The sequence below is a fragment of the Allobosea sp. GW821-FHT12C12 genome (assembly GCF_058807355.1).
Map to the genome: position 1 here is coordinate 1 of NZ_JBXAQP010000001.1, position 53383 is coordinate 53383.

The 53383-nt window shown below is 68.2% G+C and carries 60 protein-coding genes and 1 pseudogene (1 of these 61 cut by a window edge); 31 read left to right on the forward strand and 30 right to left on the reverse strand.

Translation table 11 applies throughout. The annotated features are described in order from the left end of the window. The 3 genes from AC1RRW_RS00005 to mtaB form a co-directional block, all read left to right on the forward strand. Window positions 1–185: hypothetical protein (locus AC1RRW_RS00005; protein ID WP_492897932.1), on the forward strand; the 185-nt coding region annotated here is incomplete at its 5' end. Between the two features lie 160 nt (window positions 186–345). Continuing rightward, entirely contained in the window at window positions 346–1230 is an 885-nt protein-coding gene (gene dapF, locus AC1RRW_RS00010; RefSeq protein ID WP_492897934.1) for a diaminopimelate epimerase, read from the forward strand. Then, window positions 1230–2504 carry a tRNA (N(6)-L-threonylcarbamoyladenosine(37)-C(2))-methylthiotransferase MtaB gene (gene mtaB / locus AC1RRW_RS00015; protein ID WP_492897936.1) on the forward strand — a complete coding sequence of 425 codons (1275 nt, stop codon included), beginning with the start codon at window positions 1230–1232 and terminating at the stop codon, window positions 2502–2504. Before dapF ends, mtaB begins: the two co-directional genes overlap by 1 nt. Here the strand turns inward: mtaB and AC1RRW_RS00020 are convergent. The 9 genes and pseudogenes from AC1RRW_RS00020 to AC1RRW_RS00060 all read right to left on the reverse strand — a co-directional run bounded on the left by AC1RRW_RS00020 (window position 2501) and on the right by AC1RRW_RS00060 (window position 13248). Next, window positions 2501–3670, reverse strand: a complete 1170-nt coding sequence (locus AC1RRW_RS00020; protein WP_492897938.1) for a sulfite oxidase — start codon at window positions 3668–3670, stop codon at window positions 2501–2503. The genes mtaB and AC1RRW_RS00020 overlap by 4 nt on opposite strands. Before the next feature lie 113 nt (window positions 3671–3783). Continuing rightward, window positions 3784–5499, reverse strand: a complete 1716-nt coding sequence (locus AC1RRW_RS00025; protein ID WP_492897940.1) for an AMP-binding protein — start codon at window positions 5497–5499, stop codon at window positions 3784–3786. Window positions 5500–5657: 158 nt separating this feature from the next. Beyond that, entirely contained in the window at window positions 5658–7736 is a 2079-nt protein-coding gene (locus AC1RRW_RS00030; protein ID WP_492897942.1) for an elongation factor G, read from the reverse strand. Window positions 7737–7959: 223 nt separating this feature from the next. After that, window positions 7960–8059, reverse strand: a pseudogene (locus AC1RRW_RS00035) (RidA family protein); the annotation flags it as partial. A 44-nt stretch (window positions 8060–8103) separates the two neighbouring features. Beyond that, entirely contained in the window at window positions 8104–9216 is a 1113-nt protein-coding gene (locus AC1RRW_RS00040) for a Gfo/Idh/MocA family protein (RefSeq protein WP_492897944.1), read from the reverse strand. Between the two features lie 31 nt (window positions 9217–9247). After that, window positions 9248–10048, reverse strand: a complete 801-nt coding sequence (locus AC1RRW_RS00045; protein WP_492897946.1) for an ATP-binding cassette domain-containing protein — start codon at window positions 10046–10048, stop codon at window positions 9248–9250. A gap of 2 nt (window positions 10049–10050) precedes the next feature. Beyond that, entirely contained in the window at window positions 10051–11163 is a 1113-nt protein-coding gene (locus AC1RRW_RS00050) for an ABC transporter permease (RefSeq protein ID WP_492897948.1), read from the reverse strand. Between the two features lie 126 nt (window positions 11164–11289). Next, window positions 11290–12237, reverse strand: a complete 948-nt coding sequence (locus tag AC1RRW_RS00055; RefSeq protein WP_492897950.1) for a sugar ABC transporter substrate-binding protein — start codon at window positions 12235–12237, stop codon at window positions 11290–11292. Between the two features lie 222 nt (window positions 12238–12459). Then, window positions 12460–13248, reverse strand: coding sequence for an SDR family NAD(P)-dependent oxidoreductase (locus tag AC1RRW_RS00060; protein WP_492897952.1), 789 nt, complete (start codon window positions 13246–13248; stop codon window positions 12460–12462). 216 nt (window positions 13249–13464) lie between these two features. Here AC1RRW_RS00060 and rplS point away from each other — a divergent pair, with 216 nt between their 5' ends. Beyond that, window positions 13465–13860, forward strand: coding sequence for a 50S ribosomal protein L19 (gene rplS / locus AC1RRW_RS00065; protein WP_492897954.1), 396 nt, complete (start codon window positions 13465–13467; stop codon window positions 13858–13860). 87 nt (window positions 13861–13947) lie between these two features. Here rplS and AC1RRW_RS00070 read toward each other — a convergent pair whose 3' ends face one another. Further along, window positions 13948–14346 (reverse strand): hypothetical protein, encoded by a 399-nt coding sequence (locus AC1RRW_RS00070; protein ID WP_492897956.1) that lies wholly within the window; start codon window positions 14344–14346, stop codon window positions 13948–13950. Between the two features lie 171 nt (window positions 14347–14517). Between AC1RRW_RS00070 and AC1RRW_RS00075 the strand changes: the two genes are divergently transcribed. The 6 genes from AC1RRW_RS00075 to leuD all read left to right on the forward strand — a co-directional run bounded on the left by AC1RRW_RS00075 (window position 14518) and on the right by leuD (window position 18259). Next, window positions 14518–14694 carry a hypothetical protein gene (locus AC1RRW_RS00075; protein WP_492897958.1) on the forward strand — a complete coding sequence of 59 codons (177 nt, stop codon included), beginning with the start codon at window positions 14518–14520 and terminating at the stop codon, window positions 14692–14694. A 103-nt stretch (window positions 14695–14797) separates the two neighbouring features. Further along, complete coding sequence (gene leuC / locus AC1RRW_RS00080) at window positions 14798–16213, forward strand: 3-isopropylmalate dehydratase large subunit (protein ID WP_492897960.1); 1416 nt, start codon at window positions 14798–14800, stop codon at window positions 16211–16213. A 25-nt stretch (window positions 16214–16238) separates the two neighbouring features. Then, window positions 16239–16484 (forward strand): hypothetical protein, encoded by a 246-nt coding sequence (locus tag AC1RRW_RS00085; RefSeq protein ID WP_492897962.1) that lies wholly within the window; start codon window positions 16239–16241, stop codon window positions 16482–16484. Further along, a complete protein-coding gene (locus AC1RRW_RS00090) occupies window positions 16484–16969 on the forward strand; it encodes a metallopeptidase family protein (protein ID WP_492897964.1) in 486 nt (161 codons plus the stop codon). Before AC1RRW_RS00085 ends, AC1RRW_RS00090 begins: the two co-directional genes overlap by 1 nt. After that, a complete protein-coding gene (locus AC1RRW_RS00095; RefSeq protein ID WP_492897966.1) occupies window positions 16966–17598 on the forward strand; it encodes a LysE family translocator in 633 nt (210 codons plus the stop codon). Before AC1RRW_RS00090 ends, AC1RRW_RS00095 begins: the two co-directional genes overlap by 4 nt. A 58-nt stretch (window positions 17599–17656) precedes the next feature. Then, window positions 17657–18259, forward strand: a complete 603-nt coding sequence (gene leuD / locus AC1RRW_RS00100; protein WP_492897968.1) for a 3-isopropylmalate dehydratase small subunit — start codon at window positions 17657–17659, stop codon at window positions 18257–18259. A gap of 39 nt (window positions 18260–18298) precedes the next feature. Here leuD and AC1RRW_RS00105 read toward each other — a convergent pair whose 3' ends face one another. From AC1RRW_RS00105 to AC1RRW_RS00115, 3 genes are all read right to left on the reverse strand, one after another. Beyond that, window positions 18299–19561: a DUF1501 domain-containing protein gene (locus AC1RRW_RS00105; RefSeq protein ID WP_492897970.1), complete on the reverse strand. Its 1263-nt coding sequence runs from the start codon at window positions 19559–19561 to the stop codon at window positions 18299–18301. Window positions 19562–19566: 5 nt separating this feature from the next. Then, on the reverse strand, window positions 19567–21009 hold the full coding sequence (locus AC1RRW_RS00110; RefSeq protein ID WP_492897972.1) for a DUF1800 domain-containing protein: 1443 nt from the start codon (window positions 21007–21009) through the stop codon (window positions 19567–19569). A 209-nt stretch (window positions 21010–21218) separates the two neighbouring features. Then, window positions 21219–22013, reverse strand: coding sequence for a DUF4394 domain-containing protein (locus AC1RRW_RS00115; protein WP_492897974.1), 795 nt, complete (start codon window positions 22011–22013; stop codon window positions 21219–21221). Window positions 22014–22303: 290 nt separating this feature from the next. Here AC1RRW_RS00115 and AC1RRW_RS00120 point away from each other — a divergent pair, with 290 nt between their 5' ends. Both AC1RRW_RS00120 and AC1RRW_RS00125 read left to right on the forward strand, forming a co-directional pair. Beyond that, entirely contained in the window at window positions 22304–22789 is a 486-nt protein-coding gene (locus tag AC1RRW_RS00120; RefSeq protein ID WP_492897976.1) for a sigma-70 family RNA polymerase sigma factor, read from the forward strand. Then, complete coding sequence (locus tag AC1RRW_RS00125; RefSeq protein WP_492897978.1) at window positions 22786–23532, forward strand: anti-sigma factor; 747 nt, start codon at window positions 22786–22788, stop codon at window positions 23530–23532. Before AC1RRW_RS00120 ends, AC1RRW_RS00125 begins: the two co-directional genes overlap by 4 nt. Before the next feature lie 4 nt (window positions 23533–23536). Here AC1RRW_RS00125 and AC1RRW_RS00130 read toward each other — a convergent pair whose 3' ends face one another. The 5 genes from AC1RRW_RS00130 to dapB all read right to left on the reverse strand — a co-directional run bounded on the left by AC1RRW_RS00130 (window position 23537) and on the right by dapB (window position 28105). Beyond that, complete coding sequence (locus AC1RRW_RS00130) at window positions 23537–23887, reverse strand: type II toxin-antitoxin system PemK/MazF family toxin (RefSeq protein ID WP_492897980.1); 351 nt, start codon at window positions 23885–23887, stop codon at window positions 23537–23539. Beyond that, on the reverse strand, window positions 23877–24233 hold the full coding sequence (locus AC1RRW_RS00135) for a hypothetical protein (protein WP_492897982.1): 357 nt from the start codon (window positions 24231–24233) through the stop codon (window positions 23877–23879). Before AC1RRW_RS00135 ends, AC1RRW_RS00130 begins: the two co-directional genes overlap by 11 nt. Window positions 24234–24316: 83 nt before the next feature. Then, complete coding sequence (locus tag AC1RRW_RS00140) at window positions 24317–25408, reverse strand: ATP-dependent DNA helicase (RefSeq protein ID WP_492897984.1); 1092 nt, start codon at window positions 25406–25408, stop codon at window positions 24317–24319. Window positions 25409–25481: 73 nt separating this feature from the next. Further along, on the reverse strand, window positions 25482–27158 hold the full coding sequence (locus AC1RRW_RS00145; RefSeq protein ID WP_492897986.1) for a methyl-accepting chemotaxis protein: 1677 nt from the start codon (window positions 27156–27158) through the stop codon (window positions 25482–25484). A gap of 143 nt (window positions 27159–27301) precedes the next feature. Continuing rightward, window positions 27302–28105: a 4-hydroxy-tetrahydrodipicolinate reductase gene (dapB, locus tag AC1RRW_RS00150; RefSeq protein ID WP_492897988.1), complete on the reverse strand. Its 804-nt coding sequence runs from the start codon at window positions 28103–28105 to the stop codon at window positions 27302–27304. Between the two features lie 107 nt (window positions 28106–28212). Between dapB and AC1RRW_RS00155 the strand changes: the two genes are divergently transcribed. Then, complete coding sequence (locus AC1RRW_RS00155; RefSeq protein WP_492897990.1) at window positions 28213–29217, forward strand: alpha/beta hydrolase; 1005 nt, start codon at window positions 28213–28215, stop codon at window positions 29215–29217. On the opposite strand, the gene AC1RRW_RS00160 is transcribed toward AC1RRW_RS00155, so the two are convergent. Together AC1RRW_RS00160 and AC1RRW_RS00165 are read right to left on the reverse strand one after the other, a co-directional pair. Beyond that, window positions 29202–29876, reverse strand: coding sequence for an RraA family protein (locus AC1RRW_RS00160; protein ID WP_492897992.1), 675 nt, complete (start codon window positions 29874–29876; stop codon window positions 29202–29204). The two genes, AC1RRW_RS00155 and AC1RRW_RS00160, sit on opposite strands and share 16 nt — an antisense overlap. 153 nt (window positions 29877–30029) lie before the next feature. Beyond that, window positions 30030–30725: an SDR family oxidoreductase gene (locus AC1RRW_RS00165; protein ID WP_492897994.1), complete on the reverse strand. Its 696-nt coding sequence runs from the start codon at window positions 30723–30725 to the stop codon at window positions 30030–30032. Window positions 30726–30816: 91 nt separating this feature from the next. Here AC1RRW_RS00165 and AC1RRW_RS00170 point away from each other — a divergent pair, with 91 nt between their 5' ends. Together AC1RRW_RS00170 and AC1RRW_RS00175 are read left to right on the forward strand one after the other, a co-directional pair. Next, entirely contained in the window at window positions 30817–31062 is a 246-nt protein-coding gene (locus tag AC1RRW_RS00170; protein ID WP_492897996.1) for a type II toxin-antitoxin system VapB family antitoxin, read from the forward strand. Then, window positions 31059–31529 (forward strand): type II toxin-antitoxin system VapC family toxin, encoded by a 471-nt coding sequence (locus AC1RRW_RS00175; RefSeq protein WP_492897998.1) that lies wholly within the window; start codon window positions 31059–31061, stop codon window positions 31527–31529. The genes AC1RRW_RS00170 and AC1RRW_RS00175 overlap by 4 nt, the downstream gene beginning before the upstream one ends. Here AC1RRW_RS00175 and AC1RRW_RS00180 read toward each other — a convergent pair. After that, the gene (locus AC1RRW_RS00180; protein ID WP_492898000.1) at window positions 31492–35088 is read right to left on the reverse strand and encodes a hydantoinase B/oxoprolinase family protein; all 3597 of its coding nucleotides are present in this window, start codon (window positions 35086–35088) and stop codon (window positions 31492–31494) included. The two genes, AC1RRW_RS00175 and AC1RRW_RS00180, sit on opposite strands and share 38 nt — an antisense overlap. 339 nt (window positions 35089–35427) lie before the next feature. On the opposite strand from AC1RRW_RS00180, the gene AC1RRW_RS00185 reads away from it, so the two are divergent. The 4 genes from AC1RRW_RS00185 (at window position 35428) to AC1RRW_RS00200 (ending at window position 38935) form a co-directional block, all read left to right on the forward strand. Further along, window positions 35428–35976 (forward strand): TRAP transporter small permease, encoded by a 549-nt coding sequence (locus AC1RRW_RS00185; RefSeq protein WP_492898002.1) that lies wholly within the window; start codon window positions 35428–35430, stop codon window positions 35974–35976. 4 nt (window positions 35977–35980) lie between these two features. Further along, window positions 35981–37291, forward strand: coding sequence for a TRAP transporter large permease (locus AC1RRW_RS00190; protein ID WP_492898004.1), 1311 nt, complete (start codon window positions 35981–35983; stop codon window positions 37289–37291). Between the two features lie 35 nt (window positions 37292–37326). Next, complete coding sequence (locus AC1RRW_RS00195; protein ID WP_492898006.1) at window positions 37327–38322, forward strand: TRAP transporter substrate-binding protein; 996 nt, start codon at window positions 37327–37329, stop codon at window positions 38320–38322. Window positions 38323–38410: 88 nt separating this feature from the next. Then, a complete protein-coding gene (locus AC1RRW_RS00200) occupies window positions 38411–38935 on the forward strand; it encodes a winged helix DNA-binding protein (protein ID WP_492898008.1) in 525 nt (174 codons plus the stop codon). A 63-nt stretch (window positions 38936–38998) separates the two neighbouring features. Here AC1RRW_RS00200 and AC1RRW_RS00205 read toward each other — a convergent pair whose 3' ends face one another. Together AC1RRW_RS00205 and AC1RRW_RS00210 are read right to left on the reverse strand one after the other, a co-directional pair. Continuing rightward, window positions 38999–39610 (reverse strand): DedA family protein, encoded by a 612-nt coding sequence (locus AC1RRW_RS00205; RefSeq protein WP_492898010.1) that lies wholly within the window; start codon window positions 39608–39610, stop codon window positions 38999–39001. 84 nt (window positions 39611–39694) lie between these two features. Further along, on the reverse strand, window positions 39695–40129 hold the full coding sequence (locus AC1RRW_RS00210; protein ID WP_492898012.1) for a hypothetical protein: 435 nt from the start codon (window positions 40127–40129) through the stop codon (window positions 39695–39697). 178 nt (window positions 40130–40307) lie between these two features. Between AC1RRW_RS00210 and AC1RRW_RS00215 the strand changes: the two genes are divergently transcribed. Beyond that, window positions 40308–41174 (forward strand): DMT family transporter, encoded by an 867-nt coding sequence (locus AC1RRW_RS00215; protein WP_492898014.1) that lies wholly within the window; start codon window positions 40308–40310, stop codon window positions 41172–41174. A gap of 53 nt (window positions 41175–41227) precedes the next feature. Then, a complete protein-coding gene (locus tag AC1RRW_RS00220; protein ID WP_492898016.1) occupies window positions 41228–41722 on the forward strand; it encodes a hypothetical protein in 495 nt (164 codons plus the stop codon). Between the two features lie 10 nt (window positions 41723–41732). Here AC1RRW_RS00220 and AC1RRW_RS00225 read toward each other — a convergent pair whose 3' ends face one another. Beyond that, window positions 41733–42362 carry a pyridoxamine 5'-phosphate oxidase family protein gene (locus AC1RRW_RS00225; RefSeq protein ID WP_492899012.1) on the reverse strand — a complete coding sequence of 210 codons (630 nt, stop codon included), beginning with the start codon at window positions 42360–42362 and terminating at the stop codon, window positions 41733–41735. 163 nt (window positions 42363–42525) lie between these two features. Between AC1RRW_RS00225 and AC1RRW_RS00230 the strand changes: the two genes are divergently transcribed. From AC1RRW_RS00230 to AC1RRW_RS00245, 4 genes are read left to right on the forward strand one after another with little or no spacing between them, the layout of a single operon-like run. After that, window positions 42526–42999, forward strand: coding sequence for a hypothetical protein (locus AC1RRW_RS00230; RefSeq protein ID WP_492898018.1), 474 nt, complete (start codon window positions 42526–42528; stop codon window positions 42997–42999). A gap of 5 nt (window positions 43000–43004) precedes the next feature. After that, window positions 43005–43661, forward strand: a complete 657-nt coding sequence (locus AC1RRW_RS00235) for a ribonuclease T2 family protein (protein WP_492898020.1) — start codon at window positions 43005–43007, stop codon at window positions 43659–43661. 31 nt (window positions 43662–43692) lie between these two features. Next, a complete protein-coding gene (locus AC1RRW_RS00240) occupies window positions 43693–44544 on the forward strand; it encodes a 23S rRNA (adenine(2030)-N(6))-methyltransferase RlmJ (RefSeq protein ID WP_492898022.1) in 852 nt (283 codons plus the stop codon). 40 nt (window positions 44545–44584) lie between these two features. After that, window positions 44585–45190, forward strand: coding sequence for a glutathione S-transferase family protein (locus AC1RRW_RS00245; protein ID WP_492898024.1), 606 nt, complete (start codon window positions 44585–44587; stop codon window positions 45188–45190). Between the two features lie 77 nt (window positions 45191–45267). On the opposite strand, the gene AC1RRW_RS00250 is transcribed toward AC1RRW_RS00245, so the two are convergent. Next, the gene (locus AC1RRW_RS00250) at window positions 45268–45948 is read right to left on the reverse strand and encodes an outer membrane protein (protein WP_492898026.1); all 681 of its coding nucleotides are present in this window, start codon (window positions 45946–45948) and stop codon (window positions 45268–45270) included. Window positions 45949–46321: 373 nt separating this feature from the next. On the opposite strand from AC1RRW_RS00250, the gene AC1RRW_RS00255 reads away from it, so the two are divergent. Both AC1RRW_RS00255 and AC1RRW_RS00260 read left to right on the forward strand, forming a co-directional pair. Beyond that, on the forward strand, window positions 46322–47143 hold the full coding sequence (locus tag AC1RRW_RS00255; protein ID WP_492898028.1) for a glycosyltransferase family 2 protein: 822 nt from the start codon (window positions 46322–46324) through the stop codon (window positions 47141–47143). Beyond that, window positions 47136–47882 carry an SDR family oxidoreductase gene (locus tag AC1RRW_RS00260; protein WP_492898030.1) on the forward strand — a complete coding sequence of 249 codons (747 nt, stop codon included), beginning with the start codon at window positions 47136–47138 and terminating at the stop codon, window positions 47880–47882. Before AC1RRW_RS00255 ends, AC1RRW_RS00260 begins: the two co-directional genes overlap by 8 nt. Window positions 47883–47889: 7 nt before the next feature. On the opposite strand, the gene AC1RRW_RS00265 is transcribed toward AC1RRW_RS00260, so the two are convergent. Next, on the reverse strand, window positions 47890–48519 hold the full coding sequence (locus AC1RRW_RS00265; RefSeq protein ID WP_492898032.1) for a 2-hydroxychromene-2-carboxylate isomerase: 630 nt from the start codon (window positions 48517–48519) through the stop codon (window positions 47890–47892). Window positions 48520–48642: 123 nt separating this feature from the next. Here AC1RRW_RS00265 and AC1RRW_RS00270 point away from each other — a divergent pair, with 123 nt between their 5' ends. Then, window positions 48643–48894, forward strand: a complete 252-nt coding sequence (locus tag AC1RRW_RS00270) for a type II toxin-antitoxin system ParD family antitoxin (RefSeq protein ID WP_492898034.1) — start codon at window positions 48643–48645, stop codon at window positions 48892–48894. Continuing rightward, window positions 48891–49262 carry a type II toxin-antitoxin system RelE/ParE family toxin gene (locus AC1RRW_RS00275; protein ID WP_492898036.1) on the forward strand — a complete coding sequence of 124 codons (372 nt, stop codon included), beginning with the start codon at window positions 48891–48893 and terminating at the stop codon, window positions 49260–49262. The genes AC1RRW_RS00270 and AC1RRW_RS00275 overlap by 4 nt, the downstream gene beginning before the upstream one ends. Here the strand turns inward: AC1RRW_RS00275 and pgeF are convergent. Genes pgeF through lgt form a run of 3 tightly spaced genes read right to left on the reverse strand, consistent with a single transcriptional unit; the run spans window position 49189 to window position 52034 of the window. Beyond that, a complete protein-coding gene (pgeF, locus tag AC1RRW_RS00280) occupies window positions 49189–49953 on the reverse strand; it encodes a peptidoglycan editing factor PgeF (RefSeq protein WP_492898038.1) in 765 nt (254 codons plus the stop codon). The genes AC1RRW_RS00275 and pgeF overlap by 74 nt on opposite strands. A 21-nt stretch (window positions 49954–49974) precedes the next feature. Next, the gene (locus AC1RRW_RS00285) at window positions 49975–51198 is read right to left on the reverse strand and encodes a class I SAM-dependent methyltransferase (protein WP_492898040.1); all 1224 of its coding nucleotides are present in this window, start codon (window positions 51196–51198) and stop codon (window positions 49975–49977) included. Next, entirely contained in the window at window positions 51195–52034 is an 840-nt protein-coding gene (gene lgt, locus AC1RRW_RS00290) for a prolipoprotein diacylglyceryl transferase (protein WP_492898042.1), read from the reverse strand. The genes AC1RRW_RS00285 and lgt overlap by 4 nt, the downstream gene beginning before the upstream one ends. Before the next feature lie 141 nt (window positions 52035–52175). Here lgt and AC1RRW_RS00295 point away from each other — a divergent pair, with 141 nt between their 5' ends. Next, window positions 52176–52415 (forward strand): FitA-like ribbon-helix-helix domain-containing protein, encoded by a 240-nt coding sequence (locus AC1RRW_RS00295; protein ID WP_492898044.1) that lies wholly within the window; start codon window positions 52176–52178, stop codon window positions 52413–52415. Continuing rightward, window positions 52412–52837, forward strand: coding sequence for a type II toxin-antitoxin system VapC family toxin (locus tag AC1RRW_RS00300; RefSeq protein WP_492898047.1), 426 nt, complete (start codon window positions 52412–52414; stop codon window positions 52835–52837). Before AC1RRW_RS00295 ends, AC1RRW_RS00300 begins: the two co-directional genes overlap by 4 nt. A 35-nt stretch (window positions 52838–52872) precedes the next feature. On the opposite strand, the gene AC1RRW_RS00305 is transcribed toward AC1RRW_RS00300, so the two are convergent. Further along, a protein-coding gene (locus tag AC1RRW_RS00305; RefSeq protein ID WP_492899014.1) for an SMP-30/gluconolactonase/LRE family protein crosses the window boundary here: on the reverse strand, window positions 52873–53383 show its 3' portion. It continues 416 nt past the right edge of the window; only the last 511 of its 927 coding nucleotides appear in the window; its start codon lies beyond the right edge, outside the window — the gene reads right to left on this strand; it ends in the stop codon at window positions 52873–52875.

Here is a 53383-nt window from a genome sequence, read left to right on the forward strand (position 1 = left end):
CTTGCGCAGGCGTGACGGCGCCGGGCGGCGGCGGGAGCGGCGCGGCTTCGACCGGCGTCGGCGGCGCGACGCGGCTCTGCGCGAGCAACGCCGGCGACGCGAGCGCCGAGGCGACGCCTGCGAGGAGCGCCAGAATGCTGATCCGTGAGTGCCGCATCGTCATGATCCCGATCGCCAAATCCTGATCGGCTGGGCGGAAAGCCAGCTCGATTCGCGCGCTTGCAGCGCAACATAAACCATCCATCTCTCCGCGGAACGGCCGAGACAGCCTAAGCGAAGCGCCGACGATGGCTTTTTCACGTCGCTTCGCTCTATACGGTCGCGAATGCCAAGGACTTGTGACCAATGAACGCCCTCGCGCAGCGCCGGTTCCTGAAGATGAACGGCCTCGGCAACCAGATCACCGTGCTCGACTTGCGCGGCACGACGCTGCGCGTGTCGGAAGGCGACGCCCGCGCCATCGCCGCCGAGCCGCGCGCGCGTTTCGACCAGTTGATGGTGCTGCACGATTCCGCCACGCCCGGCGCCGACGCCTTCGTGCGCATCTACAACACCGACGGCTCCGAGGCCGGCGCCTGCGGCAACGGCACGCGCTGCGTCGCCTGGGCGATGATCGCCGACCCCGTGATGGGCGATTCCACCAAGACCAGCCTGACGCTCCAGACGAAGGCGGGTCTGCTGCCTGCCTTCCGCGACAGCGACCTCGTCTTCACCGTCGACATGGGCGAACCGAAGCTCGGCTGGGAGGACATCCCGCTCGCCGAGCCGTTCCACGACACGGCCCGTTTCGAGCTGCAGATCGGCCCGATCGACGATCCGGTCCTGCACACGCCCTGCGCCGTCAACATGGGCAATCCCCATGCGGTCTTCTTCGTCGAAGACCCGTATCGCTTCAATCTCGCGCAGATCGGCCCGCTGCTCGAGAACCACCCGATCTTCCCCGACCGCGCCAATATCGAGCTCGCCGCCGTGACCGCGCCGGATCATATCGTGCTGCGCGTCTGGGAGCGCGGCGCGGGCATCACGCAGGCCTGCGGCTCCGGCGCCTGCGCGGCGCTGGTCGCCGCCGTCCGGCGCGAACTCTCGGCCCGCAAGGCGACCGTGAGCCTGCCAGGGGGCGATCTCGATGTCGAATGGCGGGAGCGCGACGGCCATGTCCTGATGACCGGCCCGGTCGAGTTCGAATGGGACGGCGTGCTGGAGCCCGAACTGTTCGGGCGCTCGGCCTGATGGCGGTCGAACTCGTCAATTTCGGCTGCCGGCTGAACATCGTCGAGGGCGAGACCATCCGGCGGCAGGCCGAGTTGGCGGGCCTGCGAGAGATCGCGATCGTCAACAGCTGCGCCGTCACCTCGGAGGCGGTGAGACGGGCGCGCCAGACCGTGCGCCGGCTCGCCCGCGTCGAGCCCGGCCGCCCGGTCGTCGTCACCGGCTGCGCCGCGCAGATCGACCCCGCCACCTTCGCCGCCATGCCCGAGACCGCGCGCGTGCTCGGCAACGCCGAGAAGCTGCGGCCGCAGAGCTGGGCCGCGCTCGCCCGCTCCAACAGCCTGCATCGCGGCGACGCCGCGAGCCCCGTCGACAAGATCGCGGTCGGCGACATCATGACCGAAACCGCACTCGAACCGGCGCTGCAGGAGCGCGCGCGGAACCGCACCCGCGGCTTCGTCCAGGTCCAGAACGGTTGCGACCATCGCTGCACCTTCTGCGTCATCCCCTTCGGCCGGGGCCGCTCGCGCTCGCTGACGCCGTCGGCCGTGCTCGACCAGTGCCGCCGCCTCGCCGAGGACGGCGTCCGCGAGATCGTGCTGACCGGCGTCGACCTGACGAGCTACGGCCACGACCTGCCCGGCGAACCGACCCTCGGCGCACTGGTCAAGGCCATCCTGCGCGACTTGCGGGAGCTGCCGCGCCTGCGTCTCTCCTCGCTCGACGCCGTCGAAATCGACGAGATCCTGCGCGACGCGATCGCGACCGAACCGCGCCTGATGCCGCATCTGCATCTCTCGCTGCAGGCGGGCGACGATCTGATCCTGAAGCGGATGAAGCGCCGGCACAGCCGCGATCAGGCCATTCGTTTCTGCGCCGAGATGCGGGCGCTTCGTCCGGCGGTCGCCTTCGGGGCCGACCTGATCGCCGGTTTCCCGACCGAGGACGAGGCGATGTTCCAGCGCTCGCTCGACCTGATCGAGGACTGCGATCTCGCCTACGTCCACGCTTTCCCCTACTCGCCGCGCCCCGGCACGCCGGCCGCCCGCATGCCGCAGCTTACGGGCGCGCTCGTTTCGGAGCGCGCGGCGCGCCTGCGCGAGGCGGCGGCCCGGGCGCATGCCCGCCATCTCGAAGCCCGCATCGGCCGGCCGCTCTCGGTGCTGACCGAACGCGGCAACACTGGCCGGGCCGAGGATTTCACGCTGGTGCGGTTCGGGCGGGATGTCGCTGCGGGGGAGGTTGTGGAAGTATCGGCGCAGGGGTTGGACGAGAAGGCGCTGATCACGGCTTAAGAGAAAACCCCTTTTGTTCTTGCAAGGCCAGGGGTCGCGGCTCGATCGGCGTCACGGGTTGCACGCGCCGCGCCACACACCCGCTGCACCTGGTTGTTGCAGTAGCCGCGCGGGTTCCACGCCATCTCCAGCGGCTGGGCATTGCCGGCGACATCGAGGGCCCGCGCCATCACCAGCAGCGGCCCGGCCTCCTTGACCGGAACCTCGGCCCGGAACCGCCGCCACGCGAACGGCCCTTCCCCCGGTTCCAGCGCGGCCTCGACCCAGCTCGTCCCGCCGTCGCAACTGACCTGCACATCTGCGACCGGAACCGCTCCGCTCCAGGCGAAACCAGCCACCTCCAGCGCTTCCCCGACGGGCGCGACGAAGCCGTGCGCCGGCCGCGTGATCAGCGACTTGACCGGCATGTCCGTGATCACGGCGAAGCGGCTCTCGTCTGGCGCCTCGCCAGGCTTCACCGGCACGAGCGGCAGCCGGTAGTTGGTGCCGCGCATCTTCTCGCCGTCATGCTCGACCGGGCGCAGGGACACGCGCTCCAGCCATTTCTGCCAGGCCGAGCCCGGAAAGCCCGGCGCGACGATGCGCAGCGGCCCGCCATGCAGCGCCGGCAACGGCTCGCCGTTCATGGCGAAGGCGATCAGCGTCTCAGGCGCCAGCGCCTTGGCGACCGGCAAGCCGCGCGACAGGGCCGGCTTCGACGGATCGGCGATCTGGCGGTCCGGCGCATGATGCCCGGTATAGACCGCGCTCGCCTTGACGCCCGAGGCCTCCAGCACGTCGCGAAGCCGGATCCCGGTCCAGCGCGCGCAGCCGATCGCGCCGAGCCGCCAGGGCAGGCCGTCGGTCGCCGGCGAGAATTGCGAGCGGCCGTTGCCGGCGCATTCCAGCACCGCCGTCTCGGTCACGATCTCGAAACGCCGGCGCAGCTCCGCGACCGACCAGACCAGCGGCCGCTCGACCTCGCCGTCGATCGTCAGCCGCCAGGCCTCGGCCGGGCCGGTTTGCGGCAGGTCGCCATTGTTGCGGATGAAGAAGGCGTCGACCGGCGTGATCGCCTCGTCGAGCAGATCCAGCGCCGGCTCGGCGTTCAGCGCCTCCTCGTCATGGACGAAGAGGCCGGGCTTGAGGCGGCGCAGCAGCGGCAGTTCGACGAGGCGGCGGGGCAAGCGGTCTCCTTAGCCATGGACTCACGGGCTGGCGCAGCCTGCCGCGAAGCAGCCCGGTCGGCGCTTAAGGCTAGCCAGCCCGGCAGCGATGGGCAATCCGCCCAGGCCGCGCGTTACCCCTGCGCGGCGACCTCCTCGCGCAGCGCCCGGCGCAGCACCTTGCCGACATTGGTCTTGGGCAGGCTCTCGCGGAAGACGATCTGCTTGGGCACCTTGTAGCCGGTCAGGTTCGCCTTGCAGAAGCCGCGCAGGACGTCGGCCGTCAGCGCCTCGTCCTTCTTGACCACGAAGGCGGTCACGGCCTCGCCGGAATGCTCGTCCGGCAGGCCGATCACCGCCGCCTCCAGCACGCCGGGGTGGCTCGCCAGCACGTCCTCGACCTCGTTGGGATAGACGTTGAAGCCCGAGACCAGGACCATGTCCTTCATCCGGTCGACGATCCTGGTCTCGCCGTTTGACTGCATGACGCCGATGTCGCCGCTGCGGAAGAAGCCGTCCTGCGTCATCACCTTGGCGGTCTCGTCGGGCCGGTTCCAGTAGCCGACCATCACCTGCGGCCCGCGGATGCAGATCTCGCCCGGCTCGCCATAGGGCATGTCGTTGCCCTCGGCGTCGCGGATGGCGAAATCGGTCGAGGGCAGCGGATAGCCGATCGTGCCGGTGAAGTCGCCGATATCGGGCCGGTTGATCGAGGCGACGGGAGAGGTCTCGGACAGGCCGTAGCCCTCGACGATCGGCTTGCCGGTGACGTCGCGCCAGCGCTTGGCGACGGCGGCCTGGGTCGCCATGCCGCCGGCGACCGCGAAACGCAGCTCCGAGAAATTCACGTCCTTGATCTCGGGGTGGTTGGCGAGCGCGTTGTAGAGCGTGTTGACGCCGGAGAAGAGCGTGATCCGGCTCGTCTTGAGCGTCTTGACGAAGCCGGCGATGTCGCGCGGATTGGCGATCAGCAGGCTCTTGGCGCCGATCCGCAGCATGACCATGCAGCAGCAGGTCAGCGCGAAGATGTGGTAGAGCGGCAGCGCCGTCACCATGACGTGCTGATAGCCGCTCTTGCCGAGCGGCGGCTCCAGCGCCCAGCCGAGCCAGGCGGCGACCTGCTCGACATTGGAGGCGACGTTGCGGTGGCTCAGGGTCGCGCCCTTGGCGACGCCGGTGGTGCCGCCGGTATATTGCAGGAAGGCGATGTCGTCCGGCGCCACCGTCACGGGCGTCATCGCGGCGGGGCCGGCGAGAATGCCCTTCAGCGCCACGGAGCCCGGCAGGCTGAAGGGCCTGACCACCTTCTTGACCTTGCGCGCGACGAAATTGACGATCGTGCCCTTGAAGCCCATCAGGTCGCCGGCGGTGGCGATCACGATCGCCTCCAGCTTCAGGTTCGGCCGCGCCTCCTCGACGACATGGGCGAAATTCTCGATCACGACCAGCGCCCGCGCGCCGGAATCGTTGAGCTGGTGCGTCAGCTCGCGCGCCGTATAGAGCGGGTTGACGTTGACCACGGTGAAGCCCCCGAGCAGCGCCCCGAAGATCGTGGCCGGATAGGCCAGGATATTGGGCATCATCAGCGCGATCCGGTCGCCCTTCTTGAAGCCTTTCGACTGGAGCCAGGCGGCGAAGGCCTGCCCGGCGCGGCCGGTCTCGGCGAAGGAGATCGATTTGCCGAAGCTCTCGAAGGCCGGCCGGTCGGCATAGTCCGCGCAGGCTTTGCGGATCAGGTCGGCCAGCGTGCCGACCTTGCTCGGATCCAGCTGCGCCGGCACGGCCTCGGGATAATGCGCCAGCCAGGGGCGCTGCTCGGATTTCGTCGGCGCGCCGCTCATCGCGTTCATGATCGTTTCTCCCTTGCCCCCGCATTCGGCCGCCGAGGCGACCGTTGCGGACTGTTTTCCTGATCACACAGTGCGAAACCGCGACGACGGACGCAAGCGCCCGTCGCCGGAAATGCAGCGCAAGGGTTAGATATGAACCTTTTTTCGACGCACTCCCTTCAACGCGCATGCGCCATGGCATGGGCCGAGACGATCGCGTCGGCCGGCTTCCCGGCGAGTTCGGCGAGATGGTCGAAGCGCGCCGAGAACGAGCCGACGCCGGCCGTGGCCGAGCGCAGCTCGACAATCAGCCCGGCCATCTCCGCCTCCGGGATCAGGGCGTTGATCTGGTCCCAGCCGCGCCAGCCCGGCCGCGCATCGTAGCCGAGGATCTGGCCGCGCCGGCTGGACACGATCGCGGACGCCCGCGACATCGCCTCGGACGGCACCACCACCTCGACCATCAGCACCGGCTCCAGCAGCACCGGCTTGGCCTGCGGCGCCGCCTCCGCCATCGCGATCCGCGCCGCCTGGCGGAAGGCCATGTCGGAGGAATCGACGCTGTGATGCGAGCCGTCGGTCAGCGTCACCGCGAGATCGACCAGCGGAAAGCCGAGCGGGCCTTGCCGGCAATAGTCGCGCATCCCGGCCTCGACCGAGGCGATGTAGTTGCGCGGCACCGCGCCGCCGACGACCTTGTCGATGAAGCGGATGCCCTCGCCGCGCGGCATCGCCTCGATCTCCAGCACGACGTCGCCATATTGCCCGTGCCCGCCGCTCTGCTTGCGGTGCCGGCCCCGCGCGGACGCCTTGCCCCTGATGCTTTCGCGATGACCGATCTGCGGCGGCCCGCTCTCGACGGCGACGCCATAGCGGCCGGCGAGCCGCTCCAGCGTGACGCGCAGATGCATCTCGCCCTGCCCGGACAGCCGCGTCTCGCCGAATTCCGGCAGTTGCGCCACGACCAGCGCCGGGTCCTCCTCCGCGATCCGCGAGAGCGCCGCGGCCAACCGGACATCGTCCTTGCGGTCCTTCACCGAGACGGCGAGCGCGTGCACGGCCTCCGGCGGCGCGATCGATGTGATCAGCGGCGGCCTGACCTTGCCCGGCGCCAGCGCCTCGCCGGTCGCGACGCCCTCCAGCCGCAGCAACCCGGCGACCTCGCCTTCCTCGACGGTGGGCCGGCGGCTCTGCTCGGAGCCCTTCAGTTCGACCACGCCGGCGATGCGGGCCTCGGCCCCGCCGGATGCGGTGACGACGTCGCCCTCGGCGAGACGGCCGCGCAGCATCCGCGCCAGCGAGACCTTGCCGCCATGGCTCGAATGCCATGTCTTGACCACCTGGGCGAGCGGTGCGCCGTCATCGACCACGCCGATGCGCCCGCGCGTCGTCCCGAGGCCCGGCGCCTCGTGACGCAGCGCCTTGAGCAGCCGCGTCACGCCGTTGCCGCGCTCGGCCGCGCCGATCAGCACCGGCACGACGTGGCCGTGCTGCAAGTCGCGGGCGAGGTCGTCGAAGACGCGGTCGCGCGGCGGCTCCATGTCGCCGAGCAGATCCTCCATCAGCGCGTCGTCATGGTCGGCGAGCGTCTCCAGCATGGAGAAGCGAGCATCCTTCTCGCGACCGAGCTCGGTCTCGGCCAGCGGCACGATCTCGCTCGGCGCATGCTCGCGATAGATGAAGGCCCGTTCCAGGGCGAGGTCGATGAAGCCGACCGCGATGCCGTTCTTCCAGATCGGGATCTGGCGCAGCAGCAGCGGCGTGCGCGAGGCCCGTTGCAGCAGACCGAGCGTCTCGCGGACGCGGCGGGTCGCGCTGTCGATCTTGTTCAGGAACAGGAAGCGCGGGATATCGGCTTCCTCCAGTTCGCGCAGCACGAGTTCCAGCGCCGGGGTCTTGCGGTCGTCGGCCTCGCAGACCACGACCGCGGCGTCGACCACCGGCAGGACATGGCGCATCTCGTGCAGGAACTCGACCGAGCCGGGGCAGTCGATGAAGGTGAAGCGTTCGCCAAGAAAATCGACGGTCGCGACGTTCGGCTCCGTGCTCATCTGGTGCGCGCGCGCCTCAGGCGAGGCGTCGCCCAGGCTGCTGCCGGCCTTGACCGAGCCGGCGCGGGACAAGCCGCCGCAGCGTTCGACGATGCTTTCGAGCAGGGTCGTCTTGCCGCTCTGGAAGGGACCGACGAGCGCGATGCATCGCGGCCCCTCGCCTCTGACGCCGTTGGCGGCTCCCGCGCTCCGGGTGGATTGGCTCATCTTCGTCCTCCTTCGGGTGTGAGCCGCCGGATCGGAGACGAAGTCCGGTCGCGCGCGGCGGGAAGGCCGGCGGAGCGTGGAAAAGCGAGCGCCCACGCCGGTCGGGCGGCGGTCGCTCCGGCCCGACGGAGTCGGGCGGCCGTCGAAGAGGGATGTCGATGGCGAGGTTCGCGCCGTTCGGCGACGGGCGCAAGTCAATTATGCGCCCGTCGCGGCGACGCGGTCAGGCGGCCTGCGGGAGGCGCGCGATGGCCTTGATCTCGAAAATCGAAACCGGCCAGCCCGTTCACGCCGACCGCCGCCCAGTTTGGATAGGGCTGTCGACATACGCCTCGCATGTTATCGATGGTTCTCCCCAGCCAGCCGCTCAAACATCGACCCAGCCGCCCTCGCGCGCCGAGCGGGCCATGGCGTGCACGACGCGCTCGATCTCCAGCCCCTGCGCAAAGTCGGTCAATCGCGCCGGTTTGCCGTCCAGCGCGTTCAGGATCTCGGAGGCCTCGATCACCTTGAGCTCGTTGAAGCCCAGCCCATGGCCCGGCGCCGGCATGAACTGCCCGTAGGGCGGGTGGACCGGCGCGACGAGCACCGTCCTGAAGCCCTGCTCATGGGCGGCGTCCGAGCGCAGATAGAGCTGGAACTCGTTGGCCCGCTCCTGGTCGAACAGGATCGACCCCTCCGTCCCGAAGAGCTGCAGGGCGATCCGCCCCTTTCTCCCCCAGGCCGCGCGGTTGACGATGAGCGTGCCGTCGAGGCCGCCGGCGAAACGCAGCAGCGCGGCGGCGATGTCGTGGGTCTCGACCTGCCGCTCCCGCCCCCCGGTGTCCTTGAGCCCGGCGAAGGGCCTGCTCTCCGCCGCCGTCACCCGCAGCGGCAGGCCGCAGAGCCGCTGCAGCAGCGAGAGCGGATGCACGGCGAAATCGTCCAGCGCGCCATAGCCGGACGTCGCCTCGTGCTTGTGCGAAAACGCCATCTCCGGCGAGGCCATGAAATCCTCGTCCATTTCGACCCGAACCTGCGTCAGCCGGCCGATCCGGCCAGCCGCCACCAGCGCCTCGATCTGCCGGAAGGCAGGGCTCTGGATGTAGTTGTAGCCGAGCACGGCAAGCCGGCCGCTGCGGGCGCCGGCCTCCGCCATCGCCTGCGCGTCGGCGAAGGCGATGGCCATCGGCTTCTCGCACCAGACATGCTTGCCGGCCTCCAGCGCCGCGATCGCCATGGCGCGATGGAACTGGTTGGGCGCCGTCACCGAGACGATCTCGACTTGCGGATCGGCGATCACCGCGCGCCAGTCGCCGGAACCGCGCGCGAAGCCGAAGGCGCGGGCCCGCTCGCGGGCAAGCTCGTGCGAGACATCGCCGAGATGGACGAGGCGTGGCCGCAGATCCGTGCCGAAGGTCGCGGCGACCGCGTTCCAGGCCAGCGCATGGCACTTGCCCATATAGCCCGTGCCGATGAGGCCGACCCCGATGCTGCGCATAGTTCCGATCCGTAAAACGCCTGAGCCGGTCTCAGATGGTTCCGCCCAGCTCGGCCGAAAGCGCCTGCAGCTCCTTGCCGCCGGCCATCAGGTTCTGCAGGTCGTCGATCGCGATGTCGCTCTTGGCGAAGGTGCCGAGCGTCTTGCCGCGGTTCAGGATGGTGAAGCGGTTGCCGACCGCATAGGCGTGGCGGACGTTGTGCGTGATGAAGACGATGCCGAGCCCGCTCTGCCGGACCTGATGGATGTATTTCAGCACCATCGAGGTCTGGGCCACGCCGAGCGCCGAGGTCGGCTCGTCGAGGATCAGGATCTTGGCGCCGAAATAGACCGCCCGGGCGATCGCGACGCATTGCCGCTCGCCGCCCGACAGCGTGCCGACCGCCTGGTTCGGGTCGCGGATATCGATCCCGATCTTGCGCATCTCCTCGCGCGTCACCGCGTCGCACAGCGCGAAATCGATCTGGCGGAACGGAAAGACGCCCTTGCAGGCTTCCCGCCCCATGAAGAAGTTGCGCGTGATCGACATCAGCGGGATCATCGCCAGATCCTGGTAGACCGTGGCGATGCCGGCATCGAGCGCGTCGCGCGGGCTCGCGAAATTGACCGGCTTGCCCTCGATCAGGAAGTCGCCGCTCGACGGCCTGACCACGCCCGACAGCGTCTTGATCAGCGTCGATTTTCCGGCGCCGTTGTCGCCGAGCAGGCAGAGAACCTCCCCGGCCGAGACCGACATCGAGACGCCGTTGAGCGCGATGACCGAGCCGTAATGCTTGACGATGTCCCTGACCTCGATCACGGGCGGAACAGGCGCGGCGGGAGCGTCGGTCATGATCAGCGCTCCCCCGTGACCTTGCGGCGGATGAAGTTGTTGAATAGCACCGCCATCAGCAGCATCGTGCCGAGAAAGACCTGGAACCAGTCGGAATCGAAGCGGGTATAGGTCAGCCCGATCGAGACCAGTCCGAAGATCACCGCGCCGAAGAAGGCGCCGATCGCCGAGCCGTAGCCGCCGGTCAGCAGGCTGCCGCCGATCACGGCCGCGATGATCGCCTCGAACTCCTTCTGGAAGCCGCGGCGCGCATCGGTCGAGCCGGCGTCGAGTATGGTGATGATCGCGACCAGCGCCGCGGCGCAGGCCGTCAGCGCGAACAGCCCGGTCTTGACCCGGTCGACCGGCACGCCGGAATTCCGCGCCGCCTGCGGATCGCCGCCGACGGCGAAGATCCAGTTGCCGAGCCGGGTCCGGAGCAGGACCCAGGTCGCCAGCGCCGCGATCAGGACGAACCAGACCACCGAGACCGGCACGCCGCTGACCTTCGGCACCCCGTTCGGGAAGGTCTCGATCAGGCCCTTGCCCGCGAACCAGGTGAAGACCGGCTGGAAGGCCACGCCCGAGAAGAGCGATTTCAGGATGCCCTCGCCCGCCGCGCTCTCGATGCCGCGCAGTTGGGTCGAGCCGCCCGTCGCCCATTTCAGCCCGACCAGCGTCAAGCCGCGCAGGATGAACAGGAAGGCGAGCGTGACGATGAAGGAGGGCAGCCTCGTGCGGATGACGATCTGGCCGTTGACCATGCCGATCAGCGCGGCGCAGGCCAGCGTCGCCAGGATCGCGAGCCAGAGCGGCTGGCCGAGCATCGTCAGGAACACGCCGAAGGTCAGCCCCGCGAAGGCGACCATCGAGCCGATCGACAGGTCGAACTCGCCGCCGATCATCAGGAGCGCCGCGGCGATCGCCAGGATGCCGAGCTGCGACGCCGGCGCCAGGATCGTCATCAGTCCCGACAGCGAGAACATCGAGCGGTCGGCCGTGAAGGCGAAGAACACCACGACGAGCACGAGGCCGCCGAGCGCGCCGAGTTCGGGCCGCCGCATCAGTTGAGCCGTCACGCTCGCGCGCCGGAGCCGCTCGTCCGCCGGGTTGGATTGGGTTTGAACGCTGGACATGGCCCTATACCGAGCGGGTTCGACCGCTTCGTTCAGGAGTTCAGGATCATAGAACTGCAGGAGCGCTGGAGCGGGCCGCGCCTTGCCGGTGGTCCGGCAAGCCGCCTTGGCCGGGCGCGCAACGCCTCAGCGGATGCCCTTGGCGGAGAGTTCGACCACCTGGGCGGCTTTCTCCCTGGTGATCAGATTCGGGCCGGAAGGCACGTTTCCGCCGGGGATCAGGCCAAACTTCGCGTTGTTGGCGAGGAAGACGACCGGCAGGTAACCCTGCAGATATTGCTGCTGGTCGATGCAGAACTCCGCTTCGCCCGCGGCGACCGCCTTGAGGAAGCCGGCGGAGAGATCGAAGGTCGCGACCTTGATCTTGCCGGTCTGGCCGACATCCTTCACCGCCGCGAGCGAGGGCTCGCCGGCCGTGCCCGCGCCGAGCGCCATGATGGTGTCGACGGCGCTGTTGGCGCTCAGCGCCGCCTTGACCTTGGCGCGCACGTCGGCCGGGTCGTTCGAGACCGGCAGGACCGTCGTCTTCCCGCCGAAGCCGTCGGAAAAGCCCTTGCAGCGCTGGTCGAGCGAGACGTTGCCGACCTCCTGGTTGACGCAGAGCGCCGTCTTTCCGCCCGACTCCTTCAGCTTCTCGCCCGCCGCCTTGCCGGCGCCGTACTCGTCCTGGCCGACATGCAGCAGCGCGCCGAGCTGCTTCGAGACATCCGATCCGGAATTGATCGAGATCAGCGGGATGCCGGCGGCGACCGCCTTCTTGAGCGCGGGTCCGAGCGCGGAGGCGTCGGGAATGGAGACGATCAGCCCGTCAGGCTTCTGGTTCACGGCTGCGTCGATGATCTGGCTCATCGCCACCATGTCGAAGCTTTCTGGCGCGCGGTAATCGACCGCGACGCCCATATCCTTGGCGCCGGCCGTGACCCCGTTCTTGACGACCGACCAGAATGGATCGTTGGCCTGGCCGTGGGTGACGGCGATCAGCCTGATGTCCTTGGCGAAGGCGCCGCCGAGACCGGCGAAGACCGACCCCGCGACGAGCGCGGCGCCGAGCGCAACTCTGATGGAACCTCTCATGACCTTCCTCCTAGCCACGCGGAAACCCATCGCATGCTCGATGTTGCAGGTGGCCTGCTGGAGGCTAGAGGGCAGTCAGCGAAAATCAAGCAAAAATTCCATTCCTTAATTTTTTTGGAATTTTTGTTCCATTCGGTATCAATAATCGGCCCGCGCTCCGGAAACCGTCCCCCCGCCTTCCTGCCAGACGCTATTCGATGACCGGGCGCGCCAGCGTGCGACCTAGCGGTTCCGCCGCTCGCCCCTGAGCGTTGCGAGCCCGATCCCGACCGCGTCGAAGCCGCCATCGACCGCCAGGACCTGCCCGGTTATGTAGCTCGCCTTGTCGCCGCACAGGAACGCGATCGCCTGCGCCAGCTCCTCCTCCAGCCCGTAGCGGGCGAGCGGGATGGCGTCGCGGTAATCGGCCCTGATCTCGGCCGAGTGCACCGCCTTGGCCATCGCGGTGTCGACCGGGCCAGGCGCGACCGCGTTGACCCTGATGCCGAGCGAGGCGAGCTCCGCCGCCTGCTGCTTGGTCAGATGGGCGAGCGCCGCCTTCGAAGTGCCGTAGGCGACGCGCAAGGTCGAGGCGCGCAGGCCCGAAATCGAGGTGACGTTGACGATCGCGCCGCCGCCCGTCCCCGCCATCATGGCTGCCGCTGCCTGCGTGGTCAGGAACGGCCCGGTCAGGTTGACCGCCATGACGCGGTTCCACTCTTCCAGCGTCGTCTCCAGAAGCGGCTTGAACACCGCCGTGCCGGCATTGTTGACCAGCGCGTCGAGCCGCCCGAAGCGCGCGGCGAGCGCGGCGAAGGCGGCGGTGATCTGCGCGGGATCGCCGAGGTCGCAGGCCAGCGCCAGCGTGTCATCAGGCCGCGCGATCCCCGCCACGACTTCCGCCAGCAACTCGCTCTCGATATCGAGCATCGCGACCCGCCAGCCCTCTTCCAGGAACAGCTTGGCGGTGGCGAGGCCGATGCCCCGCGCCGCGCCGGTGACGAGGGCGACAGGATTGGAATGCTCGGACATGCCGTTTCGACCCATCAAGCTGTTGTCATGCTTGCAAGCAGCCTATGCACAGCGCCCGGCGTCAGGCCAAATGCCGTCTTGCCGGCCAAACCGCTTTTGCGAAAGGCCTGCGCTCGACAAACCGCGCGCCCTCCTGTATGGCCCGCGCACTCAACTTAAAACAGCGCGCCGTAACGCCCGCGTGAACACACGCGACAACGGCATCGGAGAAAAGCCATGAACATCATCGAGCAGCTCGACGCCGAGCAGGTCGCCCGCCTGAGCGAGGGCAAGGACATCCCCCATTTCCAGCCCGGCGACACCGTGCAGGTCAACGTCAAGGTCAAGGAAGGCGAGCGCAGCCGCGTCCAGGCCTATGAGGGCGTCTGCATCGCCCGCAATGGCGGCGGCCTGAACCAGAGCTTCACCGTCCGCAAGATCAGCTATGGCGAGGGCGTCGAGCGCGTCTTCCCGCTGTTCTCGCCGAACCTCGATTCGATCAAGGTCATCCGCAAGGGCAAGGTGCGCCGCGCCAAGCTCTATTACCTGCGCGACCGCCGCGGCAAGTCGGCCCGCATCGCCGAGCGCGTCGAGGCCAAGGGCGGCAAGGACGCCAAGGCCGCCGCCAAGTAAGCCACAGGCTTCGGCGGAAGAGGTTCAACGCGGTCCTTCGGGGCCGCGTTTTTCGTTTCGCTCGCCCCCTGGCTGGGGAGAACAAACCTATTCCTGATTTCCGAACGTCATGTCCCGCCGCGCGGTCAGGATCGAGATCGAATAGCCCGCCACCACGTCGACCAGCGCCATCAGCGTGATGATCAGGAAGGTGCCGGTGCCGAAACCGGGGATCAGCAGGAAGCCGACGAAGCAGGCGATGAAGACCAGCATCGACAGGCCGTGATTGAGGATCGAGCTCGATTTCGCGCTGGTCGCGTTCATGATCTCGAAGAACAGGACGATCGTGGCGATCGAGAGCACGAGTTCGCTCGTCGTCAGCACGAAGCGCGCGCCGGACGGCAGGTTGAACCCGACGAGCTCGCGCGCCAGCGGCACGCCGGTGATCGCGACGGGAACGGCATAGGCGACGACCGCCACAACCATGAAGGGAAAGAACCGCAGCATCTCGTCTCGCCTGTCCCGTTGCCGGCTTGTCGCCGCGCCGCCTCGCCAACCCTGCATAGCAGCAGGCCGGACCCGACGCACGCGGCGAAACGGCGGCGAAGCCTTCCATCCGCCGCCCTGCCCGGCTTACGCTTCGTTGCCGCCGCACTCTGGAACTGTTAGAACCGCGCCATGACGAGAGCCCGACAGAGCGCGGACGGCAGCCGCCGCATCGTCCGCCGCGAGGCGCGCCCGCGCCGCATGCCGACGACGCAAGGGTTCGCGGCGCTGCACGACCATGCCCGGCTGCCCTGGCGCTTCTTCGGCCGCTTCACGGCCTCGATCGCCGCGGGCCTTACGCGCGCCTGAGACCGGCCCTGCGGCCGGCGACAGGCGATGCGTTGCGCGTGCCGGCTCCGCGCATCGACCTTCCTTTTTCAAGACCGCTTTCACGACATCGAGGCTTATCGCCATGGCGACTTCCGCACCCAAGACCCTCTACGACAAGATCTTCGACGACCATGTCGTCGACCGGCAGGAGGATGGCACCTGCCTGCTCTATATCGACCGCCATCTCGTCCATGAGGTCACGAGCCCGCAGGCCTTCGAGGGCTTGCGCATGACTGGGCGCAAGGTCCACGCGCCGCACAAGACGCTGGCTGTCGTCGACCACAACATCCCGACCACCGACCGCTCCAAGGGCATCGCCGAGGAGGAGAGCCGCATCCAGGTCGAGGCGCTGGCGAGGAACGCCAGAGACTTCGGCGTCCAGTACTTCAACGAGCTCGATATCCGCCAGGGCATCGTCCACATCGTCGGCCCCGAGCAGGGCTTCACCCTGCCCGGCGCCACGATCGTCTGCGGCGACAGCCACACCTCGACGCATGGCGCCTTCGGGGCGCTGGCGCACGGCATCGGCACCTCCGAGGTCGAGCATGTGCTCGCGACCCAGACGCTGATCCAGAAGAAGGCGAAGAACATGCTCGTCCAGGTGGACGGCGTCGCCGCCGAGGGCGTCACCGCCAAGGACATCACGCTTGCGATCATCGGCGAGATCGGCACGGCCGGCGGCACCGGCTCGGTGATCGAATATGCCGGCGAGGCGATCCGCGCCCTCTCGATGGAGGGCCGCATGACGGTCTGCAACATGTCGATCGAGGGCGGCGCGCGCGGCGGCATGATCGCTCCCGACGAGAAGGCCTATGCCTATCTCAAGGGCCGGCCCATGGCCCCGAAGGGCGAGGCCTGGGATGCGGCCCAGCGCTACTGGGAGACGCTGGTCTCCGACGCGGGCGCGCATTTCGACCGCATCGTAAAACTCGACGCCAACAACCTCCCGCCGATCGTCTCCTGGGGCACGAGCCCGGAGGACGTCGTTTCCGTGGCGGGCGCGGTGCCCGATCCGAGCCTGATCGAGGACGAGGTCAAGCGCACCTCGAAGCAGCGCGCGCTCGACTATATGGGCCTCATCGCCGGCACGAAGATGACCGAGATCCCGCTCGACGTGATCTGGATCGGCTCCTGCACCAATGGCCGCATCGAGGATCTGCGCGCCGTGGCCAAGATCGTCGAGGGCAAGACCATCGCGGGCTCGCTCGACTACGCCATGATCGTGCCGGGCTCCGGCCTCGTGAAGCAGCAGGCCGAAGCCGAAGGGCTCGACAAGATCTTCCTCGCCGCCGGCTTTGAATGGCGCGAGCCCGGTTGCTCGATGTGCCTCGGCATGAACCCCGACCAGCTCAAGCCCGGCCAGCGCGCGGCCTCGACCTCGAACCGGAATTTCGAGGGCCGGCAGGGCTTCAAGGGCCGCACCCATCTGGTCTCGCCGGCGATGGCGGCGGCCGCCGCGCTGGCGGGCCGGTTCGTCGATGTCAGGACGATGGGGTGACGCGTGCCTCGCGGGGATCGATAAAATGACCAACGACCCCCGCGAAGCCGCCCGCGCGGCCGAGGCGCAGGCCGCGCTCGATCGCGTCAAGCGCGACAATGAGAGCTTCCTCGGCTCGTCCATGGCGCGCGCCGCCGATCATTTCTCCGGGAAGGATGCGCCCGAAGGCAACGCCGCCGAGCTCTGGGGCCGCCGCGTCGGCCGCACGCTCTCTCTTCTCGGCGTCATCGTGCTGGCCTGGTGGCTCGGCCGCCAGCTGAAGGTCTGGTGATGGGCTCCGTTCCCTCCGTCGGCGCCGCCTCGTCATCCTCCAGCAGCGCCCATGCCGAAGCCGGCGCGGCGACCGGCTGGGATGCTGCGAAAGCCCCCGCCATCGCCGATTTCGAGGTGTTGGCGCAGGCCGCCTTCGACCGCTTGCCGGACGCGTTCCGCGCGCTTTGCGCCGACGTCGTCTTCAACGTCACCGAATTTCCCGAGGACGACGTGCTGAAGGAGCTCGAGGCCGAGAACCCCTTCGACATCCTTGGCCTCTTCTCCGGCGTCGGCCTGCCGCAGCAGGGCTACGCGCCGCAGACCGGACAGATGCCCAACACCATCCATCTCTACCGCCGCCCGATCCTCGACTACTGGGCCGAGAACGACGAGAGCCTCGGCCATATCGTGACGCATGTTCTCGTGCATGAGATCGGCCACCATTTCGGCTTCTCCGACGAGGACATGGAAGCGATCGAGGCGCAGGCGGAGCGGCAGGAATGATCGACGACCTCATCCGCCACTGGCCCGAGCTGGCTCTGGTCTACTCCGCACAGATCTTCGCGGTCGCCAGCCCCGGCCCGAGCAACCTGATGGTGATGGCGACCGCGATGGCGCGCGGCCGGCGCGCCGGCATGATCCTGGGGCTCGGCGTCACCACCGGCTCGCTGACATGGGGCATTCTGGCGGCGCTCGGCGTCTCGGCCCTGATCGCGGCCAATCCCGGCGCGCTCCATGCGATCAAGATCGCCGGCGGGCTTTATCTGCTGTTCCTGGCCTGGCGTTCGGCCCGCTCGGCGCTGCGAACCGACCCGCCGCCCCCGCCGACCGTCGCGCCGGGCCGCCGGACCTGGCTGCGCGGCTTCCTGATGCACCTCACCAACCCGAAGGCGATCCTGGGCTGGACGGCGATCATCGCGCTCGGCCTGCGCCCCGATGCGCCGCTCGCGGTCGTCTGCGCGATCGTCGTCGGCTGCGGCCTGATCTCGCTCGCGATCAATCAGGGCTACGCCATGCTGTTCTCGACGCCGTCGATGATCGCGGGCTACCGCCGGGTCCGACGTCGCGCGGAGGGCTGCCTGTCGGCCGTCTTCGCCTTTGCCGGGTTCAGGCTCCTGACGGCGCAGTCTTGAAACGCCCCGGCCATCGCGTCATGAACGTCACCACGCAAGCACGATCGGAATTGCCTCCATGCAGCCCTTCACCACCCTGACCTCCACCCCCGCGCCGCTGAAGGTGATCAATGTCGACACCGACATGATCATCCCCAAGCAGTACCTCAAGACGATCAAGCGCACCGGGCTCGGCGCCGCGCTGTTCTCGGAGATGCGCTACAGGGACGACGGTTCCGAGAACCCCGATTTCGTGCTGAACCAGCCGGCCTATCGCAAGTCCGAGATCCTGGTCGCCGGCGACAATTTCGGCTGCGGTTCCTCGCGCGAGCACGCCCCCTGGGCGCTGCTCGATTTCGGCATACGCTGCGTGATCTCGACCTCGTTCGCCGATATCTTCTACAACAACTGCTTCAAGAACGGCATCCTGCCGATCGTCGTGTCGCCGGAAGACCTCGAGAAACTCTTCGACGACGCCGACCGCGGCTCCAACGCGACTCTGACGGTCGATCTCGCGAAGCAGGAGATCACCGGCCCCGATGGCGGCAAGGTCGCCTTCGAGATCGACCCGTTCCGCAAGCACTGCCTGATCAACGGCCTCGACGACATCGGCCTGACCATGGAGAAGGCCGGCAAGATCGAGGCCTTCGAGGCGAAGCTGGCGCAGCGGGAGTGGGCTTGAGCTTTCTTCCTTCTCCCCTCGGGGGAGAAGGGAAAAGCTCTACCCCACCAATCCCTGCATCGGCCCAAGCCCCTCCGTCCCCGGAAACACCCGCTCGGCCAGCACCGGCCCCGAAAGCCCGAACAGCTCCGAGACCACGCCCTTCGCCACCGCGCGGATGTCGGTCGTCGGCTTGAGGTCGCGCTTCTCGTAGAGCTGCTCGGGTTTCAGTCCCGGCCAGTCGGCGATCATCCGCCCGCCCTTGACCGCGCCGCCGACGAGGAAGGCGACCGTGCCGGTGCCGTGGTCGGTGCCGACCGTGCCATTGACCTTCGCGGTGCGGCCGAACTCCGTCACCACCATCACCACCGTGTCCTTCCAGACAGGCTTCAGCCCCTGCTCGAAGGCCGCCAACGCGCCATCGAGCCCACCGAGCAGTTGCGCCAGCCGCCCCTGCGCGCCGCCCTCGTTGGCGTGCGTGTCCCAGCCCTCGAAGGCGAGCGCCGCGATGCGCGGGCCGTCATCGGCTCCCACGAGCCCGGCCGCGCCCTCGGCGATGCGCTTCATGCCCTCGGCCGAGTCGGGCCCCTGCCCGCCACGGACCTCGCCGCCCATGCCCCGCCTTTGCGCGATCGCCTCGGTCTCGATCGCCTGCGCCAGTGCCCGCGCCAAGGCCGGATCGCGCTGGCCGTAGAGATCGCCGAGCCGCGTCATCAGATCGGAGCCGGCGCGCGCCATGCGCGGCGGCGCCCAGCCCAGGATCGGCGCCTCGCCGCGCACCACCAGAGGCGGCACCACGCCGACGCCGAGCACGCCGCGCCGCGCCACCGTCTCACCCGGCGGCAATCTGGCGATCAGCCGGTTGAGCCAGCCGCTCTCGGTCCTGCCGGGGCCGCCTTGCCCGCTTTCCAGCACGTCCTGCCCGTCGAAATGCGAGCGCTCGCGATAGCCGGTCGCCGCCGCATGAACGAGGCTGGCTTGGCCCGACGCATAGAGCCGCGCCAGGTTCGGCATCGCCGGATGCAGGTAGAAGAAGCCGTCGAGCGGCAGCGCCGCGTCCGGGCCGTCCTTCGCGAGCGCGATGCCCTCGCGAAGCCCCGCATAATCGGGGTCGCCGATCGGCGGCACGGCCGAGAGCCCGTCGAGCGCGCCGCGCAGCACCACCAGCAGGAAGCGCGGATCGCGTGCGCCCGCCTGCGCATAGGCGAATTTCGGCACGAAGGACCAGGCGAAGAGCGCGCCGGCCGCCCCGAGCACCGCCCGGCGCGACGGCGTCATCGCCTCGCAATCGTCGTCGTGATCGGGCGTCGCATGATCAGACATGGCGCTCACCTCCGCTGGAACTCGGGCGACATCAGCAGCAGCGCGAGCGCCTGCGGCTTGCTCTCGGCTCGCGCCACGGCCTGCCGCGTCTCGATCGAAGCCAGCGGGCCGAGAACCTGCTCGACCAGCAGGCGCGGATCGGGCGCGCTGCCCGCCGCCTGCCGTCCCCAGCCGGCGGCGACGTCGATGCGCGTCTTGATCCCCTCGGGCGTCGCCCAGGAATCGTTGGCGTCGGGATAGCCGTTCGGCCCCGAGGGCTGCCAGAGCATCTGGCCCATCGCCGTCAGCGGCCCCACGATCTGGCCGAAATCGGGCTTCCGCCCGAGCGCGCGAAACGCCGCGATCAGGAACTCCTGCGGCGAGCGGATCTTTGTCGGCTCCGCAGTCCATGCCTCGTCGGACTCGATCAGCGCCCGCGAGAGGGCGGCGAGATCGCCCTCGGTCCTGCGAAAGGTCCCGGCCAGCAGATCGACCAGTTTGGGGGGCGGAACGTCCGCGACGAAATGCCGGACGAGCTTGAAGGCGATGAAACGCGCCGTCGCCGGATGATTGGCGAGGTCGTTGAGCGCCGCCAGCCCCTGCTCCTTGCCCGGCTGGCCGTAAGTCTTGCCCAGGAGCGGCTGCGCGCCCGGCTCGTGCAGCCCGGCGTTGAAGGCGAAGGAGCCCGGAAAGCCGAGCACGGCCTCGCGCCCGACCACGGTCCAGCCCGTGATGATCCGCGCCAGATTGGTGACGTCGGCCTGCGCATAGCCGCCCGAGACGCCGAGCGTGTGCAGTTCGAGGATCTCGCGCGCCAGGTTCTCGTTGAGCCCGCGCCCGCGCCTCTTGCCGGCGGGCGAGCCGGGGCCGATCGAGAGCCGGTTGTCGAGGAAGTCGAGCATCGCCGGATGGCTCTCGGCCGCGACCAGCATGTCTGCGAAGCGGCCGAAGACATGCGGGCGGATCGCCTCGCGCTCATAGGCCCCGGCCATGATCCGGGTCATGTTGCTCTTGGTCGCCGCGATGCAGAAATGGTTCGACCAGAACTGCACCAGCCGTTCAGCGAGGCCGCCATCGGGGAGCAGCGCCAGCTCGATGCGCGCCCTGACCTCGTCGCGATAGGTCCGGTAGGGCAGCGCCGGCTCGTTCGGACGCGCGGCCGGCTGGGCCATCTGGTTCTGCGGATTCGCCCGGGTGGCTGCGATCTGCGTGCCGGGGGCGGGCGTTCCCTGCCCGGCGACGCGGCGCGCCTCGCGCGCGATCCTTTCTTCGTCCTCGAAGGCGTAGAGCGCGGCGCCGATCTCGGCCGCGCCGGAATAGGTCGTGCCGACGAGCGCCGGCGGGCCTGCCGCGATCTCGGCAAGCAGGATATCGCGGGCGCGAGCGCGCAGATCGTCGGGCTGGCCGGCCCTGTAGCCCAGGCCGAAACGCTGCAGGCCGATGCCGCCGGCTCTTGGGTCGGACGCCATGCGCTGGTCTCCGATTGCGATCGATTCAGATCGGACGCCGACAGTGTGCCCGCGCAACTATGGCGAAAACCCGAACCGAACACCGTCAAATCGCGATGTCTTCAGGATCGTTTACGCAGCAGGCAGCTAAAAGGCGACGAAATGAAAAGCGCCGCCGCCTCTTGCGAGACGGCGGCGCTCCCGAACGATCGGTCAGGTCTTCGCGGGCGTCACATCGCCGGAAGCGCCGCGACATCACGCACAGGCGCGCTCAGCCCGGTAACCTTTCCGACCATCGAGGCCTTGCCGGTGGCGAGATCGACCTTGTGCAGCGCGCCGTCGGCGAGGAGCCAGCCGGTGTTGCCGCCCGATGCGTCGGTCTCGATGTCGAAGGCGACAGCCTTCGGCATGACGCCGAGCTTGCCGACCGCGCCGAGCACGCCGTCGTTCGGCGGAGCCTGCTTGATCAGCCCGCCGATCTTGGCGTCGATGTCGTAGAGCGCGGTCTCCTTCGCGCCCTTGACCGAGTTGGTGTAGGCGCCCGCCACGATCATCGGCGTTTCGCCCTTGTACATGTCGGCCTCAGCGAATTTCAGCTTGCCGTCGACGGTGGTCTTGCCGTCGTCGACATTGACGCGGAGGTTGGTGCCGTCTGAGCCGATCACGCGCAGCCGGTCGGCGGCGGGATTGAAGTCGACCGTGGCCATGGCCTTGGCGTCGAGCACCGTGTCCATCTTGGACTTCATCGTCGCCTTGCCGTCCTTGTCGACGGTGTAGATCGTGCCGTCGGCGGAGAGCGCGTAGAGCGCGCCGTCGGCGGGACGGACGTCGATGCCGGCGATCTTGCCGGTGATGCCGGAGACCTTCATCGACTTGCCGGCCTTCAGCGTGGCCGTGTCGATCATGGTCAGGGTGTTGTCGCCAGACAGCGCGGCGAGCGTGCCGGCCTGGGCGGAATGGGACGCGCTCGCGGCCGCGCAGATGAGCGTCGTGGCGAGGAGGGCGTGGCGGGTGGTCCGGTTCATGACGGATGATCCTTATGATCCTGGGGTCAGTGACGGGTATCCGCTGCAGCGATGTGAGGGATAACGCCGGCCGCCGGTTGCGGATGCGCTCGAAAAATAAAAAAATTCGCCGGCATCCGAACAGGGCGCGGGCGTGTAACAACAGGCTGGCGTGACGCCCGCGAGGGAGCCGCGCCAGCGAGGGAGACGTGAGGATGGCGAGCGACGCCGCGTCGTCGGACAAGGCCCAGCCTTTAAACAAGGCCAGAGAGATCGAATCCGCGCTCAAGGCTTGCGCATCCGGCGATAAATTGGCGCTCAAGCGCATCTATGACGTCGAGTCGGCGCGTATGCTTGGAGTCGCTCAGCGTTTGCTGAAGCGTCGGGCGCTGGCCGAGGAGGCCGTGCAGGACGCCTTCGTGCTGATCTGGCGGCATGCGGCGCGCTTCGATCCCGAGCGCGGCGGCGGCCTGACCTGGATCTACGCGATCCTGCGCAACCGCTCGCTCTCGATCCTGCGGGACGAGAAGCGGGCCGAGACGAGCGAAGACCCTGTCGCCGAGGAGACGGCGAGCGAAGAGGACGATCCAGAGACGGTCATGTCGAAGCTCTCCGACGCCAAGGCCCTGCGCGCCTGCCTGGAGACGCTGCCCCCGCGGCGGCGCGGCATCGTGCTGCTCGCCTTCGTCCAGGGCCTGACCCATGGCGAGATCGCCGGGAAGCTGAGCATGCCGATCGGCACCGTCAAATCCTGGATCAGGCGTTCGCTGATCTCGCTGAAGGAGTGCCTCGGATGAGCCCCTCGGCCGACGCGATCCCGAGCCCGCCCGAGCGCGACGCGCTCGCGGGCGAATATGTGCTGGGGCTGATCGAGGGCGCCGATCTCGTCGCCTTCGCGCGCCGGCTCGAAAGCGACCGCGCCCTGGCGGATTCCGTCGAGCGCTGGCGCGTCCACCTCCATCCGATCGACGCCGCCGTCAGGCCGATCGCGCCGCCGCCCGGCCTGTGGCCGCGGATCGAGGCCGATCTCGGCATGACGGCGCGGACGGAGGCGCGCCCCATGGCGGGCGCGCCCTCCGCCGGCAGCCGCCTCGCCGACTGGTGGAACAGCCTGTTCGTCTGGCGCGGCGCGGCTCTGGCCGGCGCGCTCGCCGCGATCGTGCTCGCCATCGGCCTCATCGGCGCGCTCGACAAGGCCAGGCGCCAGCCGGTCATGGTCGCGGTGCTGCTGACCGAGGCCAGCATCGCGGCGGCCGTCGTCAACACCTTTCGCGACGGCAGGGTCGAGATGGTGCCCCTGCAGAACATCGCGGTTCCGCCGGGGATGGCGCTGGAGATCTGGACGCTGTGGGACCGCGCGGTCGGCCCGCGCTCGGTCGGGCTGATCGACCGCGCCCGCACGACGCCGCTCAGGCTCGACCGGCTGCCGCTGGGCAGGGATCAGCTCTTCGAGATCACGCTCGAACCCGCGACCGGTTCGCCCACGGGGCGTCCGACGGGGCCGATCGTGGCGAAGGGAACGACCTCGCAGGCGTTGTAGAGGATCATCCGAGGAGAAATCCGGCCATCCTGACTGCAAGTAAGCCGCGGTCTTCCTGGCTTAGCGAACCGATCTTTTTCGGTATGATATCGAGCGGTAAAGTAACGATTTTCCAGCGCACGACAGACGCATGTTTCAGACCTGTGGGCGCGAGATCGACGATAACGTGATCAGTAAGCCAGCGACTTTGCGCTCCAGTGGTGATCATCGCCGTGACAACATGGCGATGATCTCTGTTGAAAGCCGCATTCGATAGAATGAGGACTGGCCGTTTTTTTCCGTATGCGATGTCCGTGAAGGGAAACGGTGCAACGACGACATCCCAACGATCTAGTTCCAGATCGTCAGAGGTCATCATAAGCTTCCGCATCTTCCTTGCTGGACCATTCCGTCATTAGTTCAGATACCGCAGCCAGATAGGGATCCGTCAGCGGCTTCTCGTCGAGTTCGATCTCGACAGCTTCGCCGCGTCGTTCACGATACACGCTGTTCCAGTAGTCCTTGAACGCCTCATCGGGTCGGATGCCGAGGGTGGGCCTGCCATCCCCCCCATCTCGCATCTTTCGGAATAGAACGGGCTTACCGTCGATCCTCAAAGAAATCGGCGCGTTTGGCTGAAGGCCAGCAAGTTTGCCGACAATACGGTCGTTTTCAATATGCTTCAGCCAGATCGTGTGATCGCTGACAATCATTTGCGCCATGGCGCCCTCCTGCAATAGTCAGTGGGAGGGGTGTATAGCCCACTCCATTAAAAATATGCAAGAGGGCTATACACCCACCCCCTTTAAACCACCACCGTGATCGCCTCAGCCGCCCGCGTCAGCCCGGTGTAGAGCCATCGCGCCCGGTGCTCGCGGAAGGCGAAATCCTCGTTGAACAGGACGATGTCGTCCCATTGCGAGCCCTGCGCCTTGTGCACCGTCAGCGCGTAGCCGAAGGTGAACTCGTCGGTGTGGCGGCGCAGCTCCCAGGCGACCTCGTCCTCGGTCCCGTCGAAGAAGTTCGGCAGCACCGAGACCTTGACCGGCTTTCCGCCCGTTTCGTCCTCCGGCGTCACGCGCATGGTGACGAGGCCCTTCTTCGAGGTCTTCAGCTCCTGCACGATCCATGAGCCGCCATTGAGCAGGCCCTTGCTCTTGTCGTTGCGCAGGCAGACCAGTTTTTCGCCCGCCACGGGGACGGTCTCGGTCCGGCCCATCAGCTGGCGGATGCGGGCGTTGTAGTTGCGCCGCGTCTTGTTCATGCCGACCAGCACCTGGTCGCAACCGAGCACGATCTCGGGATTGACCTCGGCGCGGCGGATGACGCGGCTCCGGCCGTACTCCCCGACATCCAGCCGCCCGCCCTCGCGCACGATCATCGACATCCGCACGATCGGATTGTCGGCCGCCTGGCGATGCACCTCGGTCAGCATGATGTCGGGCTCGGCCTCGGTGAAATAGCCGCCGCCCTTGACCGGCGGCAGTTGCGCCGGGTCGCCCAGCACCAGAACCGGCGTGCCGAAGGAGAGCAGGTCCTTGCCGAGTTCCTCGTCGACCATCGAGCACTCGTCGATGATGACCAGCTTTGCCTTGGCCGCGAGGCTGTCGCGGTTGAGCGAGAAGACCGGGCTTTCCTCGTCGACCCCGCGCGAGCGGTAGATCAGCGAATGGATCGTCTGCGCGCCCGCGCAGCCCTTGTTGCGCAGCACGAGCGCCGCCTTGCCGGTGAAGGCGGCGAAGACCACGTCGCCGTCGACGGCCTCGGCGATATGGCGCGCCAGCGTGGTCTTGCCGGTGCCGGCATAGCCGAACAGACGGAACAGCTGGGGCTGGCCAGCCTGCAGCCAGCGCGCGACTTCGCCGAGCGCGGCATCCTGTTGCGGCGACCAGTTCATCGGATGCGGACGATCGGGAAATGCATGCCGCAATGGGGCCGAGTCGCGCCGGCCTTGCAAGCCCTCGCGGCGCTCAGGCCGCCCGCAGGCGGCGCGTGAACTCCTCCGCTTCGCTCTGCAGGGCCGAGATGCGCTGGTCGAGGTCGAGCGCACTGGTAGCCCCCATGCCGGCCTGGCTGACGGCCTGCGCATTGGCGCTCGCGATCTCCGTCATCGCCGCGCCGGCCGTGCCGATCACGTCCGAAATCCGCGAAACGGTGTCGCCGAGCGAGCCGAGTTGCTCGGCATGCGAGCCGACCATCGTCGATATCCCTGTGCTGGTCTGCTCCAGCGCGGTGAGGCTGGTGGCGATGGCGGGGATCGCCTCGGCGGCGTGGGACAAAGCCTCGTCGACGGTGGCGATCCGCGCCACGATCCGCGCCGTCGCCTCCGCCGTCTGCCCGGCCAGTGCCTTGACCTCATTGGCGACGACGGCGAAGCTGCGGCCATGCGCGCCGGCCCGCGCCGCCTCGATCGTGGCGTTGAGCGCGAGCAGGTTGGTCTGCCGCGCGATCGCCTCGATGATGCCGACGACGTCACGGATCTGGCCGGCGTTCTCGGTCAGGCGGGCGACGAGGTCGCTCGTGCCGGCCGCCTTCTGCGTCGCGGCCGTCGCCATAACGGAGGCGCGGCGCACCTCGGCGTTGATCTGACCGATCACCTGCTCCAGCCGCAGCGAGGCGTCGGCGCTGCGATTGGCCCCCTGCGCGGCGCCGCCGACCGCGGCGGCCGCCGTCGCGGCGCTTTGCGAGACCTGCTGGGCGCGGACGGCCGAATCCTGCAGCGCGCGGCGCAGCACCTCGCTCGCCGTCGCGATCTCGCCGAGCAGAACGCCGATGCGCCGGTCGAACTCGTCGGCGATCCGCGATAATTCGCGGGTCCGGGCCTGCTGATGCTGGGCGGCGAGGCCGGCCTCCGCCTCGCGGGTGACGAGCGTGGCCCGGACCTCGCTCAGGCTCCTGACGGTGCGGGCGAGCTGCCCGATCTCGTCGCCGCGTGCCTGGTGCGGCACCGTGATGACCACGCTGGACGAGCTGGCCCGGTCGATCGCCGCCATCAGCTCGCGCAGCGGCCGGGTCAGGTTCCGGCGCAGCAGAACGACCGCCAACGCCCCGCCGGCGAGCGGCAGGACAAGCGCGATCAGGATCGAGCGGAGCCGGACCTGACCGGCGAGCTCCGTCGCGCGCGCCGTGCTGAGCGCCGCCCGGCGGTCGAGCGTGTCGCGCATGACGGTGGTGGTCCTGACGATCTGGCGGACATTGACGCGCGCCGCATCCGCGCCGGCTTCGAGCAGAGCCGCCTTGGCCGAGACGCGGCGTCCGATATCGACGATGTCGCGCTGGAAGGCGATGAAGGTCCTGATGCTCGGATCGAGCGTCGGGTTGGCCTCGCGCAGGTCGCGCGGCAGCGACGAGATCAGGTTGGCGCGGGCCGCATCGACCAACTCGACGGCGCCGTCGAGTTCGTCCAGCGCCTGTTCGACCTGCCGCAGATCGACCCTGTCGTCGAAGCGGCTGAGCAGCGAGGCCTGCGCGACGCGGTTCGACAGCAGCGTCGCGCGGCTGGCGAGATCGAGCGTCGCGAACGCTTCCCGGTCGATCTCCCGGACCGAATCGAGGCCCTTCACCGCGCTATACAGCCCCAGCCCGGCGGCCAGGCCGAGCAGGGCGAAAAGAAGGGTGATCTTCAAGGTCAGGCCGGGTCTGCGCATCGTCGCCGTCGCTGGTTTCGCAAGCAGCCGCGGTTTCGCAGATGCGAGACAACGCCAAGTTAACGCGACAGAATAAAAATGATCCAAATCAATATGTTAGCCGAATACAGATCGATCCTGCCGCAGCGTTCCGACTGCTGCGTTCAGCCCATCAAGCTATCCAGACCGCGTCTCAGCCCGGTCTGATCGGACACATGCCGCGCCGCCAGCAACGTGCCGCCGACGTAAGGAGCGGCCGAACCGCCGGCGTCGTGACGGATCACCAGCCGCTCGTCCGGCAGGCCGAACACCGCCTCGCAGGACAGGACGAAGCCCGGCATCCGCAGCGAATGCACCTGCACCGGATGGGGCGCCCCGATCGCCCCGCCGCGCGTCTCGCGCACGCCGCCGAGTTCGGCGACGGGCTTGGAGGTCGCGGCCATCCGCTCGCCCGCAAGGGTCTCGCCGAGTTCGCGGCCGGTGCCGGACGGCGTGTCGGGCTTGGCCGCCGAGGCGTAGTCGATGATCTCGACGTCGGGGACATATCGCACCGCCTCGCGGGCGAAGCGACGCAGCAGCGTCGCGGTGATCGAGAAATTGCCGGCCGCCAGCACGCCGACGCCGGCCGCCTGCGCCGCCACGTCGATCTCGGCATAGTCCTCGCCCGTCATGCCCGACGCGCCGACGACGACATGCCGCCCGCCCGAGATCGCGGCCAGCACGTTGCCCTTCACGCTGTCGGGCTTGGTGTAGTCGATGACGACGTCCGACCGCACGAACAGCGCCTCCGCCATGGTCGGAAACACCGGCAGGCCGTTGGCGGGCAGGCCCGCCGCCTCGCCGAGATCGCGCCCCGCCGCCTTGCGCGAGATGCCGGCGACGAGCTCGAGATCGGGCGCGGCCTGAATCGCGGCGACGAGCGCCTTGCCGACCCATCCGGTGCAGCCGGCGAGCGTGATTCGGATCATGTTGGGCTCCTCGAACGCGATGCGGCGGCAGTGATAGGCCGGCCGCACGGCCGACGCCAGCGCGCGAACCGTTTGCCCCCCGGCGCGCCGCGGCATAGCCTCACCCTATGAGCGCCCGCGCGACCCGTATCTTCCTCATCCTGTTCAGCCTGGCGCTGGCCGGCTACGCGGTCGTCGCGCTGTCGCCCTGGCCGTCGGTCTGGCTGGTCCGCCTCGCCTTCGCGCAGGACGCCAAGACCCGCAACGCGGCGCTGGGGCGGCATCTGCCCGAAGGCGTCGGCGCGGAGCGCGACATCGCCTATGCCGCCGATCCGCGGGCCAGGCTTGACATCTACCGGCCCGCCGCGCCGCCGCCGGGTCCGCCGCGCCCGACCATCGTGTGGGTCCATGGCGGAGCCTTCGTCGCCGGCGCGAAGGAGGATGTCGCGCCCTATCTCCGTATCCTGGCCGGACGCGGCTATACGGTCGTCGGCGTCGGCTATGGCCTGGCCCCGGGCGCCCGCTATCCCGAGCCCGTCATGATGGCCAATGCGGCCTTGGGCTTCCTGACGGAGCACCGGCAGCGGCTCGGGCTTGGCCAAGGCGGCTTCGTGCTCGCGGGCGATTCGGCCGGTGCGCAGATCGCGGCCCAGCTCGCGACAGCGCTGACCGCGCCGGGTTATGCCGGCGCGCTCGGCCTCCGCCCGGCCGTCCCGGCCTCCGCGATCAAGGGCGTGGCGCTGTTCTGCGGCGTCTACGACGCGACCGCGCTGGAAGCCGGCGGGTTCTCGGGCTTCGTGCTGCGGACCGCGCGCTGGGCCTATTTCGGCGCCGACGACGAGGCCAACAGCCGGAAATTCGTCCAGTTCGCCATCGACCGCCACGTCACGGAGGCGTTTCCGCCGAGCTTCATCACGGTCGGCAACGCCGACCCGCTGGCGCCGCAATCGCTCGTCCTGGCAGAGGCGCTGACGGCGCGCGGCGTGCCCGTCGACCGGCTGTTCTTTCCACAGGACCGGACGCCGCCGCTGCAGCACGAATACCAGTTCGGCCTCGACGATCCCGCCGGCCGGGAGGCGCTGGACCGCCTCGACCGCTTCCTCGCCGGCCTGGCGCGCTACAGCACGCCGTGACGCTCGAACACCGAGCGCAGGCTCGCGCCCGCCAGCAATTCGTCGCGGGTCGAATCCTCGGCCTCGATCTTGGCGAGCGCCAGCGCCACGACCTCCTTGGCCAGGCGCGCCGGAACGATCACGACGCCGTCGACATCGCCGAAGACGAAATCGCCGGGCTCGACGCGGGCCCCGGCGATCTCGATCGGTTCGTCCATCGCCATCATCTCGGCGCGCCCCTTCGTGTCGAGAGGGCCGATGCCGCCATGGAACAGCGGAAACTTCAGCTCGCGGATGCGCCGCACGTCGCGCACGAGCCCGTCGGTCAGGCAGCCGGCGGCGCCGCGCGCCATCGTAGCCGTGGTCAGGAGCTCGCCCCAGGGCGCGATCCGGTCGGTCGGACCGTCGCAGCCTAGCACGGCGATCTCGCCCGGCTTCAGGCTGTCGATCAGGTCCATTTCGAGCGCGTATGGGTTGTGTCCCTCCGGACAGTGGTAGCGCTTCATGTAGAGCCCGGTGCGGGCATGGCCGCACAGGATCGACGCATCGTCGAGCGGCCGGACGAAGGGTTTCAGCGCCTGGTCGGGAAACCCGAGCTGATCCAGCACATCCGACAGCACGGCCGAATAGAGCTTCGTCGCCAGAAGCGCGAGATCGAGCGGTTCGGCTTGACTGGACATGGTTTCCTCGCTCATCCGGTTTCGACCGCCATCTTCCAAGCGTCGTCGCTTGCGGGCGCCGTTGCCGCCCAGCATGCGCGCGATCGGCGGCGGCGGTCCAGTGCCTGCCATGCGGCTCGTCCGCGAGGTTTCCGGCGCGACCCGCGGACGGCCCTACCAGGCGATCGCCTCGCCGTTCCAGGTCCGGAAGCTGTTGCCCTGCGCCATCCCCGAGGCGTCGATCGTCGCGATCAGCCCCGCCGCGCTCTCATGCGGCGCGATGTCGGCCCCGCTCCCTCCCATGTCGGTGCGGACCCAGCCGGGATGGAACAGCAGCGAGGCGATGCCGCGTTCGCGCACGGCGTTGCCGAACACGACCATGGTCATGTTCACCGCGGCCTTCGAGGAGCGATAGGCCAGCGAGCCGGAGGGGTTGGCGCCGATCGAGCCCATGCGGCTCGAGATCGTCGCGATCTTGCGGCCCTTGCCGGCCTCGACATTCGGCAGGAAGGCCTGCGCCACCCTGAGCGGCGCGTAGACGTTGACCTCGAAGACCTCGCGCCACATCTCGAAATCCATCGCGAGAGCGCTGGCATCCCCGCGCACGCCGAGCACACCGGCATTGTTGAGCAGAACGTCGAGCGGCTTGCCGTCGAGCCCGGCCTTGGCCGCCGCGACGCTCTCGTCGGAAGTGACGTCGAGTTCGAGCGGCGTCAGCGCGCCACCATGCTCCGCGGCGAGTTCCGCCAGCGCCCCACCCCAGGGATTGCGCGCCGCCGCCACGACATGGTCGCCGCGCCGCAACAGCTCGATCGTCAGCGCCAGCCCGATGCCGCGATTGGCGCCGGTGATCATCCAGGTCTGGGGCATGAGAAGACGCTCCAAGGCGGCCTTGAGAATGGTCAGGCGCTTGCGGGAATATTCAGATCAGGCTAGCTGAATATGCGTGAGGAGGCCAGACATGCCGCTCTACATCCGTGATGACCGGGTCGATGCACTGGCGACCCGGCTCCAGCAGTTGACGGGAACGGCGACGAAGACCGAGGTCGTGCGCCGGGCATTGGAACAGGAGATCGGCCGGGTCGAGGCGGCCCGGTCGCTTGAGGAGCGGATCGCACCCAGCATGGCGCTCGCAGACGCCATGGGTCAAGGCGGCCACGATTTCGATATGAAAGCTTTCAGCGACGAGATGTGGGGTCACATGTGATCTATCTCGATGCGTCGGCTGTCATCGCGATACTTGGCCGCGAGGATGACGGCCCATCGATCCTGGCGAGGATGACGGCCGTCGGCCCACCGTTCCTCGTTTCGTCCACAGGTCTCTACGAGTCTGTTCTCGGCCTTGCGGCGAAGAAGGCCAGTGCCACCAAGCAGCCTCTGGACGCTCACCTCATTGAGAGCGCTTCCGTGACGGTTCGCGAGTTCATCATCAATATCGGTGCTCGCGAGATCACGATCACACCCGAGATAGGACGGACCGCCATTGAAGCCGCCAAGCGATACGGCTTGGCGGTCGGCAGCCCCGCCAAACTGAATTTTGGCGATTGCTTCGCTTATGCCTGCGCGAAGGAACACGACGCAGTGCTGCTCTATAAGGGCAACGACTTCGTATGGACCGACTTGGCTTGCGTCCGTATCACCTCGCCTTGCCATAGCCCCCGGCCGTCGGCGTGATCACCGTCACGGCCTCGCCGGCCTGCAGCAGGGTCTGGTCGCTCGGCTTCAATTCCTCGACCGCGCCCGAGAGCCGGCGCACCGTCGTCTTGCCGAGCTGTCCCGGCTCGCCGCCCCTGACGCCGAAGGGCCGGACTTTTCGATGCGAGGCGAGGATGGCGCAATCCATCGTCTTCAGGAAGCGGATGGTGCGCGAGGTGCCGTCGCCGGCGTTCCATTCGCCGCGCCCGCCCGATCCCGGCCGGATGTGGAAATCCTCCAGCACCACCGGAAAGCGCGTCTCCAGGATTTCCGGGTCGGTCAGGCGGGAGTTCGTCATGTGGACATGCACGCCCGACGTGCCGTGGAAGCCCGGCCCGGCCGGCGAGCCCGAGCAGATCGTCTCGTAGTACTGGTACTGGTCGTTGCCGAAGGTCAGGTTGTTCATCGTGCCCTGCGAGGCCGACATCGCCTCCAGCGCCCCGAACAGCGTGTTCGTCACCGCCTGCGAGACCTCGACATTGCCGGCGACGACGGCGGCCGGGTAGCGCGGCGACAACATCGAGCCTTCCGGCACGATGATTTTGATCGGGCGCAGGCAGCCGGCGTTCATCGGGATCGCATCGTCGACCATGACGCGGAAGACGTAGAGCACGGCCGCCCGCGTCACAGGGGCGGGCGCGTTGAAATTGTCGCCGCGCTGCTCCGAGGTTCCGGTGAAGTCGACGGTGGCCTCGCGTCTGTCGCGGTCGATCGTGATCTTCACCTTGATCGCGCAGCCCTGGTCCATCGGATAGGTGAACTCGGCGTCGTGCAGGCGCGTCAGCAGCCGCGCCACGCTCTCGGCGGCGTTGTCCTGGACATGGCCCATATAGGCCTGCACCACGTCGAGCCCGAAGGATGCGATCATCTTGCGCAGCTCGGCGACGCCCTTCTCGTTGGCGGCGATCTGCGCCTTGAGGTCGTTGACGTTCTGCACGACGTTGCGGACGGGATAGCGCGCGCCCCTGAGCAGTGCGACGAGTTCCTCCTCGCGGAAACGGCCCCGATCGACGATCTTGAAGTTGTCGATATAGACGCCTTCCTCCTCGATCACGGTCGCCAGCGGCGACATCGAGCCGGGCGCCGTGCCGCCGACATCGGCGTGGTGGCCGCGGCTGGCGACCCAGAACAGGATGTGCTTGTCCTGCGCGTCGAAGACCGGCGTGCAGACGGTGATGTCGGGCAGATGCGTGCCGCCGTTGTAAGGCGCATTCAGGCAGTAGACGTCCCCCGGCCTGACGACCGGGTTGTTGGCGATGACGGTCTCGACCGAGCGGTCCATCGAGCCGAGATGCACCGGCATGTGCGGCGCGTTCGCCACCAGCGCGGCGCTCTGGTCGAATACGGCGCAGGAGAAGTCGAGCCGCTCCTTGATGTTCACCGAATAGGCGGTGTTCTGCAGCGTCACGCCCATCTGCTCGGCGATCGACATGAAAAGGTTGTTGAAGATCTCCAGCATCACCGGATCGGCCTTCGTGCCGATCGCGGCGTTCTGGAGCAGCGCCTTGGCGCGGACGAGCACGAGATGGTCCTTCGCCGTCAGCCTCGCCGACCAGCCCTCCTCGACCACGACGGTCTGGTTCGGCTCGATGATGATCGCCGGGCCCGAGACCTGCTGGCCGGGCGAGATCGCCTCGCGCCGCACCACCGCCGCCTCATGCCACTGCCCCTTGGAAAACAGGCGCGTGCGCTCGGCCACCTTCGGCTCGCCGGCGATTTCGGCCGATGAAGCCTCCTCGAACTTGGCCCCGCCGCCGATCGCCTCGACCTCGACCGCCTCGACGACCAGCGCCTTGCTTTCGTCCATGAAGCCGAAACGCGCCTTGTGCGCCGACTGGAAGGCCTCCCGCATCGCGGCCTCCTCGCCGGCCGCGACCGCGATCGCGGTGTCGGTGCCGGCATAACGGATATGGGCGCGGGTCAGGATCGCGATCTCGGCGGAGGGCACGCCCTGCCCGGTCAGCTCGGCGCGGGTCTCGGTCGCGAGCTTGTCGGCCACGCCCGCGATCGCAGCCTGCACGCCGTCGTCCAGCGGGGCGTCGAGCGCCGCCGTGCGCGTCGAGCGGATTTCGGCCAGCCCCATGCCATAGGCCGAGAGCAGACCGGAGAACGGGTGCAGCAGCACGGTCTTGATGCCGAGCGCATCGGCCACGAGGCAGGCATGCTGCCCGCCGGCGCCGCCGAAGGAGTTCAGCGCATAGCGCGTGATGTCGTAGCCGCGCTGGACCGAGATCTTCTTGATCGCCTCGGCCATGTTGGCGACCGCGATCTGGATGAAGCCGTCGGCGACCTCCTCCGCCGAACGCCCGTCGCCGACTTCGGCAGCGAGCGCGGCGAATTTCCCGCGCACCGTCTCGACATCGAGCGGCCGGTCGCGGGTCTCGCCGAAGATCGGCGGGAAATAGGCCGGGATCAGCTTGCCGACCATGACGTTGGCGTCGGTGACCGCGAGCGGCCCGCCGCGACGATAGGCGGCCGGTCCCGGATTGGCCCCGGCGGAATCGGGCCCGACGCGGAAGCGCGCCCCGTCGTAATGCAGGATCGAGCCGCCGCCGGCCGCGACCGTATGGATCAGCATCATCGGAGCGCGCATGCGCACGCCTGCGACCTCGGTCTCGAAGGCGCGCTCGTACTCGCCGTCGAAATGGGCGACGTCGGTCGAGGTGCCTCCCATGTCGAAGCCGATGACCTTGTCGAAGCCGGCAGAGCGGCCGGTCTCGGCCAGGCCGACGACGCCGCCGGCCGGGCCGGACAGGATCGCGTCCTTGCCCTGGAACAACTCGGCGGCGGTGAGGCCGCCCGAGGACATCATGAACATCAGGCGGGCGCCAGTGCGGGCGATGTCGAGCTCCTCGGAGACCTGCGCGACATAGCGTCCGAGGATCGGCGAGAGATAGGCGTCGACCACGGTGGTGTCGCCGCGCCCGACCAGCTTGATCAGGGCAGAGACCTCGTGGCTGACCGAGACCTGCGGGAAACCGATCTCGCGGGCGATGCGGGCCGCGACCTGCTCATGGGCGGGGTAGCGATAGGCGTGCATGAACACGATCGCGACCGCGCGGAGGCCGGCCTCGAATTGCGCCTGCAGGTCGGCCCGGATCGCGGCCTCGTCCGGCGCGCGCTCGACCGCGCCATCGGCCAGCACGCGCTCGTCGACCTCGACCACAGCCTCGTAGAGCTGCTCGGGCTTGACGATCTCCTTGGCGAAGATGTCGGGCCGGGCCTGATAGCCGATGCGCAGCGCGTCGCGGAATCCCCGGGTCGTGACCAGCAGCGTGCGGTCGCCCTTGCGCTCCAGCAGCGCGTTGGTCGCGACCGTCGTGCCCATCCGGACCTCGTCGACGAGCCCGGCCGGGATCGGATCGCCGGCTGTCAGACCGAGATGGTCGCGGATGCCCTGCACGGCGGCGTCGCGATAGGCGCCGGGATTCTCAGACAGCAGCTTTCTGGCATGGAGCTTGCCAGCCGGATCGCGCCCGATCACGTCGGTGAAGGTGCCGCCGCGATCGATCCAGAAGTCCCAGCGACCCGTCGTCATGTGAAGCTCCCCGCCGCGCCGAACAGGCGGGCCGAGCGCCCACCGACACTTCATCGATAAATCGTCGATGAAAAGTTGACAAGACGATTTCGGCGGCTAGGATCGCGATCGTGACCGGAACATGGCTGAGGGGCCGGGCCGGTTGCAAGGGAGGAGACCGGAGATGACGGGACCAATCCTGGCAATCGGCGGCGCTTGGCGCGCCCTGTCCCCTTCCCCCCGCTCGCGGTGGGGAAGGGTTAGGGATGGGGGGGCGTGCAGGGCGAGGTTCGACGCCGAAGCCTGGCGACTCTCCCCCCTGCCTTCCCCACCGCAAGCGCGGGGAGGGAGAAAAGGGCCATGATCCGCCGCGCGCTCGACGCCCTCTATCTCTTCGCCGGCTATGCCGCGGGCCTGTTCCTGATCATCATCTTCCTGCTGATGATGAGCCTGTCGCTCGGCCGCGAGATCGGCTTCAACATCCCGGCCGGCGACGATTTCGCCTCCTGGTGCATGGCGGCGATGGCGTTCCTGGGCCTCGCCCACACCTTCAAATCCGGCGACATGATCCGGGTCGGGCTGCTGATCGACCGCTTCCAGGGCCGCGCGCGCTGGTGCTTCGAGGTCTTCTCGCTGATCCTCGGCCTCGGCTTCGTCGGCTTCTTCGCCTGGCACGCCACGGTGATGACCTGGCAGAGCTACCAGTTCAACGACATCGCCGGCGGCGTCGTGGCGATGCCGATGTGGATCCCGCAACTGGGCTATTCCGGCGGGCTCGTCATCCTGTTCATCGCCTTCGTCGACGAGTTCGTGCAGGTCGTGCTGCGCGGCCGGCCTCCGGGCTACGAGAAGCCGCCGGCCCAGTCCGACGAGGAGATCGTCGAGCGCGCCATGGCGAGCGGGGTCTGATCCGATGGCGATGATCGAGATTTCGGGGCTTCTGCTCCTGCTGCTGATCGTCTTCCTCGCCGGCGGCGTCTGGATCGCGATCTCGCTGATGGCCTGCGGCTGGGTGGCGATGCAGTTCGTCGCCGGCGGCATTCCGGCGGGCTCGGTGCTCGCGACCACGATCTGGGGCAACAGCGCCTCCTGGACGCTGGCCGCGCTGCCGCTCTTCATCTGGATGGGCGAGATCCTCTACCGCACGAAACTCTCCGAGGAGATGTTCCGCGGCCTCGCGCCCTGGCTGAACTGGCTTCCAGGCCGCCTGATGCATGTCAACGTGCTCGCCTGCGGCATTTTCGGCTCGGTCTCGGGCTCGTCGGCCGCGACCTGCGCCACCGTCGCCAAGATCGCCCTGCCCGAACTGAAGAAGCGCGGCTATGACGAGAAGCTCGCGCTCGGCTCGCTCGCCGGTGCCGGCACGCTCGGCATCCTGATCCCGCCCTCGATCACCATGGTGGTCTATGCGGTCGCGGCCAACGTCTCGATCATCCAGATCTTCCTCGCCGGCTTCCTGCCCGGCCTGCTCGTGATGGCGCTCTATTCCGGCTACATCTCGCTCTGGCACATGCTCAATCCCGACAAGGCCCCGCCGGCCGAGCCGGCGATGAGCTGGCGCGAGAGGCTCTCGGAGTCGGCGCAGCTCATTCCCTGCATGCTGCTGATCGCGCTGGTCTTCCTGTCGCTGCTGCTGGGCTGGGCGACGGCGACCGAATGCGCCGCCTGGGGCGTGCTCGGCTCCTTCGGCATCGCCTGGTGGTCGGGCACGCTGACCCGCGACGCGTTCTGGCAGAGCGTGATGGGCACGACCCGGATCACCTGCATGATCATGCTGATCCTCGCCGGCGCCTCCTTCATGTCGACCTCGATGGCCTATACCGGCATCCCGCTGGCGCTCGCCGCCTGGGTCGACAGTCTCCAGCTCTCGCCCTATGCGCTGATCGCGGCGCTGACCGTGATGTACATCATCCTCGGCACCGCGCTCGACGGCATCTCGATGATCGTGCTGACGACCGCGATCGTCATCCCGATGATCAAGACCGCCGGCTTCGACCTCGTCTGGTTCGGCATCTTCCTGGTTCTGATCGTCGAGATGGCCGAGGTCTCGCCGCCGGTCGGCTTCAACCTCTTCGTCTTGCAGACCATGTCCGGCAAGGACTCCAACACGGTCGCGCTCGCCGCCCTGCCGTTCTTTTTTCTGCTGGTCGCGGCCGTCGCGATCATTACGATCTTCCCGCAGATCGTGATGGTGCTGCCGCAGATGGCCTTTCCGCCGCAGTGAATGTTCGATCGACAACAAGGGAACGGAGTCACACCATGAAGCGTCTCGATGTCATCAAGGGCCTGCTCGCCGTCGGCGTCGCCGCCGGCACGCTCGCGCTCAGCGCGCCGGCCGCCTTCGCCCAGGTGAAATGGAACCTGCCGGCGGCCTATCCGATCGACAATCCCCACAGCGAGAACCTCGTCGCCTTCGCCAAGGACGTCGAGGCCGCGACCGGAGGCAAGCTCTCGATCACGGTCCATCCCGGCGCCTCGCTGTTCAAGGCCCCCGAGATCAAGCGCGCCGTCCAGACCGGACAGGCCCAGATGGGCGAGGTGCTGATCTCGATCCACGAGAACGAGGACCCGGTCTACGGCATCGACGTGGTGCCGTTCCTGGCGACCTCGTTCGCCGACTCGATGAAGCTCTACAAGGCCTCCAGGGCGGCGGTGGAGAAGAAGCTCGACAGCCAGGGCATCAAGCTGCTGTTCATGGTGCCTTGGGCGCCGCAGGGCGTCTACACCAAGAAGGAACTCGCCACGATCGAGGACATGAAGGGGCTGAAATGGCGCTCCTACAATGTCGGCACGGCCCGGCTCGGCGAGTTGCTCGGCATGCAGTCCGTGACGATCCAGGCCGCCGAACTGCCGCAGGCGCTGGCGACCGGCGTGGTCAACTCCTTCATGTCGTCGGGCGGCACCGGCTACGATTCGAAGGTCTGGGAAACCCTGACGCATTTCTACGACGTGCAGGCCTGGATCCCGAAGAACGCGACCTTCGTCAACAAGGCGGCTTTCGAGGCGCTCGACGCCCCGACCAGGGAGGCCATCCTGAAATCCGCCGCCACCGCCGAGGCGCGCGGCTGGAAGGCCTGGGAAGACAAGACCAACTGGTATCTCGACCAGCTCAAGGCCAAGGGCCTGAAAGTGCAGGCCCCCTCGCCGGCGCTGAAGGCGGGCTTCCAGAAGGCCGGCGAGACCCTGACCGCCGACTGGCTGAAGAAGGCCGGCGCCGAGGGCCAGGCGATCGTCGACGCGTACAGGAAGATGTGAGGCGATAGTCTCGCGTCATTGAGACAAAACGATGGGACCCCTCTCATGACAGGAGAGGGGTCCCCCGCGCCATTACCGGCAAGGACAGATGCCTCCCGCGATCCCCACCGACCTCGGCCCGATCGTCTCCTCCGGCCATCTCGCCTCGGGCGCGATGCCGGCGCTGTCGGAGTTCGAGTTCGCGCTGAGCATGACCGTCCACGCCTTCCAGCGCTGGACGGTGCGCGCCATGGCCGCCGCCGGGCTGCCCGACCTGTCCCCGCTCGACGTGCTGGTCCTGCACAACGTCAACCACCGCGGCAAGCCCAAGCGCCTCGCCGACATCTGCCTCGTCCTCAACATCGAGGACACGCATCTGGTGAACTATTCGCTCAAGAAGCTCGATCGGCTGAAGCTGATCAAGGCCGGACGCAAGGGCAAGGAGAAGACCGTGGCGGTGACGCAAGGGGGCGAGGACGCCTGCCTGCGCTACGCCCAGATCCGCGAGCAGCTTCTGGTCAGGCCGGTGCTGGGAACGGGCCTCGACCCGGCCGGCCTCTCGCGGATCGCCGCCGCGATGCGCTCGCTCTCGGGGCAATACGACCAGGCGGCGAGGGCCGCCGCGAGCCTGTAGCGGCGCTGCCGCCACTCAAACCCATGCCCATGGCCGCGCAAACCCGGTTGCGGATCGGTAAAGTCAGCATCGTCTGGTCTCCGATATGCGACGATACCAGCGCAGGCCGTAGACGACCGCCCCCTCGACAAGGATGAGAACGAGCGAGACCCACAGCCCGACCTCGACCGGATCGCTCGCCGTATCCCGCAGCGCGAAGCCGACCGCCAGAAAGACGAAGTTGTAGAGACCGATGCCAATGGCCGCCGCGATCAGGAACGTTGCGGTCGGGATGGCGAGCACGCCCGCCGGCAGAGCCAGGAATATCCGCGCGACCGGAATGGTCTGGCCGATCAGCGTGACCGCGAAGCTGTTCCTGCGATAGCTTCCGGCAAGTTGGGCGTAGGTATCGAGGCTGAAGAAGACGTATTGCCCGTATCTCGCGACGCCAGCCTGCACATGTCGCTCGCCCAGTACCCGGCCGATCGCGTACCAGGCCGCGGTCGCCGTGAAGGAACCCGCCACGGTGATGGCGAGAAAGGCGCTGAATTCGGTCTCTCCGGAAGCGGCGGTGCCAAACAGGATCAGCATGAGATAGGACGGAACGATCGGGGCGAATTTTTCCAGCAGGGCCATGACGAATACGCCCGGCAGCCCATAACCCAGCAGGATTGGCAGAATATCCGATGGGTCCATCGTATCGTTCTCCAGGGACTGGATAGATAGAATTTCGGGCGAAGGAGACCGGCGGGGATTATCGACGGCGGACCCCGGCAGAACTCATCGGCGAGAGCCGAACAGCCGCCGCACCACGGACATCAGCATCGGAAGCACGGCCAGAGCGACCATGCCCAACGCCCAGATGACGACGATCGCCGGCTTGGCGATCGGCTTGAGCAGCGCGACCGCCTGACCGGCGAGCCCGCCCATATCCAGCGTCTTGAGCGCTTCGCCCAAGGATTTGCCGCCGTAGTTCTCGATTGCGCCGCGACCGCCATCGACCAGCGCCGGCAGACCGGAGGTCAGCCATGTAAAGACGGGATCGGTCAACCAGTACGCGAACCAGGCAATCAGCGACCAGGCCACCATCGACATCAGCACGAAGACCCAGAGCAACCCCGACACCCGGCCCAAGATCCTTCCGCCGCCTTGCGCGACGCTGCTCCAGCCCAAAGCCGATGTCGACCGCCGCCGCTGCAGAGGAAGATGGTTCATGATGCTCTCCGTCGAACTGTCGCGTCCTCGCCGCAATGCGAGCCGGTCGCTCTGAAGGTAGGAACTCTAGCTACAGGAGGTTCAAGGGGCGGCGACTGCGGCTTCGTGATGCAGCGAAAGATTGCGTTCGCGCGCGCTCTGCGGCAGAACCTCGGCCGAACATTCCAGCCCCCCGCCCATGCCCGCCCGCAACGCCACCCTCGCCGGCATCGCCATGATGCTGCTCGGCATCCTTCTCTTCTCGCTTAACGACGTGATGGGGAAATGGCTGGTCGCGACCTATACCGTCGGCCAGTTGCTGCTGATCCGCAGCGCGGCCGCGCTCGCCGTGCTCGCGCCTTTCATCCTGCGCCAGGGTGTGATGCGGACGCTGAAGCCCGAGCGGCCGGGCCTGCAGGTGCTGCGGGCGCTGCTCGGCTCGGTCGAATCCGGACTGTTCTATCTTGCCGTGGTCTATCTGCCGCTCGCCGACACGATGACGCTGTGGATGGCCGCCCCGGTCTGGGTGGTCGTTCTGGCGGCGCTGATCCTGCGCGAAAAAGTCTCGACCGGCCGCTGGCTCGCAGTGCTGGCCGGCTTCGTCGGCGTGGTGGTGATGCTGGCGCCGAGCGGAGCGAGCCTGTCGATGCCGGCGCTGATCGCGCTGCTCGGCAGCGTGCTCTTCGCCGTTCTGATGATCGCGGGACGGTCGCTGCGCGGCACGCCGGACGTCACCCTGGTCGGCTGGCAGACCTTCGGGACGCTGCTGCTGGGCGCGGCCCTGATCCCGTTCGGCTGGGTGACGCCGACGCTGCTCGACGCCTGGCTGCTCGGTCTGCTCGGCATCGTCGCCATGATGGCGCATCTCTGCGTCACGCGCTCGCTCAAGCTGGCCGAGGCCTCCGTCGTCGTGCCCTATCAGTACACGCTGATCGTCTGGGCGCTGATCTTCGGCTGGCTCGTCTTCGGCGACTGGCCGACGCCGCGGATGCTGGCCGGCGCGGGCCTGATCGTCGCGGCGGGGCTGGCGCTGATCGTCATGGAACGGCGGGCTGCCGCGACCTGACCCGCGGGGCGGATGGCCGTTGCGCCGCGGCGACGCGCATCGGACACTGCGCCATGGCGCAAGCATCTCCGCAAGCCGATCTCCTGTGGTGGTCGGGCGTGGGCCTGGTCGGCCTCGTGATCGCCGCCTATGGCTTCGGCCTCGCGCCGCCGGCGCGCGAGAGGCTGACGGTGCTGACCCTCGAAGCGCCGCTGGATGTCCGCCGCGTCCTCGTCGAACAGGGCGGCAGGAATCCCGACAATTATTTCACCCAGCGCATCGCGGTCGAGCTGCCCGATCGGGGCCGCGTCACAGTCTCGCCCGCCACGCGCCACCTGATCCCGGAGATCGAGGAGCTCAAGCGTGGCGCGGTGCGCGTTCTGATCGAACCGATCGCGCGGGACATCTACGAGGCCGCCGTCGATGGGCGCGTCCTGCTGTCCTATGACACCGTCGCGGCGAGCCGGCGAAAGCGGAGCCGCTGGACCATGCTCGGTGGCGCGCTGGTGGCGGCCTTCGGGCTGTGGAGCGCGCTCGACAGCCGGCGCCGGGCGCGCGGGCCTGCCTGACCGATCCCGCTCAGTACAGCCGCGAGCGATAGGCCTCTTCCATGTTGGCCTCGCATTCGGCGACCTCGATCGCCTTGGTGTGCTCGGCGATGATCCGGCCCAGCGTCGGGAACCGCGCGCGCTCGACCTGGGCCGCCGGATCCCACAGCCTGGAGCGGATCAGCGCCTTGCCGCAATGGAAATGGACCGCGTCGATCTCGACCACGATCCCGGTCACCGGCGCGCGCTCCCGGAAGGTCGAGGGCGCGAGCAGGGCCGCGTCGCGCGTCACCCGGGCGCGCCCGTTGATCCTGAGCGTCTCGGTGATTCCCGGCACCATGAAGATCAGCCCGACGCCGGGCGACGCCAGGATGTTGGCGAAGGAATCGACCCGGTTGTTGCCGCGCCGGTCCGGGATCAGCAGGGTCTTGTCGTCGAGCACGCGCACGAAGCCCGGCGCATCGCCGCGCGGGCTGGCGTCGGCACGGCCGTCGCCATCCGCGCTCGCCAACACGAGGAAGGGCGAGAGCGCGATGAAATCCCGGCAGAAGCCGTCGAGCGCGGGCAGAACCTTTCGCGCGGCGAGCGGGTTCACCGTGCCGATATGGGCCCTGAGGCTGGCCTGATCGGCGATGCGGGCCTCGGGATCGTCGTAATCGATGCTCAACGAAGCCCTCCCCTCGCCTTTTCGACAGCGTGACGAACGGCGGGCCGAAATGCAACAGCGCCCCGCCACGGCGAGGCGGCGCCCTCCCGACGCCTTGACCCTCGCAGCCGCGCCCGCCATCGTGGCGCGACCGTCGTCCCCGCTGTCCGAGGCAATCATGATGCGCCGCGCCCTGCTGCGAACCACTCTTGCCGCAGCGTCCGCCGCGGTCTGCCTCGGCCTTCTGGCCCCGGCCGACGCCGCCACCCGCCGTCAGGTCCACCCGGCCGACATTGCCGAGAACCGCATCATCCCGATGTATGGCAACCTGCCGGGCTGCGAGGACCCTGCCGTGCTCGGCGAGATCACGAGTTGGTTCAACTCGCGCGAGGCCAGGTTCTGGGGCCCGCTCCAGGCCGTGGCCTATGACCAGGTCCGGCCGATCGGCTTCCGTCCACTCGGCGACGATTTCATCCCGCGCCGCTTCTGCACCGCGCGCATGGCGCTGAACGACGGCACGATCCATCGCGTCGACTATTCGGTGCGCGAGAAGCTCGGCCTGTTCGGCCTGACCTGGAACGTCAACTGGTGCGTCTCCGGCCTCGACCGGCACCGCACCTACGCGCCCGACTGCAAGATGGCCCGGCCCTGAACGACATGATCGCGATCGCGCGCGCCGCCCTGCTGCTGCTGGCGCTGGTTTTCGCTGGCGGGGCACAGGCGCAGCGCGGCGGCATGCCGGGCGAGTTCGATTTCTACGTGCTGGCGCTGTCCTGGTCGCCGGGCTTCTGCGAGCTCGATGGCGGGCGCGAACGCAACCGCGAACAATGCGGCGAGGGCGCGAATCTCGGCTTCGTCGTCCATGGTCTCTGGCCGCAATTCGAGCGCGGCTATCCGAGCGAATGCGGCCCGGCCGGGCGCACGCCATCGCGCATCGCGCTCGACCAGGCCAGGGGACTGTTCCCGAGCGAGGGGCTCGCCCGTTACCAATGGCGCAGGCATGGCGCCTGCGCCGGCACGAGCCCGAGCGACTACTTCGCCGACGTCCGCCGCGCCCGCGAGAAGGTGGTGATCCCGCCGCCCCTGGTTTCGCCGACGCGCGAGCAGAACTGGACCGCGATCGACCTGGAGCGCGCCTTCGTCGCCGCCAATCCCGGATTGCGCACCGACATGATGTCGGTCGCCTGCAAGAGCGGCGTGCTGCAGGAGGTCAGGATCTGCTTCAGCAAGGATCTGCGCAATTTCCGGACATGCGAGGAGGTCGATCGCTCCGGCTGCCGCACGCGCGGGATCACGGTGAACGCGCCGCGCTGACAGCCGCGCGCAAGCCACGTAAGAGCGGGCGATGAACTACCGCCACGGCTTCCATGCCGGAAACTTCGCCGACGTCCTCAAGCATGTCGTGCTGACACGCATCCTGGCGCATCTCAACGCCAAGAACACGCCCTATCGCATCGTCGACACCCATGCCGGCGCGGGACGCTACGATCTCGGCTCGGAGGAGGCGCTGCGGACCCATGAGTGGAAGGACGGCGTCGCGCGGATCGACCGCTCGCCGCTGGCGCCGGCGGTCGAGGCGATTCTCAAGCCGTGGCGCGACGCGCTGTCGGGCGCGCGGGCGCTTTACGGCCCCGACGCCTATCCCGGCTCGCCCTGGCTCTGCCGGCAGGCGATGCGGGCCGACGACCGGCTGATCGCGGCCGAACTCCATCCGCAGACCCACGGGAAGCTCGCCGCCGTACTCGGCCGCGATTCGCGCTGCAAGGCGCTGGCGATCGACGGCTGGAACGCCCTGCGCGGCAACGTCCCGCCCAGGGAGCGGCGCGGCCTCGTGCTGATCGATCCGCCCTTCGAGGAGAAGGAAGAGTTCGCCACGCTCGCGGCCGAGTTCATCGCCGCCCACCGCAAATGGCCGACGGGAATCTATGCGCTCTGGTATCCGGTCAAGGACCGCCGCGCGGCGGAAAACATGCTGGCGGCGATCATGGCGGCAGGCATCGGCAGGCTGCTGCGCCTCGAGATCGATGTCGACCGCCCGGAAGCGGCGGGCGGGCTGAGCGCGACCGGGCTGCTCGTGGTCAACCCGCCCTGGACGCTCACTGAGGAGGCACGCATTCTGCTGCCGGCCCTGACCGAACGGCTCGCGCAAGGCCCGCGCCCGCGCTACCTTTGCGAGCCGATCCGTCCGGACGGCTGATATCGCCTCCTGCCCTCTCCTGCCAAGGTCTTCAAAGCCGATGCTGATCCTGCGCTCCTCGCCCGCCTCTCCCTTCGGCCGCAAGGTCAAGATCGCCGCGGCCGTTCTCGGCCTGAGCGACCGGATCGAGATCGTCGCCGCCGACACCAACGACCCGTCCGAGCCGCTGCGCCAGCAGAACCCGCTCGGCAAGATCCCGACGCTGGTGCTGAAGGACGGCACGACGCTGTTCGATTCGCGCGTCATCGCGGAGTATCTCGACCATCTCGCCGGCGGGGACAGGATTTTCCCGGCGGGAGAGGCGCGCTTCGCCCAGCTTCGCCTGATGGCATTGGCCGACGGGCTCTGCGACGCCGCGCTGCTGCAGGTCTACGAGGTCCGCTTCCGTACCGAGGACAGCCGCAACGCCGCCTGGACCGCCAACCAGGCCGGCAAGGTCTCGCGCGCGCTGACCGCGCTCGAGGTCTCGCCGCCCCCGCTCGGCGATACGCCGCGGATCGGCGAGATCGCGCTCGCCTGCGCGCTCGGCTATCTCGACCTGCGCTTCGAGGGCAAATGGCGGGCGGAGTATCCCGCTCTCGTCGCCTGGCTCGACGCCTTCGCGGCGAAAGTGCCGGCGTTCGAGGCGACTCGCTTCAAGGGTTGAGGCGGATCGATCGGCACAACAGAAAACCCGGCGGCCGAGGCCACCGGGTTCGCAACATCCCCGATGGGGATGCGAGACTAGAACTTGTAGTTCAGGCCGGCGCGGACAACCGAGAAGTCGGTGCCGACCTTGGCGCCGGTCGTGCCGAACGGCGTGTTGATGCGCTCGCGCTCCAGATCGACATAGAGATATTCGATCTTGGCGGTGAGGTTGTTGGTGAAGGCGTATTCCAGGCCGGCGCCGATGGTGTAGCCGTACTGGGTGTTGTCGTCGCGGAACGCGAAGCCCGGGCCGACCAGCGAGGTCTTGACGTTGGCATAGGCGAAACCGCCGGTGACGTAAGGCAGGAACCGGTCGAAGGCATAGCCGACGCGACCGCGAACCGTGCCGAAGTAGTTCAACTCGTTGGTGGCGGTGAAGCCGCCGCCCGAAGCGCGGGCTCGCAGGTCAGAACCCTGGAAGTCGGCCTCGACGCCGACCACGATCTGGCCGAACTGATAGTTGTAGCCGACCTGACCGCCGCCGATGAACCCGTCCGGATCGCTGAACGTCGGCAGGACGCCGAAATTGGCAGAGTCGATGGTGCCGATGCCGTAGCCGGCGTTGGCGCCGACGTAGAAGCCGGTCCAGGTGAAGATGGGAGCATAGGCGATCGGCGCCATGACCGGGCCCTTGCGGGACGGCAGGTCGGCGGCGGTGGCGGCGCCAGCGGCGACGAGGCCGAGCGCGGCAACGCTCGCAAGCAGGTACTTCTTCATGTCAAACTCCTTGGTCGTCGCTGACGCCGGTTTCGACCGGCGGGTGGATATCGATGAGGCTGGTATAAGAGCAACCCCGCTCTTTGTCTGTTGCGCCGGAAGCACATCTGCCATGCGGACCGCGGCGGAAATGCGGCACGAATTGGGACGAGCAGGGCGAAACTGTCAAACTGCATTAACAATTGCTAAAGGACAAAAATTTGTTAAGTGAATACTAAGAAAACGCGGAACCCGTTGCTGGGATCGGGACATGTAACGCGCGCCCTGTCGTAAGGTTCCCGACCGATTTGAGTTTTATGGAGGAGCGCTTGCAGGCCCATGGGCCACGTGCTTAAGCCGGCTGGCCATTGGGCCGACAACGAGACGTGAGCGCGTGCCGCCTCTTTCGATCTTCATCATCACGCGCAACGAGGCCGACCGGATCGGCCGGACGATCGAGGCCGTCTCGAGCCTGAGCGACGACATCGTTGTGGTCGATTCAGGCTCGGACGACGGAACGCAGGCGATCGCGGCCGGCCTCGGCGCGCGCGTCATCGGCAATGGCTGGCCGGGCTACGGCCCGCAGAAGCGCTTCGCCGAAGACCAATGCCGCCACCCCTGGCTGCTCAATCTCGACGCCGACGAGGTCGTGCCGGAGGACCTCGCCGCCGAGATCGCCGCCCTGTTCGCGACGGGCGAACCCGCAGCGGAAGCCTATCGCCTGCGCATCGCCGAGATCTTTCCCGGCGAACAGGCGCCGCACCGCTTCGCCTATGCGCTGACGCCGGTCAGGCTCTACCGCAAGGACAAGGGCCGCTATTCGCCCTCGCCGGTGCATGACCGCGTCGACCTTACCCCCGGCGCCCGCGTCACGAAGCTGAAGGGTACGGTGCATCACTATTCGGTGCGCTCGCTCGGCGAGCAGATGGACAAGCTCAACGCCTATAGCGACGCGCAGGCGGACGACCTCGACAAGCGCGGCGCGACGCTCTCGGTGTTCCGGCTCGTCGCCGAGTTTCCGGCCAATTTCATCAAGGCCTATATCGGCCGCCGCCACGCGCTGCGCGGCGTCTATGGCTTCATGACCGCGATGAACTACGCCTTCTATCGCTATCTGCGCGTCGCCAAGCATTGGGAACGGCGGCTGCGGAAGCGCGGCCAGAAGGACGACCGGCCCAGGCCGACGGAGCCGCGCCAGGACTCGCATCATGACTGAGGTCGCGCTCGTCACCGGCGGCGCGCGCCGGATCGGGGCCGCGATCGTCGCCCGGCTTGCCGGGGCCGGCTACGCGGTCGCGATCCATTGCCTGGACTCGCGCGCGGAAGCGGAGACGCTGACGCACCGCCTGACCGCGAAAGGCGCGCACTGCGCCGTCGTCGCCGCCGATCTCGCCGACCCGGACGCGGTCGCCCGGCTCGTTCCGGCAGCGGAAGCGCTCCTCGGGCCGGTGACGCTGCTGGTCAACAACGCCTCCAGCTTCCTGCTCGACGACATCCGCGAGATCGACGTGGCGCGCTGGAACCGGCAGTTCTCGATCAATCTGCGCGCGCCCTCGGTGCTGGCGGGCGCGATGGCGAACCGCCTGCCCGCGGGGCGCGACGGCGCGATCGTCAACATCGTCGACCAGCGCGTCTGGAAGCTGACGCCGCAATATTACTCCTACACCCTGACCAAGGCGGCGCTGCTGACCGCGACGCAGACCATGGCGCAGGCGCTCAGCCCCCGCATCCGCGTCAACGCGGTCGGCCCCGGCCCGACCCTGCCCAATCCCTATGGCGGAGCGGGCGCGATGGAGGCCGAGATCGCCGGCACGCTGCTCGGCCGCAAGGTCGATGCGGCCGAGATCGCCGAGGCGGTGCTCTATCTGGCGCAGGCGCGCTCGGTCACCGGCCAGATGATCGCGGTCGACGCCGGCCAGCATCTCGGCTGGCGCACGCCCGATATCGTCGGATGAGCCGGCCTCAGACGGTCGCGTCGTCGCGATAGGCGGCGCGCCCGCTCGCCAGCGCGTCTTCGAGCAGCTCGAGCCGGTCCTGGCCCCAGAACACCTCGCCGTCGAGCACATAGCTTGGCGCCCCGAACACGCCGGCCGCGACCGCCTCGTTGATCGTCGCGGCATAGAGCTGGACCATGGCCTCGCTCCCGGCGGCCGCGAGCAGGGCCGCGCCGTTGAGGCCGGCGCGACAGGCGATCTCGGCGATCAGATCAGGCTGCGACAAATCCTCGTCGCGGGCCCAGACGCCGGCGAGCACATCGCCAACGAAGCGGGCGGGATCCCCACCCGCGGCGACGATCGCCAGCACGGTGCGGTCGGCCAGCGAGACGTCGAAGGGGAAATGCCGCGGATGGATCACCAGCGGCAGCCCGCGCCGCTCGCGCCAGCGCTGCAGTTCGAGAATGCGGTAGCGCTGCCGCACCGGATGGCGCTTGGGCAGAGGCAGGCCGCCGGTCTCGTCGAACACCATGCGCAGCGGCGTCGGCTTGTAGGAGACCGTGCAGCCATGCCGCTTCGCGGTGTCGACGAAGGTCTCGTGGCCGAGATAGGTCCAGGGCGAAAGCAGGGTGAAGTAGTAGTCGATCTGGCGGGGCATGGCGGGACTCGGGAGGCGGGGACGACATCGGGGCATGGCCGCGGAGTTGGAGCAAGCGCGAGATGCTGATCGGCGACATCAGCCAGAGATGGCGTATACCAAATCTTGGTAACGGGAGGTTGGGTGGGCAAGAACACGTCGATAGCACTCAGCGATCATTTCGTCGCATTCATCGACGGCGAGGTCGAGAAGGGCCGCTACGGCTCGGCAAGCGATGTCGTCCGCGCCGGATTGCGCCTGCTGGACGAGCACGAGGCGCGAATTTCAGCGTTGCGCGCGGCATTGGACGCAGGCGAAGCGAGTGGCTTCGATGAAGAGTTTGACCTCGATGCCTTCATCGAAGAGGAAGCCGGCAAGACCGAGCCAAGCCTTTGAAGCGCTATATCCTGAGCCGCCTGGCCATCGCAGATTTGCGAGAGATATCGCGTTACCCAGCTCGCGAATGGGGACGGAGAAGGGCGGACGACTATCTTCTGGACATTCGCCAGACCCTCGAACGTTTGGCGGCGACGCCTGGAATCGGTATGTCGTGCGACGACATCAAACCGGGTCATCGCCGTCACGTCGTCGGGTCTCACAGCGTGTTCCACCGCGTGGCAGCCAATCGAATCGAGACCGTCCGTATCCTCCACCAAAGCATGGATGTCGGCCGACACCTGTTCCGACAACTCAACCCAGCACGATCGCCGAGATCAGGCGGCCGTAATCGGGTTCGCCGCGATGGGTCGCGCGGCGGTAGCTGAAGAAGCGCCGCTCGTCGCCATAGGTGCACAAGGCGAGATCGACGAAGCGGCCGATTCCCGCCTCCTGCGCCCGGAAGCCGATGAAGGCCGGCAGGTCGAACATCGCATGGGCCGGCCGCTCCGAGGCCGTGAAGAAGCGCGTGAAGGTCGCGTTCTCGGACTTGAAGCGCTCGACGAATTCCGGCCCGACCTCGTAGGCCGCCGCGCTGATCGTCGGACCGAGCACGGCGAGGATGCGCTCGCGCCGCGCGCCGAGTTTTTCCATCGCGGTCACGGTCGCGCCGACGACGCCGGAAACCGCGCCCTTCCAGCCGGAATGGGCCGCCCCGATCACCCGCGCCTCGCTGTCGGAAAACAGGATCGGCCCGCAATCGGCGCTGGAGACGCCGAGCGCGACGCCGGACGCCGCGGAAACCATCGCGTCGGCCTTGGGCCGCTCGCCCTGCCAAGGGCCGGTGACGATCTCCACATCGGCCGAATGCACCTGATAGAGGCTGATCAGGTTTTCGGGCTCGACCGAAAGATGCCGCGCCATGCGGGCGCGGTTCTCGGCGATGGCGGCCTTGTCGTCCGCGGAGCCGAGCCCGCCGTTCAGGGAAGCGTGGATTCCCGTCGAGACGCCGCCTTGCCGCGTGAAGAAGGCGTGGCGGATGCCGGGCTCGGCGGCGAGGTCGGGCGATTCGATGAACATGCGGATGGTCCGTTGGAAAGCTCAGCCCTGCTCTGGCAGTCGATGAAGGTCAAATCCGGGCAGCGGCGGCAGGCCGGGATGAGATAGCGCCAGAACCTTGAACAACCGGCCCATGCCGGTCTCGCCGGGCGCGGTCAGGCGGTCGAAGGCGGCGGCGACGGCCTGTGCTTGGGCGGGCGTCGCCTTGACCGAGAGCGTCCGCGCCCGTTCGGCTAGACCGAGCGCCAGCAGAAAATCGCGCTGGGTCGCTGGACCATGGCAGACCGCGCCCGCCTTCAGGCCAGCCTGCGCCATCCGGGCGAAATCGACATGGACGGTGAGGTCGGCTTCGCCCGGATCGGCGAAAGGATCGACGAAGGCATGCTTCCGCATCGCCTGAAGGGTGTCGCCGACGCCTGATTGGGCAGGGCCGTAGTCGATGAGGAGCGCGGCGCCGCCGGAATGGGCGAGATGGCCGGCGATGGACGAGACGATGTCGAGGGCGGTTTGAGGGTGTTCGAAAATGGAACCGATAGGCGCTACCCGTCCCCTTCCGCCCGCTTGCGGTGGGGAAGGACCAGGGATGGGGGGGCGTGCAGGACGTGGCTCGACGCCAGCCGCTTCATGTCGGCCTGGACTCTCCCCCCCACCCCGGCCCTTCCCATCGCAAGCGGGGGGAGGGAGAAAAGCCGCTTCATGTGCCAGCCCGAACGCCAACTCCCCCGTAGCATCGAGCCCGACCAGCCGCTCGCGCCAGCCTTGCTCAGTCATCACGAACTGGTCGACAGGCAGCGCGTCCAAAAACTCGTTGGCGACGAGGATGACCGGGCCATGGAGCGCGGTCTGGACCGTGTCGTGCCAGATCGGCTCGGCCTTGCCGGACAGCGTCTTCGCCTGCGCCCCGCGCAGCACCGGGCTGGTCTCGACCAGATGGACCGAGAGCGCCTCGCGGAACCCCGGCAGGATCTTCGCCGCACGCAGCATGTCGACCATCAGGGTGCCGCGGCCCGGCCCGAGCTCGACGAGACGGACCGCGTTGGGCGATCCCATCGCCTGCCAGACGCTGGCCGCCCAGAGCCCGATCAGCTCGCCGAAGATCTGGCTGATCTCGGGGGCGGTGGTGAAATCGCCGGCCGCCCCGAAGGGATCGCGCGTCATGTAGTAGCCATGGCGCGGGTGGCCGAGGCACAGCGCCATGTAGCGCGAGATCGACAGCGGCCCCTCGTCCCGGATCAGCGCGACGAGCTCGGCCTTCAGCGCGCTCACGCCGCCATCCGCCGCGCGCGCAGCACGAGGAACAACCCGGCCGCGAACAAGGGCAGCGACAGCACCATGCCCATGGTGACGCCGCCCGAGAGCGCGTCGACGCCGCGGCCGAACAGGAAGCCGAGCTGCGGATCGGGCTCGCGGAAGAATTCGCAGACGATGCGCGCTGTCGCATAGCCCATGCCGAAGACGCCGGCGACGAGGCCAGGCCGCTTCAGCCCGCCGGCGCGGACCAGCAGCGCCAGCAGCACGAACAGGATCAGCCCCTCGCCCAACGCCTCGTAGAGCTGGCTCGGATGGCGCGGCAACGGTCCGGCATTTGGGAAGACCATCGCCCAGGGGACGGACGGCGCCGGCCGGCCCCAGAGTTCGGCATTGATGAAGTTGGCGATGCGGCCGAGGAAGAGGCCGATCGGCACCACCGTCGCCGCCAGATCGAACACCGACAGCGGCGGGTAGCCGCGCCGTCGCGCGAACAGCCACAGGCCGAGCGCCGCGCCGACGAGCCCGCCATGGAACGACATGCCGCCCTGCCAGATCGCGATGATGTCTTGTGGCCGCGCGAGATAGCGCGAAAGATCGTAGAACAGCACGAAGCCGAGTCGCCCGCCGAGCACGACGCCGAGCGCCACGAACAGCAGCATGTCGTCGAGCTCTTCGGGCTTCGGCCGCGCCCGCCCGCCCCACAGGCTCTCCGCCACGACCAGCCGACGCGCATACCACCAGCCGCCGATCAGGCCTGCGACATAGGCGAGTCCATACCATTTCACCGCGAACGGCCCGAGCGAGACCGCGACCGGGTCGATCACCGGAAAGGGGAGGACGAAGACGGGCATGGGCGGGGTCCGGTTACGGGGAAACGGTGATGGGCGTTAGCGGCCTACTGGGTCAAGTCCGACTCGGGCCTGACGCCAATCCAATTGAAAGCATTACTGTAATTATGATAGCATTGCTTTCAATGAGGAGGCAGGCGCATCATGGCTTCGGTCACTGTCAGACAGCTTTCCGACGAGACCCATCGGGCGCTCAAGGTCCGGGCGGCGCGCCGTGGGCGCAGCACGGAAGCGGAAATCCGCCACATCCTGGATGCTGCCGTCAACCCGCCAGATCGCGTCAGGCTCGGCTCGCTGCTCGCACAGATCGGCCGGGAGACCGGCGGCTTCGAAACCAGAGGCCTTCGCGACAAATCGATTTCCGAGCCGGTGAGCTTCGAGTGATCCTGCTGGACACGGACGTCGTTTCGGAAGCGTCGAAACCGGGCGGAGATGCGAATGTCAGGGCTTGGCTCGATGCGCAGGCCGCGGCGACCCTATACCTCTCGACGATAACCGTGACGGAACTCCTCTTGAGTGTCGCGATCCTGCCGGACGGACGACGCAAGAGCGCGCTGGAAGAAAACCTGCGTCACCTCGTCCTGCCGTTCTTCGAGGGACGCATCCTGCTTTTCGACACGCCCGCCGCCGAGGCCTACGCCCGGCTTCGAGCGCGCCGCCGGGCGACCGGTAAAGCCATCGCGACGGCCGACGGCTACATCGCGGCGATCGCCATGGCGCATGGTCTCGCGGTGGCGACGCGCGACACAGGCCCCTTCGCCGCGGCTGGCCTGTCCGTCATCGACCCGTGGTCGGCGTCAGTCTGACAACGCCGTGACTGCGAGACGACACGCGTATCTCTTCACGCGGCCGCTGGCCTCTTCGCGCCCTGGGTCGTGAGATAGATCGCATAAAGCGAGGTCGTGCCGCAGATGAAGAGGCGGTTGCGCTTGGGGCCGCCGAAACAGACATTCGCCACGACCTCCGGCACGCGGATCCGGCCGATCATGGCGCCGTCCGGCGCATAGCAATGCACGCCGTTGCCGGCGCTGGTCCAGATGTTGCCGTGGATGTCGATGCGCAGGCCGTCGAACAGGCCGAAGCTCGAGACGGCGAAGACCTCGCCGCCCGACAGGCCGAGGCCGTCGGGACCGAGCCGGAACCGGCGGATATGGCGCGGGCCGTCGGGCAGGTGCGTGGCGCCGGTATCGGCAATGTAGAGCAGGCTCTCGTCGGGCGAGAAGGCGAGGCCGTTGGGCTGGACGAAATCGGTCGCCATCGCCGCGATCGCCCCGGTCTCGGGTTCGAGCCGGTAGACATGGCGCGCGCCGATCTCGGAGGCGGCGGCGTCGCCCTCGTATTCGCTGTCGATG

Coding starts and splice junctions, on each gene's coding strand:
- dapF (WP_492897934.1), top strand. CDS start 346: ATGAACGCCCTCGCGCAGCGCCGGTTCCTGAAGATGAACGGCCTCGGC.
- mtaB (WP_492897936.1), top strand. CDS start 1,230: ATGGCGGTCGAACTCGTCAATTTCGGCTGCCGGCTGAACATCGTCGAG.
- AC1RRW_RS00025 (WP_492897940.1), bottom strand. CDS start 5,499: ATGAACGCGATGAGCGGCGCGCCGACGAAATCCGAGCAGCGCCCCTGG.
- AC1RRW_RS00030 (WP_492897942.1), bottom strand. CDS start 7,736: ATGAGCCAATCCACCCGGAGCGCGGGAGCCGCCAACGGCGTCAGAGGC.
- AC1RRW_RS00040 (WP_492897944.1), bottom strand. CDS start 9,216: ATGCGCAGCATCGGGGTCGGCCTCATCGGCACGGGCTATATGGGCAAG.
- AC1RRW_RS00045 (WP_492897946.1), bottom strand. CDS start 10,048: ATGACCGACGCTCCCGCCGCGCCTGTTCCGCCCGTGATCGAGGTCAGG.
- AC1RRW_RS00050 (WP_492897948.1), bottom strand. CDS start 11,163: ATGTCCAGCGTTCAAACCCAATCCAACCCGGCGGACGAGCGGCTCCGG.
- AC1RRW_RS00055 (WP_492897950.1), bottom strand. CDS start 12,237: ATGAGAGGTTCCATCAGAGTTGCGCTCGGCGCCGCGCTCGTCGCGGGG.
- AC1RRW_RS00060 (WP_492897952.1), bottom strand. CDS start 13,248: ATGTCCGAGCATTCCAATCCTGTCGCCCTCGTCACCGGCGCGGCGCGG.
- rplS (WP_492897954.1), top strand. CDS start 13,465: ATGAACATCATCGAGCAGCTCGACGCCGAGCAGGTCGCCCGCCTGAGC.
- AC1RRW_RS00070 (WP_492897956.1), bottom strand. CDS start 14,346: ATGCTGCGGTTCTTTCCCTTCATGGTTGTGGCGGTCGTCGCCTATGCC.
- AC1RRW_RS00075 (WP_492897958.1), top strand. CDS start 14,518: ATGACGAGAGCCCGACAGAGCGCGGACGGCAGCCGCCGCATCGTCCGC.
- leuC (WP_492897960.1), top strand. CDS start 14,798: ATGGCGACTTCCGCACCCAAGACCCTCTACGACAAGATCTTCGACGAC.
- AC1RRW_RS00085 (WP_492897962.1), top strand. CDS start 16,239: ATGACCAACGACCCCCGCGAAGCCGCCCGCGCGGCCGAGGCGCAGGCC.
- AC1RRW_RS00090 (WP_492897964.1), top strand. CDS start 16,484: ATGGGCTCCGTTCCCTCCGTCGGCGCCGCCTCGTCATCCTCCAGCAGC.
- AC1RRW_RS00095 (WP_492897966.1), top strand. CDS start 16,966: ATGATCGACGACCTCATCCGCCACTGGCCCGAGCTGGCTCTGGTCTAC.
- leuD (WP_492897968.1), top strand. CDS start 17,657: ATGCAGCCCTTCACCACCCTGACCTCCACCCCCGCGCCGCTGAAGGTG.
- AC1RRW_RS00105 (WP_492897970.1), bottom strand. CDS start 19,561: ATGTCTGATCATGCGACGCCCGATCACGACGACGATTGCGAGGCGATG.
- AC1RRW_RS00110 (WP_492897972.1), bottom strand. CDS start 21,009: ATGGCGTCCGACCCAAGAGCCGGCGGCATCGGCCTGCAGCGTTTCGGC.
- AC1RRW_RS00115 (WP_492897974.1), bottom strand. CDS start 22,013: ATGAACCGGACCACCCGCCACGCCCTCCTCGCCACGACGCTCATCTGC.
- AC1RRW_RS00125 (WP_492897978.1), top strand. CDS start 22,786: ATGAGCCCCTCGGCCGACGCGATCCCGAGCCCGCCCGAGCGCGACGCG.
- AC1RRW_RS00130 (WP_492897980.1), bottom strand. CDS start 23,887: ATGACCTCTGACGATCTGGAACTAGATCGTTGGGATGTCGTCGTTGCA.
- AC1RRW_RS00135 (WP_492897982.1), bottom strand. CDS start 24,233: ATGGCGCAAATGATTGTCAGCGATCACACGATCTGGCTGAAGCATATT.
- AC1RRW_RS00140 (WP_492897984.1), bottom strand. CDS start 25,408: ATGAACTGGTCGCCGCAACAGGATGCCGCGCTCGGCGAAGTCGCGCGC.
- AC1RRW_RS00145 (WP_492897986.1), bottom strand. CDS start 27,158: ATGCGCAGACCCGGCCTGACCTTGAAGATCACCCTTCTTTTCGCCCTG.
- dapB (WP_492897988.1), bottom strand. CDS start 28,105: ATGATCCGAATCACGCTCGCCGGCTGCACCGGATGGGTCGGCAAGGCG.
- AC1RRW_RS00155 (WP_492897990.1), top strand. CDS start 28,213: ATGAGCGCCCGCGCGACCCGTATCTTCCTCATCCTGTTCAGCCTGGCG.
- AC1RRW_RS00160 (WP_492897992.1), bottom strand. CDS start 29,876: ATGTCCAGTCAAGCCGAACCGCTCGATCTCGCGCTTCTGGCGACGAAG.
- AC1RRW_RS00165 (WP_492897994.1), bottom strand. CDS start 30,725: ATGCCCCAGACCTGGATGATCACCGGCGCCAATCGCGGCATCGGGCTG.
- AC1RRW_RS00170 (WP_492897996.1), top strand. CDS start 30,817: ATGCCGCTCTACATCCGTGATGACCGGGTCGATGCACTGGCGACCCGG.
- AC1RRW_RS00180 (WP_492898000.1), bottom strand. CDS start 35,088: ATGACGACGGGTCGCTGGGACTTCTGGATCGATCGCGGCGGCACCTTC.
- AC1RRW_RS00185 (WP_492898002.1), top strand. CDS start 35,428: ATGATCCGCCGCGCGCTCGACGCCCTCTATCTCTTCGCCGGCTATGCC.
- AC1RRW_RS00190 (WP_492898004.1), top strand. CDS start 35,981: ATGGCGATGATCGAGATTTCGGGGCTTCTGCTCCTGCTGCTGATCGTC.
- AC1RRW_RS00195 (WP_492898006.1), top strand. CDS start 37,327: ATGAAGCGTCTCGATGTCATCAAGGGCCTGCTCGCCGTCGGCGTCGCC.
- AC1RRW_RS00200 (WP_492898008.1), top strand. CDS start 38,411: ATGCCTCCCGCGATCCCCACCGACCTCGGCCCGATCGTCTCCTCCGGC.
- AC1RRW_RS00205 (WP_492898010.1), bottom strand. CDS start 39,610: ATGGACCCATCGGATATTCTGCCAATCCTGCTGGGTTATGGGCTGCCG.
- AC1RRW_RS00210 (WP_492898012.1), bottom strand. CDS start 40,129: ATGAACCATCTTCCTCTGCAGCGGCGGCGGTCGACATCGGCTTTGGGC.
- AC1RRW_RS00215 (WP_492898014.1), top strand. CDS start 40,308: ATGCCCGCCCGCAACGCCACCCTCGCCGGCATCGCCATGATGCTGCTC.
- AC1RRW_RS00220 (WP_492898016.1), top strand. CDS start 41,228: ATGGCGCAAGCATCTCCGCAAGCCGATCTCCTGTGGTGGTCGGGCGTG.
- AC1RRW_RS00230 (WP_492898018.1), top strand. CDS start 42,526: ATGATGCGCCGCGCCCTGCTGCGAACCACTCTTGCCGCAGCGTCCGCC.
- AC1RRW_RS00235 (WP_492898020.1), top strand. CDS start 43,005: ATGATCGCGATCGCGCGCGCCGCCCTGCTGCTGCTGGCGCTGGTTTTC.
- AC1RRW_RS00240 (WP_492898022.1), top strand. CDS start 43,693: ATGAACTACCGCCACGGCTTCCATGCCGGAAACTTCGCCGACGTCCTC.
- AC1RRW_RS00245 (WP_492898024.1), top strand. CDS start 44,585: ATGCTGATCCTGCGCTCCTCGCCCGCCTCTCCCTTCGGCCGCAAGGTC.
- AC1RRW_RS00250 (WP_492898026.1), bottom strand. CDS start 45,948: ATGAAGAAGTACCTGCTTGCGAGCGTTGCCGCGCTCGGCCTCGTCGCC.
- AC1RRW_RS00260 (WP_492898030.1), top strand. CDS start 47,136: ATGACTGAGGTCGCGCTCGTCACCGGCGGCGCGCGCCGGATCGGGGCC.
- AC1RRW_RS00265 (WP_492898032.1), bottom strand. CDS start 48,519: ATGCCCCGCCAGATCGACTACTACTTCACCCTGCTTTCGCCCTGGACC.
- pgeF (WP_492898038.1), bottom strand. CDS start 49,953: ATGTTCATCGAATCGCCCGACCTCGCCGCCGAGCCCGGCATCCGCCAC.
- lgt (WP_492898042.1), bottom strand. CDS start 52,034: ATGCCCGTCTTCGTCCTCCCCTTTCCGGTGATCGACCCGGTCGCGGTC.
- AC1RRW_RS00295 (WP_492898044.1), top strand. CDS start 52,176: ATGGCTTCGGTCACTGTCAGACAGCTTTCCGACGAGACCCATCGGGCG.